55 protein-coding genes (1 of these 55 cut by a window edge) are annotated in these 56,011 nt (G+C 72.2%); 18 read left to right on the top strand and 37 right to left on the bottom strand.

The window, feature by feature from the left end; all coding sequences use genetic code 11:
• Together radA and disA are read left to right on the top strand one after the other, a co-directional pair.
• Positions 1-343, top strand: the 3' portion of a protein-coding gene (gene radA / locus IE241_RS32895; RefSeq protein ID WP_190025533.1) for a DNA repair protein RadA. It extends 1,127 nt beyond the left edge of the window; the window shows 343 of its 1,470 coding nt (coding positions 1,128-1,470); the start codon falls outside the window, past its left edge; it ends in the stop codon at positions 341-343.
• A gap of 118 nt (positions 344-461) precedes the next feature.
• The gene (gene disA, locus IE241_RS32890) at positions 462-1,586 is read left to right on the top strand and encodes a DNA integrity scanning diadenylate cyclase DisA (protein ID WP_190025532.1); all 1,125 of its coding nucleotides are present in this window, start codon (positions 462-464) and stop codon (positions 1,584-1,586) included.
• Positions 1,587-1,780: 194 nt separating this feature from the next.
• Here the strand turns inward: disA and IE241_RS32885 are convergent, their stop codons facing one another.
• Positions 1,781-2,605 (bottom strand): hypothetical protein, encoded by an 825-nt coding sequence (locus IE241_RS32885; RefSeq protein WP_190025531.1) that lies wholly within the window; start codon positions 2,603-2,605, stop codon positions 1,781-1,783.
• 184 nt (positions 2,606-2,789) lie between these two features.
• Here IE241_RS32885 and IE241_RS32880 point away from each other — a divergent pair, with 184 nt between their 5' ends.
• The gene (locus IE241_RS32880) at positions 2,790-3,380 is read left to right on the top strand and encodes a phosphatase PAP2 family protein (protein ID WP_190025530.1); all 591 of its coding nucleotides are present in this window, start codon (positions 2,790-2,792) and stop codon (positions 3,378-3,380) included.
• Positions 3,381-3,448: 68 nt separating this feature from the next.
• Here the strand turns inward: IE241_RS32880 and IE241_RS32875 are convergent, their stop codons facing one another.
• From IE241_RS32875 to IE241_RS32865, 3 genes are all read right to left on the bottom strand, one after another.
• Positions 3,449-3,970 carry a pyridoxamine 5'-phosphate oxidase gene (locus IE241_RS32875; protein ID WP_190025529.1) on the bottom strand — a complete coding sequence of 174 codons (522 nt, stop codon included), beginning with the start codon at positions 3,968-3,970 and terminating at the stop codon, positions 3,449-3,451.
• A 91-nt stretch (positions 3,971-4,061) separates the two neighbouring features.
• The gene (locus tag IE241_RS32870; protein WP_190025528.1) at positions 4,062-4,757 is read right to left on the bottom strand and encodes a response regulator transcription factor; all 696 of its coding nucleotides are present in this window, start codon (positions 4,755-4,757) and stop codon (positions 4,062-4,064) included.
• Entirely contained in the window at positions 4,745-6,532 is a 1,788-nt protein-coding gene (locus IE241_RS32865; RefSeq protein ID WP_229900166.1) for a sensor histidine kinase, read from the bottom strand. Before IE241_RS32865 ends, IE241_RS32870 begins: the two co-directional genes overlap by 13 nt.
• Before the next feature lie 121 nt (positions 6,533-6,653).
• Between IE241_RS32865 and IE241_RS32860 the strand changes: the two genes are divergently transcribed.
• From IE241_RS32860 to cseC, 5 genes are all read left to right on the top strand, one after another.
• Positions 6,654-7,601: an iron-sulfur binding domain-containing protein gene (locus tag IE241_RS32860; protein ID WP_190025526.1), complete on the top strand. Its 948-nt coding sequence runs from the start codon at positions 6,654-6,656 to the stop codon at positions 7,599-7,601.
• 338 nt (positions 7,602-7,939) lie between these two features.
• Entirely contained in the window at positions 7,940-8,488 is a 549-nt protein-coding gene (locus IE241_RS32855; protein WP_043189586.1) for a SigE family RNA polymerase sigma factor, read from the top strand.
• The gene (locus tag IE241_RS32850) at positions 8,476-9,144 is read left to right on the top strand and encodes an LppP/LprE family lipoprotein (protein WP_229900164.1); all 669 of its coding nucleotides are present in this window, start codon (positions 8,476-8,478) and stop codon (positions 9,142-9,144) included. Before IE241_RS32855 ends, IE241_RS32850 begins: the two co-directional genes overlap by 13 nt.
• Positions 9,145-9,151: 7 nt before the next feature.
• Positions 9,152-9,859 (top strand): two-component system response regulator CseB, encoded by a 708-nt coding sequence (gene cseB, locus IE241_RS32845; RefSeq protein WP_190025525.1) that lies wholly within the window; start codon positions 9,152-9,154, stop codon positions 9,857-9,859.
• Positions 9,860-9,949: 90 nt separating this feature from the next.
• Positions 9,950-11,251 (top strand): two-component system sensor histidine kinase CseC, encoded by a 1,302-nt coding sequence (gene cseC / locus IE241_RS32840; protein ID WP_190025524.1) that lies wholly within the window; start codon positions 9,950-9,952, stop codon positions 11,249-11,251.
• 74 nt (positions 11,252-11,325) lie between these two features.
• Here the strand turns inward: cseC and IE241_RS32835 are convergent, their stop codons facing one another.
• Both IE241_RS32835 and IE241_RS32830 read right to left on the bottom strand, forming a co-directional pair.
• The gene (locus tag IE241_RS32835; protein WP_190025523.1) at positions 11,326-11,787 is read right to left on the bottom strand and encodes a VOC family protein; all 462 of its coding nucleotides are present in this window, start codon (positions 11,785-11,787) and stop codon (positions 11,326-11,328) included.
• Positions 11,788-11,899: 112 nt separating this feature from the next.
• Entirely contained in the window at positions 11,900-12,634 is a 735-nt protein-coding gene (locus IE241_RS32830; protein WP_190025522.1) for a M23 family metallopeptidase, read from the bottom strand.
• A gap of 355 nt (positions 12,635-12,989) precedes the next feature.
• On the opposite strand from IE241_RS32830, the gene IE241_RS32825 reads away from it, so the two are divergent.
• Both IE241_RS32825 and IE241_RS32820 read left to right on the top strand, forming a co-directional pair.
• Complete coding sequence (locus IE241_RS32825; protein ID WP_190025521.1) at positions 12,990-13,337, top strand: trypco2 family protein; 348 nt, start codon at positions 12,990-12,992, stop codon at positions 13,335-13,337.
• A gap of 23 nt (positions 13,338-13,360) precedes the next feature.
• Positions 13,361-15,577, top strand: coding sequence for a serine protease (locus IE241_RS32820; RefSeq protein WP_190025520.1), 2,217 nt, complete (start codon positions 13,361-13,363; stop codon positions 15,575-15,577).
• 99 nt (positions 15,578-15,676) lie between these two features.
• Here the strand turns inward: IE241_RS32820 and IE241_RS32815 are convergent, their stop codons facing one another.
• Positions 15,677-18,202, bottom strand: coding sequence for an ATP-dependent Clp protease ATP-binding subunit (locus IE241_RS32815; protein WP_058045641.1), 2,526 nt, complete (start codon positions 18,200-18,202; stop codon positions 15,677-15,679).
• Positions 18,203-18,701: 499 nt separating this feature from the next.
• Between IE241_RS32815 and IE241_RS32810 the strand changes: the two genes are divergently transcribed.
• Positions 18,702-19,379 carry an SCO3374 family protein gene (locus IE241_RS32810; RefSeq protein WP_190025519.1) on the top strand — a complete coding sequence of 226 codons (678 nt, stop codon included), beginning with the start codon at positions 18,702-18,704 and terminating at the stop codon, positions 19,377-19,379.
• On the opposite strand, the gene IE241_RS32805 is transcribed toward IE241_RS32810, so the two are convergent.
• The 11 genes from IE241_RS32805 to IE241_RS32755 all read right to left on the bottom strand — a co-directional run bounded on the left by IE241_RS32805 (position 19,310) and on the right by IE241_RS32755 (position 28,200).
• The gene (locus IE241_RS32805; RefSeq protein WP_190025518.1) at positions 19,310-19,651 is read right to left on the bottom strand and encodes a histone-like nucleoid-structuring protein Lsr2; all 342 of its coding nucleotides are present in this window, start codon (positions 19,649-19,651) and stop codon (positions 19,310-19,312) included. The two genes, IE241_RS32810 and IE241_RS32805, sit on opposite strands and share 70 nt — an antisense overlap.
• A gap of 160 nt (positions 19,652-19,811) precedes the next feature.
• Positions 19,812-20,330, bottom strand: a complete 519-nt coding sequence (locus IE241_RS32800) for an amino-acid N-acetyltransferase (RefSeq protein ID WP_190025517.1) — start codon at positions 20,328-20,330, stop codon at positions 19,812-19,814.
• Positions 20,331-20,339: 9 nt separating this feature from the next.
• Positions 20,340-20,735 carry a BlaI/MecI/CopY family transcriptional regulator gene (locus tag IE241_RS32795; RefSeq protein WP_190025516.1) on the bottom strand — a complete coding sequence of 132 codons (396 nt, stop codon included), beginning with the start codon at positions 20,733-20,735 and terminating at the stop codon, positions 20,340-20,342.
• Between the two features lie 187 nt (positions 20,736-20,922).
• Positions 20,923-21,102: a hypothetical protein gene (locus tag IE241_RS32790; RefSeq protein ID WP_168095598.1), complete on the bottom strand. Its 180-nt coding sequence runs from the start codon at positions 21,100-21,102 to the stop codon at positions 20,923-20,925.
• Between the two features lie 94 nt (positions 21,103-21,196).
• The gene (locus IE241_RS32785) at positions 21,197-21,928 is read right to left on the bottom strand and encodes a hypothetical protein (protein WP_190025515.1); all 732 of its coding nucleotides are present in this window, start codon (positions 21,926-21,928) and stop codon (positions 21,197-21,199) included.
• Positions 21,929-22,059: 131 nt separating this feature from the next.
• Positions 22,060-22,692: a hypothetical protein gene (locus IE241_RS32780; protein ID WP_190025514.1), complete on the bottom strand. Its 633-nt coding sequence runs from the start codon at positions 22,690-22,692 to the stop codon at positions 22,060-22,062.
• A gap of 118 nt (positions 22,693-22,810) precedes the next feature.
• On the bottom strand, positions 22,811-23,608 hold the full coding sequence (locus IE241_RS32775; RefSeq protein WP_190025513.1) for a type III pantothenate kinase: 798 nt from the start codon (positions 23,606-23,608) through the stop codon (positions 22,811-22,813).
• Positions 23,608-24,660, bottom strand: a complete 1,053-nt coding sequence (gene nadC / locus IE241_RS32770; protein WP_190025512.1) for a carboxylating nicotinate-nucleotide diphosphorylase — start codon at positions 24,658-24,660, stop codon at positions 23,608-23,610. Before nadC ends, IE241_RS32775 begins: the two co-directional genes overlap by 1 nt.
• Positions 24,657-26,372: an L-aspartate oxidase gene (locus IE241_RS32765; protein ID WP_190025511.1), complete on the bottom strand. Its 1,716-nt coding sequence runs from the start codon at positions 26,370-26,372 to the stop codon at positions 24,657-24,659. Before IE241_RS32765 ends, nadC begins: the two co-directional genes overlap by 4 nt.
• Positions 26,369-27,283 (bottom strand): pantoate--beta-alanine ligase, encoded by a 915-nt coding sequence (gene panC / locus IE241_RS32760; RefSeq protein WP_229900161.1) that lies wholly within the window; start codon positions 27,281-27,283, stop codon positions 26,369-26,371. The genes IE241_RS32765 and panC overlap by 4 nt, the downstream gene beginning before the upstream one ends.
• Complete coding sequence (locus tag IE241_RS32755; RefSeq protein WP_190025510.1) at positions 27,280-28,200, bottom strand: Rossmann-like and DUF2520 domain-containing protein; 921 nt, start codon at positions 28,198-28,200, stop codon at positions 27,280-27,282. The genes panC and IE241_RS32755 overlap by 4 nt, the downstream gene beginning before the upstream one ends.
• Before the next feature lie 158 nt (positions 28,201-28,358).
• Here IE241_RS32755 and IE241_RS32750 point away from each other — a divergent pair, with 158 nt between their 5' ends.
• The gene (locus tag IE241_RS32750) at positions 28,359-29,582 is read left to right on the top strand and encodes a threonine aldolase family protein (RefSeq protein WP_190025509.1); all 1,224 of its coding nucleotides are present in this window, start codon (positions 28,359-28,361) and stop codon (positions 29,580-29,582) included.
• Here IE241_RS32750 and IE241_RS32745 read toward each other — a convergent pair.
• Positions 29,505-29,870, bottom strand: a complete 366-nt coding sequence (locus IE241_RS32745; protein ID WP_190025508.1) for a hypothetical protein — start codon at positions 29,868-29,870, stop codon at positions 29,505-29,507. The two genes, IE241_RS32750 and IE241_RS32745, sit on opposite strands and share 78 nt — an antisense overlap.
• Before the next feature lie 99 nt (positions 29,871-29,969).
• Between IE241_RS32745 and IE241_RS32740 the strand changes: the two genes are divergently transcribed.
• Complete coding sequence (locus tag IE241_RS32740) at positions 29,970-31,046, top strand: DUF5937 family protein (protein ID WP_190025507.1); 1,077 nt, start codon at positions 29,970-29,972, stop codon at positions 31,044-31,046.
• Between the two features lie 53 nt (positions 31,047-31,099).
• Here the strand turns inward: IE241_RS32740 and IE241_RS32735 are convergent, their stop codons facing one another.
• The gene (locus IE241_RS32735) at positions 31,100-31,780 is read right to left on the bottom strand and encodes a response regulator transcription factor (protein WP_190025506.1); all 681 of its coding nucleotides are present in this window, start codon (positions 31,778-31,780) and stop codon (positions 31,100-31,102) included.
• A 73-nt stretch (positions 31,781-31,853) separates the two neighbouring features.
• Positions 31,854-33,059, bottom strand: a complete 1,206-nt coding sequence (locus IE241_RS32730; RefSeq protein WP_190025544.1) for a sensor histidine kinase — start codon at positions 33,057-33,059, stop codon at positions 31,854-31,856.
• 121 nt (positions 33,060-33,180) lie between these two features.
• Here IE241_RS32730 and IE241_RS32725 point away from each other — a divergent pair, with 121 nt between their 5' ends.
• Together IE241_RS32725 and IE241_RS32720 are read left to right on the top strand one after the other, a co-directional pair.
• Positions 33,181-34,233 (top strand): SAM-dependent methyltransferase, encoded by a 1,053-nt coding sequence (locus tag IE241_RS32725; RefSeq protein ID WP_190025505.1) that lies wholly within the window; start codon positions 33,181-33,183, stop codon positions 34,231-34,233.
• 22 nt (positions 34,234-34,255) lie between these two features.
• The gene (locus IE241_RS32720; protein ID WP_190025543.1) at positions 34,256-35,398 is read left to right on the top strand and encodes an NADH-quinone oxidoreductase subunit D; all 1,143 of its coding nucleotides are present in this window, start codon (positions 34,256-34,258) and stop codon (positions 35,396-35,398) included.
• Between the two features lie 91 nt (positions 35,399-35,489).
• Here the strand turns inward: IE241_RS32720 and IE241_RS32715 are convergent, their stop codons facing one another.
• From IE241_RS32715 to IE241_RS32700, 4 genes are all read right to left on the bottom strand, one after another.
• Complete coding sequence (locus tag IE241_RS32715) at positions 35,490-36,485, bottom strand: hypothetical protein (RefSeq protein ID WP_308433773.1); 996 nt, start codon at positions 36,483-36,485, stop codon at positions 35,490-35,492.
• 183 nt (positions 36,486-36,668) lie between these two features.
• Positions 36,669-37,661 carry an ABC transporter substrate-binding protein gene (locus IE241_RS32710; protein ID WP_190025503.1) on the bottom strand — a complete coding sequence of 331 codons (993 nt, stop codon included), beginning with the start codon at positions 37,659-37,661 and terminating at the stop codon, positions 36,669-36,671.
• Positions 37,662-37,775: 114 nt separating this feature from the next.
• Positions 37,776-38,459 (bottom strand): ABC transporter permease, encoded by a 684-nt coding sequence (locus tag IE241_RS32705; RefSeq protein ID WP_190025502.1) that lies wholly within the window; start codon positions 38,457-38,459, stop codon positions 37,776-37,778.
• Positions 38,459-39,217: an ABC transporter permease gene (locus IE241_RS32700; protein WP_190025501.1), complete on the bottom strand. Its 759-nt coding sequence runs from the start codon at positions 39,215-39,217 to the stop codon at positions 38,459-38,461. Before IE241_RS32700 ends, IE241_RS32705 begins: the two co-directional genes overlap by 1 nt.
• Before the next feature lie 135 nt (positions 39,218-39,352).
• Here IE241_RS32700 and IE241_RS32695 point away from each other — a divergent pair, with 135 nt between their 5' ends.
• A complete protein-coding gene (locus IE241_RS32695) occupies positions 39,353-40,540 on the top strand; it encodes an ABC transporter ATP-binding protein (RefSeq protein WP_190025500.1) in 1,188 nt (395 codons plus the stop codon).
• A gap of 500 nt (positions 40,541-41,040) precedes the next feature.
• On the opposite strand, the gene IE241_RS32690 is transcribed toward IE241_RS32695, so the two are convergent.
• The 6 genes from IE241_RS32690 to IE241_RS32665 all read right to left on the bottom strand — a co-directional run bounded on the left by IE241_RS32690 (position 41,041) and on the right by IE241_RS32665 (position 46,280).
• Positions 41,041-41,535 (bottom strand): DUF3180 domain-containing protein, encoded by a 495-nt coding sequence (locus tag IE241_RS32690; RefSeq protein WP_190025542.1) that lies wholly within the window; start codon positions 41,533-41,535, stop codon positions 41,041-41,043.
• 79 nt (positions 41,536-41,614) lie between these two features.
• Positions 41,615-42,208, bottom strand: a complete 594-nt coding sequence (folK, locus tag IE241_RS32685) for a 2-amino-4-hydroxy-6-hydroxymethyldihydropteridine diphosphokinase (protein ID WP_190025499.1) — start codon at positions 42,206-42,208, stop codon at positions 41,615-41,617.
• Positions 42,205-42,564, bottom strand: a complete 360-nt coding sequence (gene folB, locus IE241_RS32680; protein ID WP_058045618.1) for a dihydroneopterin aldolase — start codon at positions 42,562-42,564, stop codon at positions 42,205-42,207. The genes folK and folB overlap by 4 nt, the downstream gene beginning before the upstream one ends.
• 311 nt (positions 42,565-42,875) lie before the next feature.
• Positions 42,876-43,364 (bottom strand): nuclear transport factor 2 family protein, encoded by a 489-nt coding sequence (locus tag IE241_RS32675; protein WP_190025498.1) that lies wholly within the window; start codon positions 43,362-43,364, stop codon positions 42,876-42,878.
• Positions 43,361-44,305, bottom strand: a complete 945-nt coding sequence (folP, locus tag IE241_RS32670) for a dihydropteroate synthase (protein WP_190025497.1) — start codon at positions 44,303-44,305, stop codon at positions 43,361-43,363. The genes IE241_RS32675 and folP overlap by 4 nt, the downstream gene beginning before the upstream one ends.
• A gap of 121 nt (positions 44,306-44,426) precedes the next feature.
• Entirely contained in the window at positions 44,427-46,280 is a 1,854-nt protein-coding gene (locus tag IE241_RS32665) for a phosphatidylglycerol lysyltransferase domain-containing protein (protein WP_190025496.1), read from the bottom strand.
• Between the two features lie 170 nt (positions 46,281-46,450).
• On the opposite strand from IE241_RS32665, the gene IE241_RS32660 reads away from it, so the two are divergent.
• Positions 46,451-47,560, top strand: coding sequence for an alpha/beta hydrolase (locus IE241_RS32660; protein ID WP_190025495.1), 1,110 nt, complete (start codon positions 46,451-46,453; stop codon positions 47,558-47,560).
• 113 nt (positions 47,561-47,673) lie between these two features.
• Here IE241_RS32660 and folE read toward each other — a convergent pair whose 3' ends face one another.
• From folE to dacB, 6 genes are all read right to left on the bottom strand, one after another.
• On the bottom strand, positions 47,674-48,279 hold the full coding sequence (gene folE, locus IE241_RS32655) for a GTP cyclohydrolase I FolE (protein WP_190025494.1): 606 nt from the start codon (positions 48,277-48,279) through the stop codon (positions 47,674-47,676).
• Positions 48,280-48,423: 144 nt separating this feature from the next.
• Entirely contained in the window at positions 48,424-50,418 is a 1,995-nt protein-coding gene (gene ftsH / locus IE241_RS32650) for an ATP-dependent zinc metalloprotease FtsH (RefSeq protein ID WP_190025493.1), read from the bottom strand.
• Between the two features lie 265 nt (positions 50,419-50,683).
• Positions 50,684-51,223 (bottom strand): hypoxanthine phosphoribosyltransferase, encoded by a 540-nt coding sequence (gene hpt / locus IE241_RS32645; RefSeq protein ID WP_058047052.1) that lies wholly within the window; start codon positions 51,221-51,223, stop codon positions 50,684-50,686.
• Positions 51,224-51,322: 99 nt separating this feature from the next.
• Positions 51,323-52,339 (bottom strand): tRNA lysidine(34) synthetase TilS, encoded by a 1,017-nt coding sequence (gene tilS / locus IE241_RS32640; protein ID WP_190025492.1) that lies wholly within the window; start codon positions 52,337-52,339, stop codon positions 51,323-51,325.
• Positions 52,340-52,541: 202 nt separating this feature from the next.
• Positions 52,542-53,687: an Rv3626c family coenzyme F420 biosynthesis-associated protein gene (locus IE241_RS32635; protein WP_190025491.1), complete on the bottom strand. Its 1,146-nt coding sequence runs from the start codon at positions 53,685-53,687 to the stop codon at positions 52,542-52,544.
• 223 nt (positions 53,688-53,910) lie between these two features.
• Positions 53,911-55,287 (bottom strand): D-alanyl-D-alanine carboxypeptidase/D-alanyl-D-alanine endopeptidase, encoded by a 1,377-nt coding sequence (dacB, locus tag IE241_RS32630; protein ID WP_308433772.1) that lies wholly within the window; start codon positions 55,285-55,287, stop codon positions 53,911-53,913.
• 161 nt (positions 55,288-55,448) lie between these two features.
• Here dacB and IE241_RS32625 point away from each other — a divergent pair, with 161 nt between their 5' ends.
• Entirely contained in the window at positions 55,449-55,946 is a 498-nt protein-coding gene (locus IE241_RS32625; RefSeq protein WP_030367366.1) for an inorganic diphosphatase, read from the top strand.
• Positions 55,947-56,011 lie beyond the last annotated feature (65 nt).

The following is a 56,011-nucleotide window of genomic DNA, read 5'->3' as shown; positions in this document are numbered from 1 at the left end:
CGTCGCGCTGGCCCTTGCGAGCGCCGCGAGCGACACCCCGCTGCCGCAGAACCTGGTGGCGATCGGCGAGGTGGGCCTGGCCGGAGAGGTCCGCCGGGTCACCGGAGTGCAGCGGCGGCTGGCGGAGGCGGCCCGGCTGGGCTTCACCCACGCGCTGGTCCCGGGCGACCCCGGCAAGGTCCCCGTCGGCATGCGCGTGGTGGAGGTGGCGGACATAGGCGAGGCGCTTCGAGTGCTGCCCAAGCGGGTACCCCGGGAGAACCGGCGCAGAGCCGGGTCGGACGACCGAGCCGGGGAGAGAGCCGGGGAGAGCCCTGTCCAAGCGGGTGGGGGCCCTCTTTAATAGGCTGGACGAAGGCTGGACGCCCGCATACGCCAGTAGACTTTGCCCTGGTCTCGCCCGTACGTACGGAAAGCAGGGCGGCCTGCGGCACCGTTGACCTTGCGACCGGAGGAGTGCAGTGGCAGCCAACGACCGGGCATCGGGCCCCGGCAAGGCCGGGGGTTCCTCCGGTGCCGACGGTCTGATGCGCGCCTCGCTGAGCGCCGTCGCGCCCGGCACGGCCTTGCGCGACGGCCTGGAGCGCGTCCTCCGCGGCAATACGGGCGGCCTGATCGTCCTGGGCATGGACAAGACGGTGGAGTCCATGTGCACGGGCGGTTTCGTGCTGGACGTGGAGTTCAGTGCCACGCGCCTGCGCGAGCTGTGCAAGCTGGACGGCGCCCTGATCCTCGACAAGGACATCACCAAGATCGTACGGGCGGGCGTGCAGCTCCTGCCGGATGCGTCGATCGCCACCGAGGAGACCGGCACGCGGCACCGCACGGCGCAGCGCGTCTCCATCCAGTGCGGCTTCCCCGTGGTGTCGGTCAGCCAGTCGATGCGCCTGATCGCCCTTTACGTGGACGGTGAGCGGCGCACCCTGGAGGAGTCCGGGGCGATCCTCTCCCGGGCCAACCAGGCCCTGGCCACCCTGGAGCGCTACAAGCTCCGGCTGGACGAGGTCGCCGGCACCCTCTCCGCCCTGGAGATCGAGGACCTGGTCACGGTCCGCGATGTGACCGCGGTCTGCCAGCGCCTGGAGCTGGTGCGCCGCATCGCCACGGAGATCGCGGAGTACGTGGTCGAGCTCGGCACCGACGGCCGCCTGCTCTCCCTCCAGCTGGACGAGCTCATCGCGGGCGTCGAGCCCGAGCGCGATCTGGTCGTGCGGGACTATGTCCCCGAGCCGACCGCCAAGCGCACCCGCACCGTCCCCGAGGCCCTGTCCGAGCTGGACGCCCTCACCCACCCCGAGCTGCTCGAACTGCCCATCGTGGCGCGTGCCCTGGGCTACAGCGGCTCCCCCGAGACGCTGGACTCCGCGGTCTCGCCGCGCGGCTACCGCCTGCTGGCGAAGGTGCCGCGCCTGCCCGGCGCGATCATAGAGCGGCTGGTCGACCACTTCGGCGGGCTGCAGAAGCTGCTGGCCGCCAGCGTGGACGACCTGCAGACGGTCGACGGCGTCGGCGAGGCCCGCGCCCGCTCGGTCCGCGAGGGCCTGTCGCGGCTGGCGGAGTCCTCGATCCTCGAACGCTACGTCTGAGGCCCCTGCGCCTGAGGCTCCTTAGGCCCTGCACCTGAGGGCCGGACCTGGAGCCGGGCCTTAGGCCCTGGCCCTAGGCCAAGGGCCGGCCCCTCGAACGCCCCGTCCAGGACGGAGCGGCTGTACGGTTATCGCCGCACCCGGATCGAACAGCCGGGCGGCGCTGCCGCACGCCCGGTCGTCAACCCTTTTCGTCAGGCCTTCTCCAGGGTGAATTCCACCTTTTCGGTGACACCCGCGATCCTGACCTCGGCCCGGTACTTACCGGTGCCCGCCGCCCCCTCGCCGGAAGGCGTCGCACAGCGCGGGGCGCTGCGCTTGCGGTCCCATTCCACCGTGCGCTTCGTCTCGCCCGAACCGGGGAGCTCGACCAGCACCGCACCGGTGGCCCGGGGGCAGTCGTCGGAGGCCCACACGTGGTCGTCGCCGTCGATATGCGCAATCTTCAGAATGGCGGCGGTGGCGCCGAAGTTCACTTTGCAGGCGCTTCCGCCGGAGTTCTTCACCACGATCTCGAACTTCGGCTTCTCGCCGGGCCCGTAGGAGTCCTTCACGCTGCGGATCGCGAGCCGCACCGAGCCGGGCGCGCAGTCGGGCAGGGACGAGCCGGCCGGAACGGCCTTGCCGTCGCCGGTGCCGAGGGCGCCGCTGCCGCCGCCGGTGCCCGTCGTACCGCCGCCGCCCGTACCGGAAGCGCCGCTCCCGGAGGAGCCGCCGCCGGTGCCGCCGTCACCGGACCCGCCGCCGGTGCCGCCGCCGCCCGACTCGCCGCGTCCGCCCGGGCGTTGGCTGAGGTGCGGGCCGGAAGGCACCGGTCCGGGAGTGATGGTGGTGGTGTCGGCCGGGTTCTTTCCGTCCGAGCCCTTGCTCTGGTCATCACCTGAGCCCCCGTCACCCCCAAGGGTGAGGAACCAGATCGCCAGGAGAACGAGAAGGCCGAGCAGGCCAAGCGCAACTGCCCTCCGCCGCCAATAGATGGAGGAGGGAAGCGGCCCGATCGGATTGCGCAGTGATCCCACGCGAAGACTCTACGAGACATCGGCGGGGGCACCAGCCCATACCCGCCGGGTGGGTGCCGGATTTTCGCATCATCGGTCCGCCGCGCGGTGATTTTCGCCGGCCTCCGTCTGACGAAAGTCGGATGGACTGCATGCCGATAGCCCGGTGTGGCGCCCAAGTGACGGACCGTAGGCTCCCGGGACCATGGACACCGTGGACAACGACCTCTATCGCGACGTCACCGAATTCGCCCGCTCCACACCGGAGTGGGTGCACACCCTTGCGGAAATCGGCACGGAGGCCGGGCTGTTGCTGCTGATGGCCGTGGCCGTCGCCGTCTGGTGGCGCAACAGGCGGACGGGGGCGCGCGGCGTCGCGCTCGCGCTGCTCGTACCGGTCACGACCGCGATCGCCTACGGGATCAGCGAGATCGTCAAGAGCATGGTGGACGAGGAGCGGCCGTGCCGGGCGGTCGCGGGTGCGGTCGCCTCGCTCGCGCCCTGCCCGCCCCACGGGGACTGGTCGTTCCCCAGCAACCACGCGACGCTCGCGGCCGCACTCGCGACCGGGATCGTCCTCGCCCGGCGGGTGCTGGCATGGGCCGTGCTGCCCATGGCCCTGCTCGTCGCCTTCTCGCGGGTCTTCCTCGGGGTGCACTACCCGCACGACGTGGCCGTGGGCCTCCTGCTCGGCGTGGCCGTGGCGCTCCTCGGCGGGCTGCTGCTCGCGCGCCGGGCCACGTCGCTCGTGGAACGGGCGGGCCGGGGACGGCTGCGGGTGCTGGTGCGGGCCTAGGGGTCCTCAGACCTCGGCCCTCAGACCTCGGCCCTCAGACCTCGGCCCTCAGAGCTCGGAGTGCGACGTCACGCCGCAGGCCGCGTCCACTCCGTCTTGTGGCCGAAGCCCTGGCCGTTGTCGATCAGGCGCAGCCAGTCGGGGCGCAGTTCCCACAGGTCCGTGCGCTCCATCGCCTGCCGGAGCCGGTCGTTGTGGTCCACGTACGGGAAGCGCTCGCTGTACGCGCGCCACCCGGCCTCGCGCTCCGCGCCCTCCAGGCGGCGGCAGGTGCCGCGTCCTTGAAGACCCGTCAGCGCCGTCCACACCTGCCCGTCGCGCTGGGCGGTGAAGGCGACCCGGGCCTCTCCCCCGCTGCCTGTCTCCGCCGCGACGAGGGCGCGGCCGTGGCGCGTGGTGGCCGAGGTGACGAACAGCAGCGCGGTGTCGTCGTCGCCGGGCGGTCCGGCCGGGTCGGCGGGCCCGGCCAGGGCGTAGAGCACCGCGCACGCCTGCGGGCCGTCCTCGTCCGCGTAGGCCAGGGTCAGGGTCGAGTGCGCGTCGAGAGCCGCCCGGATCTCGCGCGGCGGCCGCTGCTCCGTATCGCTCATGGCCCCATTCCACCGCGCCCGGCCGGAGCTGACCAATCGGGGGCCCGGCCGGAGCTGACCAATCAGGGGCCCGGCCGGCCCGTCTCCGGTGTCAGCCCGCGGCCGAACCGGTGACCAGCCCCGCCTCGTACGCGACGATCGCGGCCTGCACCCGGTTGCCGACCTCCAGCCGGTCGAGGACCGCGCTCACGTAGCCCTTGACCGTGCCCTCCACCAGGTGCAGCCGCCGGCCGATCCCCGCGTTCGAGAGCCCTTCGCCCAGCAGGGCGAGCACCTCGCGCTCGCGGGCCGTCAGCCCGGCGATACGGGCCCGGGCGGCGGCCCCGCGCGTCAGGCGCTCGCCGCCCAGCTCGGCGATGACGTGCCGGGCCACCTTCGGGGAGAGGTAGGCGCCGCCGTCCGCGACGGCGCGGACACCGGCCATCAGTTCGTACGGGTCGCCGGACTTGAGCAGGAAGCCGGTGGCCCCGCCGCCCAGGGCGCGGGAGATGTAGGCGTCCTCGGAGAAGGTGGTGAGGATCGCCACGGCCGTGCCGGGCGCGCTCCGGCGGATCTCCTCGCACGCGGCGAGGCCGTCCAGGCGGGGCATGCGGATGTCGAGGAGCGCGACGTCCGGGCGGTGGGCGCGGGCGGCTTCGACGGCCTCGTGGCCGTCCGCCGCCTCGGCGACCACCTCGATGCCGGGGTCGGCGGACAGGATCGCGCGGACGCCCGCCCGGATCATCGCCTCGTCGTCGGCGACGAGGACTTTGACGGCGTCACCCGTCGCCGTGTTCAGCGCAGCCATTCCTTCTCCTCCTGTTCCACGACGCCGGCGGTGCCGACGCGCGGGATGCGGCTCTTGGCGACGAGGTGCCCGTCGCGGAAGCAGAGCCGGAAATGTTCGACGCTGACGAAGAGTTCGCCGCTCGCCCGGTAGTAGCGGCACTCCGCCCCGGTGGGCGGGGTGCCCGGAGCCCGGTCGTCCGGCGGGTCGGCGACCTGCCGGTCCGGGAGGAGGGGCGCGACGTCGGCGTACGGCGCACCGACGTGCAGGGCCGCGTAGTCGGCGGGCTTCAGCACCGAGTGCGCCTTGACGTAGGCGTACCAGCCGAAGGCCGCGGCGACGAAGACGGCACCGGCGGCCGCCGCGACGGCGAAGGGGACGGCGAACCGCCGGCGGGCGGTGCGCTGGGCGTGGGCGAGGCTCGCCGGGTCTTCGGGCCGTGCGGGGTCCGGGGGCCGGGGTCCGGGGCGCAGGCCCGGGCCTTGAGACGGCCCGGGCTCGTGCGGCACCCCCGCCTCGTGCGGCAGCCGCGCGCTCACCTTGAAACCCCGGTCGGGACGCCCGCCGAGCCCCCCGTCGTCCCCGAAGGGCCCCGCCGTGAACTCGCCTCCCGCGAGCGCCACCCGCTCCCGCAACCCCAGCAGTCCCGTACCGCCACCACCCCGGGCCGCGGAGGACGGCGCGCCGCCGGACGCGGCCGTCCCGTTGACGACACCGTTGGCGATCCCGTAGGCGACCCCGTTGGCGACCCCGTTGGCGACCGTCACCACCGTCTCCCCCGCCCCGCTCTCCACGGTCACCGCAACCTCCGCCCCCGGCGCGTGCTTGGCCGCATTCGTCAGCGCCTCCTGGACGACGCGGTACGCGGCCCGCTCCACCGGCGGCGGCAGGGCCGCCGCGCGGGGCAGCCGGGCGCGTACGGGCAGGCCCGAGGCCGCCGCGCGGTCCACGAGGGCGCGGAGGGAGTCGTCCGGCGGGGTCAGCGGCGCGGGCCCGGGCGGGCCGACGTCGCGCAGGACGCCGATGATGTCGCGGAGCCGGTCCGTCGCCGACGCCGCGGCCTCGCGCAGGTCCCCGGCGGCCGCCCGGTGCGCCGCATCGAGGCCCGGGGCGACCTGCAGGGCCCCGGCGCGCAGCGCGATCAGGCTCAGTTCGTGGCCGAGGGAGTCGTGCATGTCCTGGGCGATGCGGGCGCGCTCCCGCAGCCGGGCCCGGTCCGCGACGATCTCCTGCTCGCGCTCCAGCTGCGCCGCCCGGCTCCAGCCCGCGGCGACGAGCGCGCGGGCCTGGCGCCGGTACCGGCCGGCCAGCCAGGGGAAGACCGCGCCGAAGAGCAATGTGCCGATCAGAACCAGCCATTCGATGACGGGGTCGGCGTTGCGGGCGAGGACGAGCAGCGTGCCGGCGGCCGCGACGGCCGGGAACGCGTACAGCGCGGGGCGGGCCCCGGCCGAGCGGCGGCCCAGCAGATAGGCGAGGACGGACAGCGCGGGCCCGTAAGAGAGCGTGAAGAGGGACGGGGACGCGGCGAGCCCGAGCCCGGCGGCGAGGGCCAGGGCGAGCGCGGGCCGGGCCCGGGAGACGGCCACGGCCACGGCGAGGACGGCCGCCCCGGCCGCGCTCTGCCAGCCGGGCCGGGGCCCGTTCAGGCCGGTCAGGTCCGCGGCCGCGCCGGGCACGGCGAGCACCGCCCACAGCAGGGCGTCGGGCAGGGGCCTGAGGGGAAACCGGGCCCGGGCCCTGTTCAGGGCCCTGAACAGGGCCCTTCTCAGGCTCGTGGTCGTGCGGCGGCTCACCGGTCCGACGGTACAAGCCGGGCCCGTCCGCGCGCCCCTGACGAAAGTCAGACGAAAGTCAGGTGAACGGGGCCCGGCGCGTTTCTCCGCCGTGCACGGCCGTGCCAGGATCGGAAGCGCCATGACTGTCACAGACCGCACCACCACCGCCCGTTCCGAGACCTCCTCCGAGACCTCCTCCGACTCCGAGCCCCTTCCCGGGGAGCTGCACGGCCCGGTCATCGGCTGGTTCGACGTCAACGCCCGCGATCTGCCCTGGCGCCGCCCGGAGGCGGGCGCGTGGGGGGTGATGGTCAGCGAGTTCATGCTGCAGCAGACGCCGGTCAGCCGGGTGCTGCCCGTCTACGAGCAGTGGCTCGCGCGCTGGCCGCGCCCGGCGGACCTCGCGGCGGAGCCGCCCGGGGAGGCGGTGCGCGCCTGGGGCCGGCTCGGCTACCCGCGGCGGGCGCTGCGGCTGCACGCCGCGGCGACGGCGATCACGGAGCTGCACGGCGGTGTCGTACCGCGCGATCACGCCAGGCTGCTGGCGCTGCCGGGCGTCGGCGAGTACACGGCGGCCGCGGTGGCCTCCTTCGCCTACGGGCAGCGGCACGCGGTCCTCGACACCAATGTGCGCCGGGTGTTCGCGCGTGCCGTGAGCGGCGCGCAGTACCCGCCGAACGCGACCACCGCGGCCGAGCGCAAGCTGGCCCGGGCCCTGCTGCCGGAGAGCGAGCCGGTGGCCGCCCGCTGGGCCGCCGCGACGATGGAGCTCGGCGCCCTGGTGTGCACGGCGCGCACGCCGGTGTGCGGGCGCTGCCCGATCGCCGACCGGTGCGCCTGGCGCGCCGCGGGGTCCCCGGCGCACGACGGCCCGCCGCGCCGCGGCCAGACGTACGCGGGGACGGACCGCCAGGTGCGCGGCAAGCTGCTCGCGGTGCTGCGCGAGGCGCTGGATCCCGTACCGCAGGTGGCGCTGGACGCCGTGTGGGACGAGCCGGTGCAGCGGGCCCGGGCGCTGGACGGGCTGGTGGCCGACGGCCTGGTGGAGCCTTTGGCGGACGGCAGGTACCGGCTGCCGCTGACGTAGCGCGCGTCCGTCGACGGGCCCGAAGCGGACCCGCGGCCGAGGCCGTAACGGAAGCCCGTAGCGGAGGCCGTCACACGGCCGTCACACATGGCCGTCACACAGGCCGTTACGAAAGACCCGCCGTGACCTGCCAAAAGGCCCTCCGGAACAGGACAGAGCCCCCTTTTCACGCCCTACCGCCCCCGCTCCCGCACCGCTGTTACACAACCTATGGACAGCTGTGCTCCTGCCGCAGTGCTGCCGCACATCACGCCGCAACAGCTCCTCCGTAGCGTCCTACCCGTGCTGGGAGACCACCAGCGTGACGCGGGGAATGCAAGCGGAATGGAGGCTGCGAGATGGCCAGCAGCGGCAAGGTTCTGGACTTCGAGGAGTACGTGCGCAACCGTCAGGACGCCCTCCTGCGCAGCGCCCGCCGTCTCGTGCCGGACCCCATCGACGCACAGGACCTCCTCCAGACCGCTCTGGTGCGCACCTACGGCCGCTGGGAAGGCATAGCGGACAAGTCGCTTGCCGACGCCTACCTCCGCCGTGTCATGATCAACACTCGTACGGAGTGGTGGCGCGCCCGCAAGCTCGACGAGGTGCCCACCGAGCAGCTCCCCGACGCGAGCGTCGAGGACGGCACGGAGCAGCACGCCGACCGCGCCCTGCTGATGGACATCCTCGGTGTCCTGGCACCCAAGCAGCGCAGCGTCGTCGTGCTGCGACACTGGGAGCAGATGAGCACCGAGGAGACCGCGGAGGCGCTCGGCATGTCGACCGGCACGGTCAAGAGCACGCTGCACCGGGCCCTGGCCCGGCTGCGCCAGGAGCTGGAGAGCCGCGACCTGGACTTCCACGCCCTCGAGCGCAACGAGCGGGGGCAGGAACGGTGCGCGGCCTGAAAAAGGCGGCTCCCCCCAAGCCGGTACTGATCACCGGCGGCACGGTCACAGCTCTGGCCGCGGCCGCCGGTCTTCTGCTTGCCGGATGCGACGCGGGCAGCGAGGGCGTCCGCAAGGAAGGCACCGCGCAGACGCAGTCGGCGGCGAAGCCGACCCGTATGCCCTCGGCCTCGGCGACGGCGGACTCGCCGCACGAGAAGATCGACGCCGTAAAGCTGATCAAGAACGATCCGAAGATCGGCAGCCAGGTCAAGAAGGACCTGAAGCCCTGTGTGAAGAACCAGTACCCGCTGGACGTGATCTACGGGAAGCTGACCGACGGCAAGCGCGACGACATCATCGTCAACATCCTCACCTGCGGCGATTCCGTGGGCGTCGGCTCATATGTGTACCGTGCGAAGAGCGACGGCTCCTACGAGAACGTGTTCATGATCGAGCAGGCGCCCGTCTACTCCGAGATCGACCGCCGCGACCTCCGCGTCACCAAGCAGGTCTACGGCCCCGGTGACGCGGTCTGCTGCGCGTCGGGCGAAGATGTCATGACGTACCACTGGTCGGGTACGGAGTTCCGGGAGACCGGCCGTACGCACACCGACTACAGCAAGGTCGGCAACACCGACAAGGGCGATCTCCCCAGCGTGGGGACGGAGGGCTGAGGACAGCGTGGCCGATACGCATGTGCTCTTCGTGGAGGACGACGACGTCATCCGTGAGGCGACCCAGCTGGCACTGGAGCGCGACGGCTTCGAGGTGACCGCGGTGCCGGACGGGCTGCTGGGGCTGGAGAGGTTCCGCGCCCGCAAGCCCGACATCGCGCTGCTCGACGTCATGGTGCCGGGCCTGGACGGGGTCAGCCTCTGCCGCCGGATCCGCGACGAGTCGACCGTTCCCGTGATCATGCTGTCGGCGCGCGCGGACTCCATCGACGTCGTCCTGGGCCTGGAGGCCGGAGCCGACGACTACGTCACCAAGCCCTTCGACGGCGCCGTGCTCGTCGCCCGCATACGGGCCGTGCTGCGCCGCTTCGGGCACGCGAGCGGGCCGAACGGCACCGCCGCGGCCGACACCCCCGAGGAGCTGGAGTGCGGCGTGCTGCGCTTCGGCGACCTGGAGGTCGACACGGACGGCATGGAGGTCCGCAAGGGCGGCGAGCCCGTCGCGCTGACCCCGACCGAGATGCGGCTGCTGCTGGAGTTCTCCGCCGCGCCCGGCACGGTGCTCTCCCGCGACCGGCTGCTGGAGCGGGTGTGGGACTACGGCTGGGGCGGCGACACCCGGGTCGTCGACGTCCATGTGCAGCGGCTGCGCGGCAAGATCGGCCAGGACCGGATCGAGACGGTCCGCGGCTTCGGCTACAAGCTCAGAGGGTGACGAGGGTGACCACCCCATGGTGATCGGCCGACTGGGGATCGGCTCACTGGAAGCCGGCCCGCTGGAAGCCGACCCGCTGGAGACCGGCTCGTGGTGAAGCTTGCCCTCCGCTCCGGTCTGCGCTGGAAGGTCAGCCTCGCCATCGCGGGCGTCAGCGCGCTGGTCGCGGTGGCGCTCAGCCTCGTCGTGCACAACGCCGCCCGCCTGTCGATGCTCGACAACAGCCGCGACGTCATGGACGAGCGCGTACAGATCGCCCAGCGGTACTACGAGAACACCGGCCGGCTGATGCTGCACGCCAAGATCGACGACCCCGCGCTGCCCAAGCAGCTGCGCGAGGCCGCCGCCATCGGCCAGCGCGCCACCTTCCTGCAGGACTCCGGCGGCAAGGACTCGCCCGAGGTCTGGGCCTCGGTGCCGGTCCGCAACGGCAGGATCCTCTCGATCCACACCCGGTTCAAGGACCGGTTCTCCATCATCGACGCGCTCGACAAGGCGCTGATCATCGGCTCGGTCTCCGTCGTCCTCGGCGGCTGCGCGCTCGGCATCCTCATCGGCGACCAGCTCTCCCGCCGGCTGCGCAAGGCCGCGACGGCCGCCCGCAAGCTCGCCGACGGCGACTCCGAGGTACGGGTGCGCGAGGCCATCGGCGGCCGGGTGCGCGACGAGACCGACGACCTGGCCCGCGCCGTCGACGGCATGGCCGAGGCGCTCCAGCGCCGGCTGGAGGCCGAGCGGCGCGTGACCGCCGACATCGCCCACGAGCTGCGCACCCCCGTCACCGGCCTGCTCACCGCCGCCGAGCTGCTGCCGCCGGGCCGGCCCACCGAGCTCGTCCGCGACCGCGCCCAGGCCATGCGCACCCTCGTCGAGGACGTGCTGGAGGTCGCCCGGCTGGACGGCTTCGCCGAGCGCGCCGAGATGCAGGAGATCCTGCTGGGCGAGTTCGTCGAGCGCCGGGTCCGCGCCGCCGAGCCCGAGGCCCGCGTACGGGTCGCGCGGGACGCCTACGTCTCCACGGACCCGCGCCGCCTGGAGCGGATCATCGGCAACCTGCTGGCCAATGCCGCCAAGCACGGCAAGCCGCCGTTCGACGTCACCGTCGAGGGGCGCGTCCTGCGCGTGCGCGACCATGGGCCCGGATTCCCCGAGGAGCTGCTCCAGGAGGGCCCGAGCCGCTTCCGCACCGGCAGCAAGGACCGTGCGGGCAAGGGCCACGGCCTGGGCCTGACCATCGCCGTCGGGCAGGCCCGGGTGCTGGGCGCGCGCCTGACCTTCCGCAACGCCGACCCGGAGGTGGAGGGCGGCACGGGGGCGATCGCGGTGCTGTGGCTGCCGGAGTCGGCGCCGACGAGCACGGGGACGTTCCCGATCATCCAGGTGCCGGACTAGCCACCTGGGACCAGCCGCCTGGGACCAGCCACCTGCCCGATGCGCTGCCGCGGGGCGGCGTCCCACGGGCGGCGTCACATCGGGTCGACGCACTCGCCCCAGGCCTTGTCGAGGTCCAGCTGTTCGGTGCGCTGCGTCAGCGAGAACCAGTTGCCGGAGTCGTCGCGCAGGATCGCCTCCGTGCCGTACGGCCGCTGCTGGGGCTCCTGCAGGAACTCCACGCCCCTGGCCTTGAGCGTCTCGTAGTCGCGGTGGATGTCGTCGGTGCTCAGCACCCCCGCGCCCAGCGCGCCCTTGGCGACCAGCTTCTTCATGGCCTCCGCCGACTCGGGGTCGAGCCCGGGCGGGCCGGGGACCATCAGCGTCAGCTCGACGTCCGGCTGGTCCTTGGCGCCGACCGTGAGCCAGCGCATTCTCTTGTCCCCGCCCATGGTCATATCGGTGCGGACCTCCAGGCCGAGCTTCTCCGTGTAGAAATCCTTCGCCCGGTCCTGGTCGAGGACCCAGACGGTGGTGATGGCGATTCCTTTGATCATGACGCGCTCCGATCACCGGTTTTCACGCTGCATTACCACCGTAAAAGCCGGAGCCGGTGCACCGCGTGTCGCGGTGCCCCGGCTCCGGGGCGGATCCGATGGATCAGACGGATCAGAGGTTCTCGCCGTGGGCCTTCAGGAAGGCGACCGGCTCGACGGCGGTGCCGTAGTTCGGGGTGGTGCGGATCTCGAAGTGCAGGTGCGGGCCGGACGAATTGCCGGTGGAGCCCGACAGGCCGATGATCTGGCCGGTGCTCACGGTCTGGCCGACCGAGACCTTCACCTGCGAGAGGTGGGCGTACTGCGAGTACGTGTTGTCGTCGTGCTTGATCACGATGGCGTTGCCGTACGCGGGGCCGTCGCCGCCGCCGTTCGGGCCGGCCTTGACGACGGTGCCGCCGTGGACGGACATGACGGACGTACCGGTGCCGACGACCAGGTCCTGGCCGCTGTGCTTGGCCGCCCACATCTTGCCGGCCTTACCGAACGGCTGACCGATCTGGTAGTCGGCGACGGGCGCGACCCAGCCGTCGGCGCGCTTACGGGAGGCCTCGGCCTGCTTGCGGGCGTCCTCGGCACGCTGGGCGGCGTCCCGCTTGGCCTGCTCGGCGTTCTGCTTCTCCTTCTCCGCCACCTTCAGCTGCGTCTCGGCCTGCTTGTTCAGCGAGTCGTCCAGCGTCGCGAGGGACGCGAACGCCGGGAACTCGCTCACCGAGGCGGTGGTGTCGGCTGCGAGCGCGACCCCGGAACCCAGCGCGACCGAGGCTCCCAGGCCGGCTGCCACGACGGCGGCACGGGTACGGAGAACGGTCTTGCTCGGGTTACGGAAAGCGGTGCGCTTCGACATACGGATAAACCTCCAGGCATAAACAGGTCCCGGCTGCGGACCGGGATCGCCATACCTTGGTAACCCGCATTCGCCGGGCTGCCAAGGACGGCCTCTACTAACGAATGCCGTAGGAACGGGGAGGTAATTCATGCCGCCCTGAGCAGGGGTTCCGCCTGTTTTGCGGGGTAAATGGAAGGCGCACCCGCTGCTATTTCCCTTAGTACGTGACCCACGCCCTATGGCGGGTGTCACCGCCGAAGGACATTCGGCCTCCCCGGTTCCGGGACCAAAGACCCGGCCCCGGCGGTACGCTCCCGGTCAGCGGTCGCGCACGCAGCGCAGCGGCCGCCAGGGGCCGGGGGTGGAGTGAGTGATGGGCAGCGGGAGCAGCGGGTTCGAGGACGTGGAGCTGGCGGATGCCGTCCAGGCGGTCCGGGAGGGCCTGACGTCGGCGGCGGCCCGGGGCGCGGGCCAGGACCTGGCCTTCGAGGTCGGCGAGATCGCCATGGAGTTCACCGTCGAGATCCGCAAGGACGCCAAGGGCTCGGGCGGGGTGAAGGCCTGGGTGGTCAGCGCGGACGCGGAGGCGTCCCGCGGCTCGACCCGTACGCACAAGGTCTCCTTCACGCTGACCCCGAAGGACACCCGCACGGGCGGCAGCTGGCGCGTGGGCAACGAGCGGCCGGGCGGGGTGTCGCGGTTCGGGTCCTCCGGGCAGTAGAAGTGGACCGGGCGAGAGCGCCGATGCCGTCCGTCGAGGACCGGCTGGTGGCGGTGCTGGGCGCGCGGCAGGGCAGCGGGGTGCTGCTGACGCCTGAGCTGGTGCTGACGAGTGCACATCTGTTCGAGAGGGGCGACGCGGTCGAGGTCGTCGCACCGGACGGCGACGGGCGCGTTCCCTGTGACGTCGTGTGGTCGGGCGACCCGGATACGTGCGACCTAGCGCTCCTCGTGACCCGCAGGTCCGTGCTACCCCTCGGGACCGCGCCGCCGCTGCGGTGGGGCAAATGCGCCGGATGGCAGCCGATGCCGCGCTGCCAGGTGCTGGGCTTCCCGCAGGTCCAGCGGTACGAGTCGGACGAGCTGGAGGCCGTACAGATCCCGGGAACGCTGATGCCCCTCTCGGGACGGATGCGCGGCCGGTACGTCCTGCATGCGGATCACCATCCGCCCGCGCCCGTCCCGGACGGCTCGCCCTGGGCGGGCCTGTCGGGCGGGCCCGTGTTCGCGGGCCCACTGTTGATCGGCATCGCGAGCGGCGACCCGCTGGGCTGGCAGCACGCCTCGATCGAGTCGATGCCGCTGGCCACGGCGTTCAACGACCCCGGCTTCAGGATGGCCCTGCTGGATCGCTGGCCGGACCCCCCGGTTTTCGAGGAGGTCTCCTCCGCCTATCCCGAGGACCTGGTCTACGAGCCCGCGTACGCGAAGGCGGTCAAGGCCGCGTACAGCAGGCTGGAGATCTTCGGCCTGGACGAGCTCAGCTCGGGCGACTGGGATCTGGACACGGCCTACCTGAGCCTGGAGGCGCAGTCCTCGCCCGAAGCGCGACCGGGCTCTCCGGAGCCGCGCGGGCGCATCGAGGATCTCCTCGGCTCACGACCGCGGACGGTCCTGCGCGGCGAGGCCGGCGCGGGCAAGACCACGCTCGTGTGGTGGCTGGCCTCCCACGCCGCGTGCCGCACCCTCCCCGAGCAGCTGTCCGAGCTCGACGGGCTGATCCCCTTCGTGGTCCCCATGCGCAGCCTGGCAGCCCGGGGCATCACCTCCCCCACCCCGTCCCAGCTCCCCAAGATCGCGCGCCTGCAGGTCGACAAGCCGCCCGACGGCTGGGCGGGGCGCGTACTGGAAGCGGGCCGCGGGCTGCTTCTGGTCGACGGGATGGACGAGATCCCGCAGGCGGACCGCGAGCTGGCCCGTAAGTGGCTCGCCGGGCTCCTGCGGATGTATCCGCGGACGCGCTGCCTGGTCACCGTGCGCCCCCTGGCCGTCGGCAGCGACTGGCTGGAGCAGGAGGGCTTCGAAGAGCTCCGGCTGCTCCCCCTGGGCGACGAGGACATCCGGTCGTTCGCCGGCGCGTGGCACAGGGCCGCCCGGCTGGAATGTGACAGATATGCGGACGAGCACTGGGCGAAACGCCAGCGCAAACGGCTCGTTGCGCTCGAACTGGAGCTCGACCGGGAATTCCGGCGCAACGACGTACTCCGCGATCTGGCGCGGACACCGCTGCTGTGCGCCGTCATCTGCGCCCTGCACCGGCAGCGCAACGGATTCCTCCCGGAGACCCGCTGGGATCTTTACAGCGCCGCGCTGAACCTGATGCTGGCGACGCGCGATATCCACCGCCGCATTCATCAGCCGGAAGGCATAGAACTCACCACGGACGAGGGCCGTCAGCTGCTGCAGCGGATCGCCGTCTGGCTGGTCCGGAACGGCCGCGCGGAGCTCACGCGCGAGCAGGCCGTGCGCCAGCTCGAATCGGCGCTGCGGGGCCTGCGCCGCGTACGGGCCCAGGGCACTCCTCAGGCCGTGCTGATGCACCTGCTCAATCGCAGCGGGCTGCTCCAGGAGCGGTCTCCGGATGCGATCCAGTTCATCCACCGCACCTTCCAGGACTATCTGGCGGCGAAGGAGTTCCAGGAGAGCGACTGCCTGGACGAATTACTGCTCCATGCGGCGGAGGAACAGTGGCAGGACGTTCTGCGGCTGGCCGTCGGACACTGCGGGCGCAGCGAGGAGCGGCGGCTCATCAACGGCCTGACCGCCGCGGCGGACGCGGCCCCGGACCGGGAGACGGAGTGGCCCCTGCGCGCGCTGGCCGCCCACTGCTCACTCAATGCCAGGTATATCGAGGACGATCAGTACCTGCAGGTGTGGAAGAGCCTGAAAAAGCTCCTGCCGGCGCGCGACGAGAGAGAACTGCAGGCCCTCGGCCGGGACGTCCTGGCAGCCGTCCACTGACGGAGAACGGGTCGGCCGCAAAACGGGTCGGCCCCCGGAACCTCACGGTTCCGGGGGCCGACCCGCTGTCGCGGAATGAGCAGAGCGCTTCAGGAGCGCTTACGCGTCCTTGGAGAGGTTAGGACCCGCCCCGCCCGCAGCCGACTCGATCGGCGGGGTGTCCGGCAGGGCCGACTTCTCCTCGCCGCGGAAGGTGAACTTCTTCTCCTCACCCTCGCCCTCGGTGCCGACGACCACGATGTGGCCCGGGCGCAGCTCGCCGAAGAGGATCTTCTCCGAGAGGATGTCCTCGATCTCGCGCTGGATCGTGCGGCGCAGCGGGCGGGCGCCCAGGATCGGGTCGTAGCCCTTCTTCGCCAGGAGCGACTTGGCCTCGGAGCTGAGCTCGATGCCCATGTCGCGGTCCTTGAGCCGCTCGTCCACCTTGGCGACCATGAGGTCGACGATCTGGATGATGTCTTCCTCGGTGAGCTGGTGGAAGACCACCGTGTCATCGACACGGTTGAGGAACTCGGGCCGGAAGTGCTGCTTGAGCTCCTCGTTGACCTTGGCCTTCATGCGCTCGTAGCCGGTCTTGACGTCGCCCTGGGCGGCGAAGCCCAGGTTGAAGCCCTTGGAGATGTCCCGGGTGCCGAGGTTCGTCGTCATGATGATGACGGTGTTCTTGAAGTCCACGACCCGGCCCTGGGAGTCGGTCAGGCGACCGTCCTCCAGGATCTGCAGGAGCGAGTTGAAGATGTCCGGGTGGGCCTTCTCGACCTCGTCGAACAGGACCACCGAGAACGGCTTGCGGCGGACCTTCTCCGTCAGCTGGCCGCCCTCCTCGTAGCCCACGTAGCCGGGGGGCGAGCCGAAGAGGCGCGAGACGGTGTGCTTCTCGCTGAACTCCGACATGTCGAGGGAGATCAGGGCGTCCTCGTCGCCGAAGAGGAACTCGGCGAGGGTCTTGGACAGCTCGGTCTTACCGACACCCGAGGGGCCGGCGAAGATGAACGATCCGCCCGGGCGCTTGGGGTCCTTGAGGCCCGCACGGGTGCGCCGGATGGCCTGGGAGAGCGCCTTGATGGCGTCCTTCTGGCCGATGACGCGCTTGTGCAGCTCGTCCTCCATGCGCAGCAGGCGGGAGGACTCCTCCTCCGTCAGCTTGAAGACCGGGATGCCGGTGGCCGTGGCGAGGACCTCGGCGATCAGCTCGCCGTCGACCTCGGCGACGACGTCCATGTCGCCGGCCTTCCACTCCTTCTCCCGCTTGGTCTTCGCGGCGAGGAGCTGCTTCTCCTTGTCCCGCAGGGAGGCGGCCTTCTCGAAGTCCTGCGAGTCGATCGCGGACTCCTTCTCCCGGCGCACGTCGGCGATCTTCTCGTCGAACTCGCGGAGGTCCGGCGGCGCGGTCATCCGGCGGATGCGCATCCGGGAGCCGGCCTCGTCGATCAGGTCGATCGCCTTGTCCGGCAGGAAGCGGTCGGAGATGTAGCGGTCGGCGAGCGTGGCGGCCTGGACCAGCGCCTCGTCCGTGATGGAGACGCGGTGGTGGGCCTCGTAGCGGTCGCGCAGACCCTTGAGGATCTCGATGGTGTGCGGCAGCGAGGGCTCGGCGACCTGGATGGGCTGGAAGCGGCGCTCGAGGGCGGCGTCCTTCTCCAGGTGCTTGCGGTACTCGTCGAGCGTGGTGGCACCGATGGTCTGCAGCTCGCCGCGGGCCAGCATCGGCTTGAGGATGCTGGCGGCGTCGATCGCGCCCTCGGCGGCGCCCGCACCCACCAGGGTGTGGAGCTCGTCGATGAACAGGATGATGTCGCCGCGGGTGCGGATCTCCTTGAGGACCTTCTTCAGGCGCTCCTCGAAGTCACCGCGGTAGCGGGAGCCGGCGACCAGGGCGCCGAGGTCGAGGGTGTAGAGGTGCTTGTCCTTGAGGGTCTCGGGCACCTCGCCCTTGACGATGGCCTGGGCCAGGCCCTCGACGACGGCGGTCTTGCCGACGCCGGGCTCGCCGATGAGGACCGGGTTGTTCTTCGTACGGCGGGACAGCACCTGCATGACCCGCTCGATCTCCTTCTCGCGCCCGATGACCGGGTCGAGCTTGGATTCGCGGGCGGCCTGCGTCAGGTTGCGGCCGAACTGGTCCAGGACGAGCGAGGTCGAGGGCGTGCCCTCGGCCGGGCCGCCGGCCGTGGCGGCTTCCTTGCCCTGGTAGCCCGAGAGCAGCTGGATGACCTGCTGCCGGACCCGGTTGAGATCGGCGCCCAGCTTCACGAGGACCTGGGCGGCGACGCCCTCGCCCTCGCGGATCAGGCCGAGCAGGATGTGCTCCGTGCCGATGTAGTTGTGGCCGAGCTGAAGGGCCTCGCGGAGCGAGAGCTCCAGGACCTTCTTCGCACGGGGGGTGAAGGGGATGTGCCCGGACGGAGCCTGCTGGCCCTGCCCGATGATCTCCTCCACCTGCTGGCGGACCGCCTCGAGCGAAATCCCGAGGCTCTCCAGGGCCTTAGCGGCGACACCCTCACCCTCGTGGATCAGGCCCAGGAGGATGTGCTCGGTGCCGATGTAGTTGTGGTTGAGCATCCGGGCTTCTTCCTGAGCCAGGACGACAACCCGCCGCGCACGGTCGGTGAACCTCTCGAACATCGTTAATCGCTCCTCAGAGCGGTCAGGCAAGTAGGGGTCGGTCCCCTCCCTGTCCTTCCGCATGCTAGTCCCGCGGGACGGGACAGCTCATTCCAACTGCCGACATCCGTCCGGATCACCCCGCGTCGGCGGGGAAACCTGCTGCCGAACAGCCGACATCTCCTCCAACCCGATGGTGGGAGACGATGTTCCCGCAGGCCAGGCATATACGCTCACCGTCACTACGCCGACGGCGAACGCGAGCCCGGCCCGACACGCCCGCCCATCGCCCGCCGCCACTCCTGATGACGCGCTCCGCGCGGTGTCGCACCGCCTCTCCCCATGGGGAACCTCTTACCCGCAAGGATTGACAGTCCATGCGGCGCGGGCACTGTCCATCCGCTACGGGCGAACACCCTCACGCCGCCCGGAGCGCCTGTGCGCCCCCCACTCCTTATACGGAGTGTGCCCAACTACCCACCCAGAGTAACCTCTTGGTGGTTTCACAGTTGCACCGCACATGACCGTTGTCCTCCCGCGCCCCGGCGGTCCCGCGGATCCATGGTGCCAGGCGCGTCGGTGGTACGAGCACGAGCTGGGCTGGCCGACCTCCGGCGCGGCGCCCCTGGAGCTGCTGACCGGGTTCCGCTTCGACGTCCTGGACCTTCCCCTGGACGCCGGCTCCGCCGTGCTCGGCCGCCCGGTGCGCACCGGTCCCGTCGCCCTCGACGTCCGGACGCGGAGGCTGTGGTTCCTGGTCGCCGCGGGCAGCGCGGACGAGCTGCCGGGGCTGCTCGACTGGCTGGAGTGGGGCGCGGTCCCCCTGGACCTGGCCGCGCTGGGGCCGGGCGGGCGGATCGCCGCACCGGTGCCTGTCGGGCCGGGCCGTGAACGCCTCGGCGCGCTCGGCCCGGGGAAGCCGGACAAGCCGGGGAGGGCCGTGTGGGTGCGGCCTCCCGCACCGGGGAGCCCCGGAGGCGGGGTCGAACCGTCACTGCCGGTGACCGGCCTCGGGGGCGGTGGTGACGCCCCCGATCTCGCACGGCTCGTGGGCGCGGCGGCCACGGAGGTCCACCGGGCCCGGTTGCTGCGCACCCGGAGGGCACGCTCGCATGGGCCGGCGGAAGATCAGCCGTTGGCCTTCTCGTACGCCTCACGGATGTCGGCGGGCACGCGGCCGCGGTCGTTGACGCTGTAGCCGTTCTTCTTGGCCCAGGCGCGGATCTTCGCGGTGTCCGGGCTGCCGGGGGCCGCGGCGGTGGCACGCGCCTTGCCGCGAGCGCCGGCGGCACGGCCGCCGGTGCGGCGTCCGCTGCGGGTGTACGGCTCCAGCAGACCGCGGAGCTTGTCAGCGTTGGCCGTGGTGAGGTCGATCTCGTACGTCTTCCCGTCCAGGGCGAACGTCACGGTCTCGTCGGCCTCGCCACCGTCGAGGTCATCGACAAGAAGGACCTGAACCTTCTGCGCCACGGGGAATCCTTTCAGTGGAAAATGGGATTACGGAGGAATAGCAAACCGCCTTTCCCGGAAAAACACAAACCCCCCGGGAAGGTTCAGCCCGCCTTCCGCGTGGGAAGCATCCCTTCCGGAGCCATGTGATAGGGGCGCGATTCGGACATAGGGACCGCGATCACAGATGCAGAAGCATCCGGCTGTTGCCAAGGGTGTTCGGCTTCACCCGTTCGAGACCCAGGAACTCGGCGACACCCTCGTCATAGGAACGCAGCAGCTCGCTGTAGACATCGCCGTCCACGGGTGTCTCACCGATCTCCACGAAGCCGTGCTTCGCGAAGAAGTCCACTTCGAAGGTGAGGCAGAAAATGCGCCGCACGCCGAGCCAGCGCGCCGTCTGCAGCAGCTTGTCCAGTACGGCATGGCCCACCCCGCCGCCCTTGACGGCGGGGTCCACCGCGAGAGTGCGCACCTCGGCGAGGTCTTCCCACATCACGTGCAGGGCCCCGCAGCCGATGACACTGCCGTCCTCGTCCCGCTCGGCCACCCAGAACTCCTGGATGTCCTCGTAAAGAGTGACCGTGGCTTTGTCGAGGAGGATGCGGTCACGAACGTACGTGTTGATGAGACGGCGCAGCGCCGGCACATCGCTGGTCCGGGCACGGCGGACGGTGACGACTTTTGATAGCGCGGGCATGCCCGGACGCTATCGCCCCGGGGCCGCGGTGCCCTCGCCGGGCCCGTCGAGTTGCACGACCCGGATCGCATCCCGCAGGGCTTCGCGTTGTTCGGCCGACATCATGCCGAAGAAGGCGACGAGAGCGGCCGCGGGGTTGTCGCTCACGGACCACGCTTCGTTCATCAGTGCGGCCGAGTAGGCGGCCCGGTTGGAGACCGCCTCATATCGATAGGCGCGGCCTTCCGCTTCCCTGCGCAGCCAGCCCTTCTGATACAGGTTGTCCATTACGGTCATGACCGTGGTGTAGGCGATGGACCGTTCCTGTTGAAGGTCTTCCAGCACTTCTCGAACAGTGACCGGCCGGTTCCAGTCCCACACGCGCGTCATGACGGCGTCTTCCAGATCACCCAGGCGTCTGACCACACGCGAATAATAGTGGGAGATGTCTGGAATGACGCTTTATCGGGGCAGCAAAGGGCGAACAAAAAGGGCGCACGGCCGAGAAATGCGGTCTCGAACCGTACGCCCTTGAGCACCCGCGCCCGCCGGGGGCGCATGCGGCGGCCCCTGCGCCGCGCGGAGGTGCCCGGAGGCAACCAGGGATGAAGCGTCAGGCCGCGCTGCCCTTGCCGGCCTGCTGGGCGGCCTCGGCCCGGGCGAGGGCGGCGTCGACCAGGGCGTCCTCCTTGGCCTTGTTCGCACCACCCTGGCTCTTGATGATCGTCACGACCAGGGCGGTGAAGGCGATCGCCATCACGACGGGCGGCACCAGTGCGGCGACATAGTCCATGGCCGTCGGCTCCTTCTGGGTCGGGCTTGCGCGGATTGAGCGACCCGTCCAGATTACGCGCGCCCGGGGAGGCTCCTCAGGCGGGTGGGGCCGCTCAGGCGGGCCGGGCCTGCGGCGCCTCGCCCGCCGGGGGCGGAGCGGGCTTGCGCCGGGGCGGGAAGACCTCGCCGGGGGTGGGGATGGGCCGGTCCGGGCGCGGCCCGGACGGCTGCTTGGCGGGATCCGTGGCGGGCTTGCCCGGGGGCTTCTCCTCCGGCTGCTTGCGGCCCGGCTTCTGCCCGGGGCGCGCCGGGCCGTCGGCGGTGGGCGGCAGACCGCCCGGCAGGGCGAGCAGCGGGGTGCGGCGCAGCCGGATGCGCGCGGCGGGCACCGCGCAGGCCACGCGGTCGGCCGCCGCGGCGCGGGCGGCCGGGCCCGCGACGAGCTCGCAGCGGCGCAGCAGGGCCCGGTAGCCCGCCGTGGCGGGCCCGGCCGATGGGGCCGAGCACAGGGCCCGGAGGGCGTCGAGGTCCTCCGCGCGCGGCCGGTAGCCCGCGGCGAGGGCGTCCTGGAGGCGCTCGGCGTAGCCGGAGGCGGCGCCGGGGAGGGCGGCGCGGTAGCGGGCGAGGTCGGCGAGGAGGAAGGCGCGCAGCCTGCCGCTCTCGAGCACGGCCTCGTCCACGGCGGCGGCGAGCCGGTGGCAGTCGCGCACCTCGGCGGCGCGCTCGGGGCCGGGGCGCCCGGGGACGGCGTGGGGATGGAGGGCGATGGCGAGGGCTCGGCGCAGCACGCGCAGTTCGTCCGCGCTGAACGCCATGCCGCCGCGTGATCCATAGGGCGTGGGCATGCGCCGACTTTAAGTGCTAAACGGACAAATTTTGACCAGCTGGGCATTTACGGCGTGGCACGGCGGGTTCTCCCGGGTTTTCCGCGTGCGTCCCCGTGCGTCCCCGTGCGTCCCCGTGCGGCGGGAGCCGGTCAGCGCTGCCTGCGGCGGGTGACCCCGAGCGCGATGGCGCCCGCCGAGACGGCGGTGCCGGAGGTGGTGGCGAGCAGCAGGGTGCTGTTGGTGGCCGGGGCGGGGGGCGGCTCGGGGGCGCGGTCCACGACCTCGACACGGATCGGCGCCGAGTCGTTGCCGGGGTCCGGGTCGGGGGACGGCTCGCCGTCGCGGTCGAGGACGCGGACCAGGCCCTCGGCGCCGTCGACCTTCCGGTCGATCCGCACCTGGAAGCCGAGCGTCTCGCGCTCTCCGGCGGAGAAGTCCTCCCCGATGGAGCAGACGTACGAACCGGGCTCCGCGGACGGGCTCGCCTTCGCCACGCAGGGCTGCCGGACGCCGCTGTGCGGGGCCGCGACGATCGTCGTGCCGGGCGGCGGCGTCACCTCGTACGTGCCCGCGCCGTGCCCGGGCCGGCCGCCGGCCGGGCCGGGGCCGCCGTTCCTGACCCCCAGCTCGACCTCGACGGTCTCGCCGACCCGCCCGACGATCGTATGGGCGATGGCCTGGTAGTCGGCGCGGGCTCCGGCGTACGCCGGACCGGCGCACAGCCCCAGCCCGGCCGCCAGCGTCGCGACGGGAACCATCGCCCACCGCATTGTCCGCTTCATTCGCATACGCTCCATGCCCGTCGGATGCAGGATCAGGTTCCGCAGCTGACAGGACAGTTGAAACGGACCGTTGGTTGCGTCCGCTCGGCTGCACCCGCCACGAACGGGACTGCACCCGCTACGAACGGGACACGTTGCGCTCGTAGACCAGCCGCAGGCCGATCAGCGTGAGCCACGGCTCGTGCTCGTCGATGACCGACGCCTCGCCGAGCACCAGGGGCGACAGCCCGCCGGTGGCGATGACGGTGACCTCGTCCGGATCGTCGGCGAGCTCACGGGCCATCCGCTCGACGACACCGTCCACCTGCCCGGCGAAGCCGTAGAGGATGCCGGACTGCATGGCCTCGACCGTGTTCTTCCCGATGACGCCGCGCGGGCGGGCCAGCTCGATCTTGCGCAGCTGCGCGCCCTTGACGCCCAGCGCCTCCACCGAGATCTCGATGCCCGGGGCGATCACGCCGCCCGCGTACTCGCCGCGGGCGCTGACCGCGTCGAAGGTGGTGGCCGTGCCGAAGTCCACGACGATGCACGGGCCGCCGTAGAGCTCGACGGCCGCGACGGCGTTGACGATGCGGTCGGCGCCGACCTCCTTGGGGTTGTCCATCAGGATCGGCACGCCGGTCTTCACGCCCGGCTCGACCAGGACCGCGGGCACGTCGCCGTAATAGCGGCGGGTGACCTCCCGCAGCTCGTGCAGGACGGCCGGGACCGTGGAGCAGATGGCGATGCCGTCGATGCCGTCCCCCAGCTCCTCGCCCAGCAGCGGGTGCATGCCCATCAGGCCCTGGAGCAGGACCGCCAGTTCGTCGGCCGTGCGGCGGGCGTCGGTCGACACCCGCCAGTGCTCGACGATCTCCTCGCCGTCGAACAGGCCGAGGACCGTATGGGTGTTGCCGACATCGATGGTGAGCAGCATCAGGCGGCTTCCCCCTGCGTGTCGTCCCCGTCGCCCTCGTCGCCCTCGCGCAGGTCGAGGCCGATGTCGAGGATCGGGGACGAGTGGATCAGCGAGCCGACCGCCAGGTAGTCCACGCCGGTCTCGGCGTAGGCGTGGGCGTTGACGAGCGTGAGCCGGCCGGAGGACTCCAGCAGGGCGCGGCCCGCGACGAGTTCGACGGCCTCGCGGGTCTGCTCGGGGGTGAAGTTGTCCAGCAGGATGAGGCTCGCGCCCTCGGTGAGGACGGGCGGGATCTGGTCGATGCGGTCGACCTCGACCTCGACCGGCAGGCCCGGGAAGGCGTCCCGTACGGCCCGGAAGGCCTCGGCCACGCCGCCGGCCGCGACCACGTGGTTGTCCTTGATGAGCGCCGCGTCCGACAGGGACATGCGGTGGTTGACGCCGCCGCCGCAGCGCACCGCGTACTTCTCCAGGGCGCGCAGGCCGACCGTGGTCTTGCGGGTGTCGCGGACGGCGGCCTTGGTGCCGTCCAGCAGGTCGGCCCACTCGCGGGTCGCGGTGGCGATGCCGGACAGGCGGCACAGGAGGTTGAGCGCGCTGCGCTCGGCGGTGAGCAGATCGCGGGTGCGGGTGCGGACGGTGAGCAGCTTCTGCCCGGCGGTCACGCGGTCGCCGTCCTCGACGTGCCGCTCGACCTCGAACTCGTCGGTGCAGACGACGGAGAGGACCGCCTCGGCGATGTGCAGGCCGCAGACGGTGCCGTCCTGGCGGGCGGTGAAGTCGCCGGTGGCGACGGCGTCGGCGGGAATGGTCGCCACGGTGGTGACGTCCTGGCCGCCGTCGAGGTCCTCCTCGATGGCGAGGTGGGCGATGTCCTCGATCTGGAGGGGGTCGAGGCCGGCCTCGGCGAGCAGCCGGGCGAGGTCGGGGTCGAGCCCGCACTCCAGGGCGTCCTCCGCGAACGTCTCACCGCAGCCACAGCCGTCACCGCAGCCGCCGGTGGCCGTCTCGAGGTTCACCTGGATGTCCTGGCCGATCTGGTGGAGGGGGAGTTCGTTCGGGGTGGTCACGTGGTGCTCCTCGGTTCGGCGCCGGTCGTGGGCGGGTGGGGCGGCGGGGCCGCGACGGGCGGGAAGGCCGCCGTCCCGGTGGTGGAGACCGAGAGCGTACGGTCCGGGCGCAGGGTCACCAAAAGATGGCGGCGCCAGGCGGTGTCGTCGCGGTCGGGGCGGTCCTCGCGCCAGTGGCAGCCGCGGGTCTCCTCGCGGCGGAGCGCGGCGGCGACGAGGACGCGGGCGACGAGCAGGAGGTTGGTGGCCTCCCAGCTCTCCGTACCGGGTGCTTCCAGCGCTGCGGCGGCGTCCTCGTCGATGCGCGCGAGCTCCGCGGCGGCCCGTTCGAGGCTCTCCCTGGAGCGCAGGACTCCGGCGCCCTCGGTCATGATGCGCTGGATCTCCAGGCGGGCCTTGGGGCCGGCGAGCACCGTGCCGGTGGGCGTCGGCTGCAGGACCTCCGCCGGCGCGCCCGCCTCCCGGAGGGCGGCCGTGACGTCCGCGGCGATGCGCTCCGCGAAGACGAGGCCCTCCAGCAGGGAGTTCGACGCCAGGCGGTTCGCGCCGTGCACGCCCGTGCAGGCGACCTCGCCGCAGGCGTAGAGCCCGGGGACGGTGGAGCGGCCGAGCAGGTCCGTCCGGACGCCGCCGGAGGCGTAGTGCGCGGCGGGGGCGACCGGGATCGGCTCCGTCACGGGGTCGATGCCGTGCGTGCGGCAGGCGGCGAGGATCGTGGGGAAGCGGTGCTCCCACATCTCGGCGCCGAAGTGGCGGGCGTCGAGGTACATGTGCTCGGCACCGAGCTCCTGCATGCGGCGCATGATGCCCTTGGCGACGATGTCGCGCGGGGCCAGCTCCGCGAGCTCGTGCGCACCGACCATGAAGCGGTATCCGTCGGCGTCCACCAGGTGGGCGCCTTCCCCGCGCACGGCCTCCGACACCAGCGGCTGCTGGCCCTCGGCGTCGGGGCCGAGCCACAGCACGGTGGGGTGGAACTGGACGAACTCCAGGTCGGACACCTCGGCCCCGGCGCGCAGGGCGAGGGCGACGCCGTCGCCGGTGGAGACGGCCGGGTTCGTGGTCGCGGAGAAGACCTGGCCCATGCCGCCGGTGGCGAGGACGACGGCCCGGGCCCGTACGGCACCCACGCCGTCGCGCTCACCCTCGCCCATGACGTGCAGGGTGACGCCCGCGGCGCGGCCGTCCGCGTCCTTGAGGAGGTCGAGGACGAGGGCGTGCTCGATGGTCTCGATGCCCGCGGCACGCACGGCCTCGACCAGGGCGCGGGAGATCTCGGCGCCGGTGGCGTCACCGCCCGCGTGGGCGATGCGGCGCCGGTGGTGGCCACCCTCACGGGTGAGCAGGATGGCGCCGGTCTCGGTGTCGGTGTCGAACTGCGCGCCCGTGGCGATGAGCCTGCGCACGGCGTCGGGGCCCTCGGTGACCAGGGTCCGCACGGCCTCGTCGTCGCAGAGGCCCGCGCCGGCGACGAGCGTGTCGTCCAGGTGCTGCTCGGGGGTGTCGCCCTCGCCGAGCGCGGCCGCTATGCCGCCCTGGGCCCAGCGGGTGGAGCCGTCGTCCAGGAGGGCCTTGGTGACGACGGTGACCTTCGCGCCGGCGGCGGCGCAGCGCAGGGCGACGGTGAGCCCGGCGACGCCGGAGCCCACGACGACCACGTCGGCGTCGACGGACCAGCCGGGCTTGGGTGCGTGGAGGCGTATGCCGGTCATCGCTCGGCTCCGAGCTGCAGGGGGACGTTGTCGATCAGGCGGGTGGTGCCGACCTTCGCGGCTACGGCCAGGACGGCCTCGCCCGCGTAGTCGCCGGGGACGTCGGTGAAGTCGGCGGGGTCGACGAGGGCTGCGTAGTCGAGGTGCAGCGGGGGGTCGAGCCGGGCGGCCTCGTCCAGGACGGCGCGGGCGGCGGCCAGGGCGGCCGGCGCGGCGGCCTTCTCCCTCTCGGCCGCGGCCAGGGCGCGGGAGAGGGCGAGGGCGGTCTGCCGCTCGGCGGCGGACAGATAGCGGTTGCGGCTGGACAGGGCGAGGCCGTCGGGCTCCCGGACGGTCGGCACGCCCACGACCTCGGTGCGGAAGTTGAGGTCGCGCACCATGCGGCGGATCAGGGCGAGCTGCTGGGCGTCCTTCTGGCCGAAGAAGGCCAGGTCGGGGCGGGTGAGGTGGAGCAGCTTGGCCACGACCGTGAGCATGCCGTCGAAGTGCCCCGGGCGGGAGGCGCCTTCCAGGCGCTCGCCCATGGGGCCCGCGGCGAGGCGGACCTGGGGCTCTCCGCCCGGGTAGACCTCCTCGGCGGAGGGGGCGAACACGGCGTCCGCACCCGACGCCTCGGCGATCTTCAGGTCGGCGTCCAGCGTGCGCGGATAGCGGTCCAGGTCCTCGCCCGCGCCGAACTGCAGGGGGTTGACGAAGACCGTGACGATCACGAGGCCCTTGCGGCCGACGCGCTCGCGCGCGGCGCGTATGAGCGTGGCGTGGCCCTCGTGGAGCGCGCCCATGGTCATCACGACCGCGGTGCGGCCGGGGACCGCGTAGTGATCGAGGAGGTAGTCGAGATCCTCGACGGCGGGTACGAGCTCGAAGGCGGGCTCGCGGCCCCGGTCCTTCAGCCACTCGGCAAGCGTCACGGCCGTCCTCCGTCGGACAGTACGCCGAGCAGATCCTCGGCCAGTTCGGGCTTGAGCAGGCCGGCCGCGAGCGCGCGGTCGGCGGTCGTACGGGCCATCGCCAGGTATCCGGGGACGGCCTGGGGTGCGTGGGCGCGCAGCTGGGCGACGTGCGCGGCGACCGTGCCGGCGTCGCCGCGGGCCACCGGGCCGGTCAGGGCCGCGTCGCCGCTGCGCAGGACGTTGTCGAGCGCGGCGCCGAGGAGGGGGCCGAGCATGCGGTCGGGGGCCTCGACGCCGGCCGTCCGCAGCAGGTCCATGGCCTGGGCGACCAGGGTGACCAGGTGGTTCGCGCCCAGGGCGAGGGCGGCGTGGTAGAGCGGGCGGGCCTCTTCCGCTATCCACTCGGGCTCGCCGCCCATCTCGATGACCAGGGCCTCCGCGGCGAGCCGCAGCTCATCGGGGGCGGTGACGCCGAAGGAGCAGCCGGCGAGGCGGTCGACGTCGACCGGGGTGCCGGCGAAGGTCATCGCGGGGTGCAGGGCGAGCGGGAGGGCCCCGGCGCGGCGGGCGGGGTCGAGCACGGCGGTGCCGTGCCGGCCCGAGGTGTGCACGATGAGCTGGCCCGGCCGGACGGCGCCGGTCTCGGCGAGCCCGGCGACCAGGCCCGGCAGGGCGTCGTCGGGCACGGTGAGCAGGACCAGCTCGGCGCGGGCGAGCACCTCGGCGGGTGTGACGAGGGGGACCTCGGGGAGCAGGGCGGCGGCTCTGCGCACCGAGGCGTCGGAGACTCCGGAGGCGGCGACCGGGCGGTGCCCGGCGAGCCGGAGCGCGGCGGCGAGCGCCGGGCCGACGCGGCCCGTGCCGACGACGCCGACGGTGAGCCGGGCGGGTCGGTCCTGGGGGCTCGGGTGCTCCGGATGAGTGTGTGCGTTCACGCGGCGATGGCCTTCCGTTCCAGTCCGCGGTGGGTACCGGACGATTCCTTCGTCATGCTACGCGAGCCCGCGGCACCCCCTCCCGGACGCGGGCCGCCTGTGGACAACCCGCCTGTGGACAACTCCCGGGCGAGCGTGGCGTCCGCCATGATCGGGGCATGGACGAAGGAACTGAGCAAGCGTTCGAGTCCGGGCCCGGGGCGGGAGCCCCGTCCGGCACGCAAGCCACGCCCGGCACGCAAGCCGCGTCCGAGGCGGCCCGGGCCCGCAGGGTCGCGGCCCGCCGGGCGTCGGAGCGGATCCTGTCCGGCGGTGCTCCCGTGCACACGGTGGGCGAGCGGCTCGCGCAGCTCGCGGCCGAGGCTGCGGGCCTGCCCGGGCTGGACACGCGGGTGGACATCTACGGGGACGGGATCGTCGCCGAGCTGGAGCGGCGCGTCGCGGAGCTGCTCGGTACGGAGGCCGCGGCGTTCTTCCCCACGGGCACGATGGCCCAGCAGGTGGCCTTGCGCTGCTGGGCCGGGCGCACGGGGAACAGCACGGTGGCCCTGCATCCCCTGGCGCACCCCGAGCAGTGGGAGCGGGATGCGTTCTCGCTGGTGAGCGGCCTGCGCGTGGTGCACCCCACGCGGGATCCGCGACCGCCGACGGCCGAGGAGGTCCGCGGGCTGGAAGAGCCGTTCGGCGCGCTCTCCCTGGAGCTTCCGCTGCGCGACGCGGGGTTTCTGCTGCCCACGTGGGAGGAGCTGCAGGAGACGGTGGAGGCCGCCCGCGAGCGGGAGGCGGTGGTCCACTTCGACGGGGCGCGGCTGTGGGAGTGCCCCTCGCACTTCGGGGTGGGGCTGCCGGAGATCGCCGCCCTCGCCGACTCCGTCTACGTGTCGTTCTACAAGTCGCTCGGCGGGATATCCGGGGCCGCGCTGGCCGGACCGGAGACGCTGGTGGAGGAGGCGCGGGCCTGGCGGCACCGGTACGGGGGCAATGTCTTCCAGCAGTGGCCGGCGGCGCTGGCGGCCCTGTCCGGGCTGGAGCGCGAGCTGCCGCGTCTGCCGTCGTACGTGGCACACGCGAAGGTCGTCGCGCGGGCCCTGGAGGATGCCTTCCGCTCGGCGGGCGTGCCGTGGTTCCGGCTGAATCCGCCCGTGCCGCACACCCACCAGTTCCAGGTGTGGCTGCCGTATCCGGCCGAGGCGCTGGACGAGGCGTCCGTGTCGTACGCGGAGGAGACGGGCACCACGGTGTTCGGGGTCTGGACGCCGTCCCCGGTGCCGGGTGTCTCGTTCACCGAGGTCACCGTCGACGCGTCAGCACTCGGCTGGACGGCCGCAGACGTCCGGGATGCGGCGGCCGGCGTCCTGCGCCGGATACGGGCGGACGGCTGACGGACGGGCGGCTGAAGAACGGGCGGCTGACGGGCGGAGGCCGCCGCCGGACCGCACAAGGCCGCCGCCGGGCCGGAGGAAGCCGCTGCCGGGCCGGAGGAAGCGGAAGAGCGTCGCACGGCGGGCGCGGCGGGCGGCGACCCGCTCGTCGACGACCGCCCGGAAGGCGCGCCAGGTGCGGAAGGAGCGGTAGGCCTCCACGTCTCCGGTGCCGGGGGCGGGCGGGGCCGGCTCCCCGTGCTGGGCGGCGCGGTAGAGGTCGAGCATGTGCTGCTGAGCTGCGTTCATGTGATCCACGGTGCGCCGCCGGGCGCGGCCCTGCCGCGTCGATTGACGAGAGCCGTCAAGTGACGGCCGGACCCTCGGGGGGAGAGGCACGATGGGCGCATGAGCGTGGAGATCGACATCGCCGGACTGCCGCACGAGCGCATTGTCTTCAACCCGTCGCCGCTGGCGGAGCTCGGTGCGATGCTGCACGTCCTGGCGGAGCCCGGCCACCACCCGGGGCTGCACGGCTGGGCCACGGCGACCGCCTCCGGGCTGCGGCCCGACCTCGCCGACCGGCTGACCGAGGCCGACTTCCTGTGGCGCTCGGCCCGCTCCGACCTGCTGCTGCCCGCGGCTCCCCGGGCCACGCTCGCCGAAGAGCTCGACGACCTCGACCGCATGGACGACGAGAAGTTCGTGTCCGCGGCTTTCGAGGTCACCTGCAGTTCCGAGCGGTCCGTCCCCTCCCCCCTGGTCGACGCCGAGCAGCGGGTGCGGGTGCGCGAGCTGTCCGCCGCGCGGGGCCCGCGGCAGGCGCAGTTCACCGACCGCATGCTGGAGAACCCCGCCGCGCTGCGCGCCTGGCTGCGCAGGCTCCTGGAGGACTGCGAGGAGGCCTTCTTCGCCGACAACTGGCAGCGCGTGCGGGTGCAGCTCGTCGCGGACGCCCGGCACAAGGCGGATCTGCTGCGCCGCAAGGGGCTGGCGGAGGCCATGACCGCGGTCTCCACGGCCGTCTCCCTCAGCGGGGACGGCACGCGGATCGTCTTCGACAAGCTGCAGAACGGCCGGGCGGCGGCGCCCGCGGACGGCCTCACGTTCGTGCCGACCGCGTTCGGCTGGCCGCACCTCATCGTGCTGAACCGGCCCGGGTGGCGGCCGATGGTGCAGTACCCCGTGGCCGCGCCCGAGCTCCCCCGGGGCCCGGCCCTGCAGCTGGTGCGGCAGCGGATGGAGGCGCTCGCGCACCCCGTCCGGATGCGGCTGTGCCGCACGCTGGCCCGCGGCCCGCACACCACGGGCGAGCTGGCCTCCGTCTTCGGCCTGACGCCGCCGGAGGTGTCCCGGCACATAGCCGTGATGAAGAAGGCGGGCCTGCTGAGCACGCGGCGCCGTGGCCGGTACGTCCTCCACCAGCTGGACCTGCCTGTGGTGGCCCGCCTGGGGAGCGACTTCCTGGAGACGGTCCTGCGGTAGGAGCGCCCCGCCGTGGCCCGGGACTGAGTCTGGGCCCGGGCCGCCGGGCGGCGCTACTTCTGCGGCGTCCCGCCCCCGGCCCGCACGAGACCGCTCTCGTAGGCCAGCACCACCACCTGCACCCGGTCGCGCAGCCCCAGCTTGGTCAGGATGCGGCCCACGTGCGTCTTGACCGTGGCCTCCGAGAGCACGAGCCGCCCCGCGATCTCACCGTTGGACAGGCCCTGGGCCACCAGCAGCATGACCTCGCGCTCCCGGTCGGTCAGGCGCCCCAGCTCCGCGCCGGCCGGCTCCTTCGTCGTGCTCGGCAGCATCGGGGTGAAACGATCCAGCAGCCGGCGCGTGGTGCTGGGCGCGACCACCGCGTCACCGCTGTGCACGGCCCGGATGGCCCCCAGCAGCTCGGCCGGCGGCACGTCCTTGAGCATGAAGCCGCTCGCGCCGACCTTGAGCGCCGAGAACGCGTACTCGTCGAGGTCGAAGGTGGTCAGGATGAGCACCTTCGGCGGATCGTCCTGCGCGCAGATGCGGCGCGTCGCCTCCACGCCGTCCAGCCGGGGCATGCGGACGTCCATCAGGACGACGTCCACCTCCGTGCCGGCCAGCACCTCCAGGGCCTCCGCGCCGTCCCCGGCCTCGGCGACGACCTCCATATCGGGCTGGGCGGCCAGCACCATGCGGAAGCCGGTACGGAGCAGTACCTGGTCGTCGACGAGCATCACCCGGATGGACATGCAGACGTCCCTTTCCTCGATATGAGCATTCCAGCAACAGACATCACAGACATCATCGTCAGCGGCCGCATCGTCAGCGGCCGCCCGGCTTCACCGGCAGCAGCACGCTGATCCGGAATCCGCCGCCCGGCCGCGGGCCCGCGTCCAGCGTGCCCCCGACCATGCCGACGCGCTCGCGCATCCCGATCAGGCCGTGGCCCATGCCGTCCGCGCCGCCCGCCTCGTACAGCTCGTGCTGCGCGCCGCGGCCGTCGTCCTCGACCAGCAGGCCGAGTCCGTCGTCGAAGTACGTCAGGCGGACGCTCGCACCGGCCTCCGGGCCGCCGTGCTTACGGGTGTTGGTCAGGGCTTCCTGGACGATGCGGTAGGCGGTCAGCTCCACGCCGCTGGGCAGCGGGCGCGGCGCGCCCTCGACCTCGTACTGCACGGGCAGGCCCGCGCCGCGCACCTGCTCGACCAGATCGCCGATCTGCTCGACGTCGGGCTGCGGCACGTAGTCCCCGCCCTCGGTGGTGCCCTCCTCGGTCCGCAGGACGCCCAGCAGGCGGCGCATCTCGGCCAGCGCCTGGCGGCCCGTGCCGGAGATCGTCTCCAGGGCCTGCTTGGCCTGCTCGGGCGAGGCGTCGAGGACGTACGCGGCGCCGTCGGCCTGGACGACCATCACCGAGACGTTGTGTGCGACGACGTCGTGGAGCTCGCGGGCGATGCGCGCCCGCTCGGCCGTCACGGCCATCCGCGCCTGCTGCTCGCGCTCCTTCTCCAGGCGGGCGGCGCGCTCCTCCAGCTGGGCCCAGTACGCGCGGCGGGTGCGCATGGAGTCGCCGAGCACCCAGGCGAGGACGAAGGGGGTGGTGAGGGAGGCCAGGATGATGACGATCTCGACGGCGCTGCGCCCGTGCACCGGCCAGCGGAGCAGGAAGAGCACCGGTGCGGCCAGGCCGCCGGTCAGGGCCGTCCTGGACGCCCAGCGGACCGGGCCGGAGGCGACGGTGTAGACGATCACGAACATCGCGAAGTCGCCGGTGTGCACCTCCACGTCGAAGGCGAGCTGGGCCAGCCCCGACGCGATCGCGACCAGCAGCATCTGCACGGGCGCGCGCCGGCGCAGGGCGATCACCAGGCTGAGGGACGCCATCGTCAGGACCATGACGGCCGTCTGCCGGGTGGACGCGCCCGGTCCCTGTGAGCTTCCCAGGAGGCCGAGCCCGAACAGCAGTACAGCCCAGAAGCTGTCCACACCCGTCGGGTGCCTGCGGAGAAAGTCGTAGAGGCGGTGCACGTCACCCAGCGTAGGCATGCCGGGTACGTGCCGGGGTCAGCCCGGCGATCGATCCGGTGACGCTCCTTCTACTCCGCAAGGTGGAGGCGGCGTGTCCGCGAAGGGCGCATAGCGTGTGCGTATGGCAAGCGGAACGAGAACATGGCGCGCTGCGACCGAGGCCGCGCTCTACGGCCCCGGCGGCTTCTACCGGCGCCCCGAGGGCCCTGCCGGGCACTTCCGTACCTCCGTGCACGCCTCGCCGCTGTACGCCGGGGCCGTCGCCGAGCTGCTGTGCCGCGTCGACGGGGCGCTCGGGCACCCCGCGGAGCTGACGTTCACGGACGTCGGCGCGGGCCGCGGCGAACTGCTCACCGGCGTCCTCGCGCAGCTGCCGGAGAAGGTGACGGCGCGGCTGCGTCCGTTCGCCGTCGAGCGGGCCGCCCGCCCGGCCGGGCTGGACCCGCGCATCACCTGGGTGGGTGACATCCCGGACGGCACCGAGGGCCTGCTGTTCGCCAACGAGTGGCTCGACAACGTGCCCGTGGACGTCGCCGAGACCGACGCCGAGGGCCGCGCGCGCCAGGTCCTCGTCCAGGAGGACGGCGAGGAGATGCTCGGCGAGCCGGTCGCGGGCGAGGACGCCGCGTGGCTCGCCCGCTGGTGGCCCGTCGAGGGCGCGCCTCCCGGCACCCGCGCCGAGATCGGGCACCCGCGCGACGCCGCCTGGGCGCGGGCCGTGGGCCGCCTGCGCGCCGGCCTCGCCGTGGCCGTCGACTACGCCCACGAGCAGGCCGGCCGCCCCCCGTTCGGCACCCTGGCCGGATTCCGCGAGGGCCGCGAGGTGCGGCCGGTGCCGGACGGCTCGTGCGACATCACCGCCCACGTCGCCCTGGACGCCTGCGCGGGCCCCGGCAGCACCGTGCTGACCCAGCGCGAGGCGCTGCACGCCCTCGGCGTGGACGGCGGCCGCCCGCCGCTGTCGCTCGCCTCGACCGACCCGGCCGCGTACGTCCGGGCGCTGGGCCGGGCCGGGGAGGCGGCCGAGCTCACCTCCCCGGCGGGCCTGGGCGCCTTCGGCTGGCTGGTGCAGCCCGTGGGCGAGGCCTGCCGGGGGCTGCTCCCGGGCCCCCCGGACCGCGCCCCGGACCGCGCCCCGGACCGTGCCCCCGACCGGCCCGGCCCGGAAGGCTGACAGACTTGTCCCCATGACCCCCATGACGGAGACGACAGTCGGCATCGGCGGTGCGGCGGAGAGCACCGACATGGTGCTCAACATCGGACCCCAGCACCCGTCCACGCACGGCGTGCTGCGCCTGCGGCTCGTCCTCGACGGCGAGCGGGTCCGCGAGGCCGAGCCGATCGTCGGCTATATGCACCGCGGCGCGGAGAAGCTCTTCGAGGCCCGCGACTACCGGCAGATCATCATGCTCGCCAACCGCCACGACTGGCTGTCGGCGTTCTCCAACGAGCTGGGCGTCGTCCTGGCCGTCGAGCGGATGCTCGGCATGGAGGTCCCCGAGCGCGCCGTGTGGACCCGTACGCTCCTCGCCGAGCTGAACCGGGTCCTCAACCACCTGATGTTCCTCGGCTCCTACCCCCTGGAGCTCGGCGGCATCACCCCCGTCTTCCACGCCTTCCACGAGCGCGAGGAGCTCCAGACGGTGATGGAGGAGGTCTCCGGCGGCCGCATGCACTACATGTTCAACCGCGTCGGCGGCCTCAAGGAGGACCTGCCCGCCGGCTGGCTGGGCCGGGCGCGGCACGCCGTGGCCCAGGTCCGCTCCCGGATGGACGTCTACGACCGGCTCGTGCTCGGCAACGAGATCTTCCGGGCGCGCACGCGCGGCGTCGGCGTGCTCACGCGCGAGGCGGTGCACGCGTACGGGGTCAGCGGCCCCATCGCCCGCGCGTCCGGCGTCGACTTCGACCTGCGCCGCGACGAGCCGTACCTCGCCTACGGGGAGCTGCAGGACACCCTGAAGGTCGTCACCCGCGAGGACGGCGACTGCCTGGCCCGCTTCGAGTGCCTGCTGGAGCAGACCCACAACGCGCTGGAGCTCGCCGAGGCGTGCCTCGACCGGATCGCCGAGCTGCCGCCCGGGCCGATCAACCAGCGGCTGCCGAAGGTCCTCAAGGCCCCCGAGGGCGCGACCTACGCGTGGACCGAGAACCCGCTCGGCCTCAACGGCTACTACCTGGTCTCCAAGGGCGAGAAGACGCCGTACCGGCTGAAGCTGCGCTCCGCCTCCTTCAACAACATCCAGGCGCTGACCGAGCTGCTGCCGGGGACGCTGGTCGCGGACATGGTGGCGATCCTGGGCTCGCTGTTCTTCGTGGTCGGCGACATCGACAAGTAGACGTCGACAAGTAAACGTCGACGGGTCAACGCAGAACCCCCGGTGGGCATCCACCGGGGGTTTCGTTTCTGCAGGCCGGGTTGCGGACCGCCTACGAGGCGGCCGTGCGCAGCTCGGCCACGTCTATCTGCTCGGTCTCGTCGTGCGCGGTCAGGTCGATGACGTCGTCCCCGGCGCGCTCGCCGTCCTTCCCGGCCTCCGCCTCGGCTTCCGCCTCGGCCTCGGCGAGCGCCTCCTCGCCGACGACGTCCGCGAGATCCGTCTCCTCGACGGGGCGCTGGGCCGGGGCCGGGCGCTGGGTGCCGAAGAAGTCGAAGCCGCCCGTGGCGCGGGAGGCGGGACGGCGGGCGGGGGCCTGCGGCACGGCGGCGCGGAGCGCGGGCCGGAGAGCGGCGCCGGACTCCGGCTGCTTGTCCTCGGTGGCCGGCTCGACAGGCTTGCCCGCCTTGACCGGCTCGGGCGCCCGCTCGCTGCCCCGACGCGCCTCCGGGCGCGGCTGCGGCACGGTCCCGGACGCCGTCCGGGACGTGCTCGCGGGCTTCTGCCGGGGCAGGGCCGCGGGCTCGGCGCCGGACCCGGCGGCGGACTCAGCGGCGGGCCGGGCTCCGGCCTTGGGCTCCGCCTCCGCCGCGCTGCCGCTCAGGCTGCGCAGCGCCTCCGCGGCCTTGCGGTACGCGGCGGGGTCGACGGCCGGGCCGGGCACCGTGAGCGGCGCGCCGCGCTCCAGCGCCGGCGCGCCGCCGCGGGCGACCCGGCGGCTCTCCAGCGCGCTGGCCCGCCCGGTCTCGGCGGTGGCGTAGCGGCGCAGCAGGTCGGCGTGCTCGGTGCGGAGACGGGCCAGCTCGGCGCGCTTGCCGCGCAGCTTGGACTCCAGCCGGGCCTTGGCCGCCCGGGTGTCCTCCAGGTCCGTCTCCAGCTCGGCTATGCGCTCCTCGGTCTTCCACTCGTCCCGTGTGCGGGCGGCGGTGAGCTGGGCGACCCGCCTTCCGGCGGAGCGGTCCCAACGGCGCATCAGCACGGCACCGACCACCGCGGCGGCGGCTGCCGCCGCGGCGAGGCCCCGGATGACGACCGTTTCACCTACCACCCAGGCACCGGCGGCGCAGGCGACCGATGTCGCGGCGACCGTCGATGGGGGAAGAAGCCTGTGCAGGGATGGCGAATGGCGGTGGCGTCCTCGTGGCATGGCCTGAAACTTACCGTGCGTCGCCTTCGGAGTGTGACTCCACCACGAAACTCTTCCCTTGATCTTACTTGTCCCCTACACCTCTCACTTCGTCAGCAGCCGCTTCTCCTTCAGGTACTGCGCGGCGACATCCGCGGGCTTGAGCCGCTGCGCATCCACCTTCTTGTTGAGTTCGGTGAGATCTTCCGTGGTCAGCACCCTGGTGAGCTTCGCCAGAGCATCGGCGACCTTCTGCGAACCGGCCTTCTCCGCATTCACCACGGGCAGCACGTTGTCGGAGTTCTGGAGCTTCTTGTCGTCCTTGAGCAGGACCAGTCCGAACTGTTCGAGGGTGGCGTCCGTGGTGGTGGTCAGCAGCAGCTGGGCCTTGCCGTCCTTGACCGCCTGCTTGGCCTGGACGCTGCCCACCTCCAGCGGGGTGATGCCGGAGACCTTGATGCCGTAGGTCTTCTCCAGACCGGGCTGGCAGAAGGGCCGCTGCGGGCATTCGTCACCGGCCGCGAGCTTGACCTCCTGACCCGACTTTCCCAGCTCGGAAAGCGTCTTGAGCTGGTGTTTCTCCGCGAACTCCGCCGTCACCGCGAAGGCGTTCTGATCGACCGCGCGCCCCGGGTCGAGCACCTTCAGTCCGCGCGGCTCCGCGAGATTCCGCAGGGCCTTCACCGTGGCATCGGCGTCGGCCGACGCGACGGCGGGAGCGTCCTTGCCGTTCTTCTTCTTGTTCAGGAATTCGGCGAGCGTCGCCGCATACTCCGGAACGACGTCGATCCGGCCCTTCTCCAGCTCCGGTTCATAGAGCTCGCGGGCCTCGGCCGTCCTGATGGACGTCGAATATCCGGCGTCCTTCAGCAGGCCCGCGTATATCTCGGCGAGCACCTTGGACTCGGTGAACCCGGCGGAGCCGATGACGAGGGAACCCTGCCCCGGCTTCGCCGACCCCCCGTCCCCTCCCCCGGACTTCTCCAGGCTCTCGCCTCCGCAGGCGGCCAGGCCCGCCGTCAGGGCGGCGACGCCGGCCATCGCCAGCAGGGCGCGGGGGGTCCGAGACCGGCGCGGGGTGCTGCTCTTGGGAAACATGGAAACTCTGCCCTTCGGTTCCGGCGCCCGGCTCTCCGGCCGCCGTCGCTTCGATGACCGGTGCTTCGACGAGCGCTGCTTCGATGACCGGTGCTTCGATGACCGGCGCCGCACCTACCCCGGCACCGGCCCCGTACGCCGGCGCACCGGATCCAGCAGCCGCTCGGCCACCACCAGCACGCCCTCGACGATCAGGGCGAGCACCGCCACGAGCAGCGCGCCCGCCACCACCTGGGCGGTGTCGGTGAGCCGGAAGCCGGCCGTGATGATGCGGCCGAGGCCACCGCCGCCGGGCAGCGCGGCCAGCGTGGTCGTCGCCACGACCTGGACGGCGGCGGTCCGCACGCCCGTCACGATCAGCGGGAAGGCCAGCGGCAGCTCGACGCGGGCGATCAGCTGACGGCCCGTCATTCCCATGCCGCGGGCCGCCTCGACCACATCGCGGTCCACCTCGCGCATGCCCACGTAGGCGTTGGTCAGCAGCGGGGGTATCGCGAAGAGCACCAGGGCGATGACCGTGGGCCAGGAGCCGTGCGTGCCCAGCGGGCTGAGCAGCAGCAGAACCAGGACGGCGAAAGTGGGCACCGCGCGGCCCGCGTTGGAGAGGTTGACCGCGAGGGCGCCGCCCTTGCCCAGATGGCCCAGCAGCACCGCCACCGGCAGCGCTATGGCGCAGGAAAGGACCAGGCACACCACGGTCAGGAAGAGGTGCTCGCCGAGGCGGTGCCACACGCCGTCGGTGCCGGACCAGTGCGCTCCCGTGGCCAGCCACGTCCACGTACGCTCGACGACCCCCATCAGAGCGCCCCCTCGGCGGCCGCCGGACGGCCGGCGGCCTTTCCGCCCCCGGGGCCGGACTTCGCCTTCCCCGCCGCCTTCCCGGCCTTATTCCCCGCCCTCGTCCACGGGGTGAGCAGCCGCTGGACGAGCAGCAGGAGGAGATCGGCCGCGACGGCCAGGGCCACGCACAGTACGGAAGCGGTCAGCACCTGCGCCTTGAAGTAGCTGTGCATCCCGTCGTACACGAGATTGCCCAGGCCGCCGTAGTGGAGGATCGCGCCGACGGTGGTGAGCGAGATCGTGGAGACTGTGGTGATCCGCAGACCCGCCATCAGGGCCGGGAGCGCCAGGGGCAGTTCCACGCCGAAGAGCAGACGCAGCGGGCCGTAGCCCATGCCGCGGGCGGCCTCCCGCGTCTCCTCCGGCACCGCGGCGAGCCCGGCGAGGATGTTGCGCACGAGGATCGTGAGCGAATAGAGCACCAGGCCCGTGACCACGACGGCCGGCGACAGCCCGAAGAACGGCACCAGCAGCGAGAACATCGCCAGCGACGGCACCGTGTACAGCACGGTGGTCAGGCCGAGGACCGGGCCCGCCACCGCGCGCCACCTGCGGGCCAGCAGCGCCAGCGGGAAGGCCACGAGCAGCCCGATGGCGACCGAGGCGAGCGTGATGCCGATGTGCTGGAGCGTGGCATCCGTCAACTCCTGGCTCCGCGTGCGCAGATACTCGCCGCAGATCCAGTCATTGCTGATCAGGCAGTCCTGACCGGCCATGCGCTCCCACCTCCCCCAGGCCGTCGACCGTCGGTTTCCGGATACCAGCGACCCTAACCCGGGGCACTGACATTCGAGCCGGCCGCCACACAACGGCAACAATGTCCGCAGGGAGTACGGCCAGAATGGGGAACCATGATCCGCTTCGAGCACGTCACCAAGCGCTACGCCGACGGCACCACCGCCGTGGACGACCTGTCCTTCGAAGTGGCGGAGGGCGAGCTGGTCACGCTCGTGGGGCCGTCGGGCTGCGGCAAGACCACCACGATGAAGATGGTCAACCGCCTCATCGAGCCCACGTCGGGGCGGATCCTCCTCGACGGCGAGGACATCGCCGGCGTCGACCCCGTCGAACTGCGGCGCCGCATCGGCTACGTCATCCAGCAGGTCGGGCTCTTCCCCCACAAGACCGTGCTGGAGAACACCGCGACCGTCCCCCACCTGCTGGGCTGGCAGCGGAAGAAGGCCCGGGAGCGGGCCGCCGAACTGCTCGACCTCGTCGGCCTCGACCCGGCCGTCCACGGCTCCCGCTACCCCCACCAGCTCTCCGGCGGGCAGCGGCAGCGGGTGGGCGTCGCGCGGGCGCTCGCCGCGGACCCGCCCGTGCTGCTCATGGACGAGCCGTTCGGGGCGGTCGACCCGGTGGTGCGGGAGCGGCTCCAGAACGAGTTCCTGCGGCTGCAGTCGCAGGTCCGCAAGACCGTCCTGTTCGTCACGCACGACATCGAGGAGGCCGTCCGCCTCGGCGACCGCATCGCCGTCTACGGCCACGGGCGGATCGAACAGTTCGACGCCCCGGCGACGGTACTGGGGGCGCCCGCCACGCCGTACGTCGCCGATTTCGTCGGCGCCGACCGGGGCCTCAAGCGGCTCTCGGTCACCCCGATCGAAGCGGGTGACCTCGAACAGCCGCCGGTCGTCCACCTGGACGACACCGTGGCCGCCGCCGGCGCCGCGCTCGCGGTGGACGAGGCCCGGTGGGCCGTCGTCCTGGACGACGCCGACCGGCTGCACGGCTGGATCTCGGCCGAAGCGCTCGCCGACGGCCGGGGCGGCGGCGGTGGGGGCGGCGGCACGGTACGGGAGCGGGCGCGCCGCATGGACGCCTGGCTGCCGGTCGGCGCCTCCCTCAAACAGGCTTTCAGCACGATGCTGCAGCACGACGCGGGCTGGATCGCCGTCCTCGACGGCGACGCCGCGGACCGCTTCGTGGGGGTCCTGACCCCGGCGCGGCTGCACGAGGCGCTGCGACGCTCGATCGACGCGGACGCGCGGGGCGCTGCGCGCAGCGAGGTGGATCTCGAGAGCATCCCGGGGGCATAGCCCCGGGACGCTCTCCGACAAGCCCGGGCTGGCCTGGGCGGGCCCGCTCCCCCTCCGCCGCGGTGGCGCGCCGCCGCGGCGGATGCAAGGGTGCGGACACCCTTGACCCGCAGGTCGGCCCTGGGCACGCAGCCCGGAAACCGTGCCTCTGCCACCTTCATCCCGCCGCAACGGCGATCAACCACCACGACGGCAAACGGCGGTGCCGAACCCAGCTGAGGCCCGCACGGCACCGCCGGAATCCACCATCGTGGTCACGCACCGCCGCGGCGGATACAAGGGCACGGGCACCCTTGGCCTGCGGGGCCCCGCAAAAGCCCGCACGGCACCGCCGGAATCCACCATCGTGGTCACGCACCGCCGCGGCGGATACAAGGGCGCGGGCACCCTTGGCCTGCGGGGCGCCGCGAAGCCCGTATGGCATCGCCGGAATCCACCATCGTGGTCACGCGCCGCCGCGGCGGATGCAAGGGTGCTGCGCGCCCTTGGGGCCTGTGGCGTCAGCCGCGGGCCGTGCCCGGGCCGCCCGGGCCCTCGTCTTCGTCTTCCGGGAGTTTGCAGACGCGCTCCAGGAAGAACGCCGCGGCGATCACGGCCACGCCCGCGACGACCGACGCACCCGCGTAGATCACCTGGTCACGGCGGACGGCGACGTCCAGGCCGTCGAGGCCGAGGAAGACGCCGACGCCGCCGTACATGCCGGCGACGAGCGCCGCGACCAGCGCGCTGGCCTGGCCGAAGACGACCGCGCGGGCGGCCAGCAGCGGATCGACGCCCTTCGCGCCGGGGCGCCGCTCGCGCTGGGCGCGCAGCCGCGCGCGGAGCGAGAGCGCCGTGGCGGTGAGGACGACGGCGATGACGGCGAGCACGATGGGCGCGGCCACCGGCACCCGCGGCAGCGTGCCGACCGCGTCCCACAGCCGGGCGCCTGCCCAGGAGAGCACTCCGGCCACGACGAACAGCCCGGCCAGGACCCCGATCCGCAGTTGCTTCACCGAGCCGTCGCTCCTCTTCTCGTTCACGTCCCCGGAATCCGGGGCCTACTCAGGGCAAACGCCTACTCAGGGCAAACGCCTACTCGGGCAGCCGGAGTTCCAGGTCGACCCGCGGCTGTACGCCGTCCAGCCCGACGGCGGCGAGGAGCTCGACCACCGCGCCGCGCCCCGGGACCGTGGCCTCGGGGTCCACATCGTGCCAGGGTGCGAGGACGAAGGCGCGCTCGTGGGCGCGCGGGTGCGGCAGGGTGAGGACGGGGTCGGCGGAGACCACGTCCTGGTAGGCGACGATGTCGACATCGAGGGTGCGCGGGCCCCAGCGCTCGTCCCGCACGCGCTCGAAGGCCTCCTCGATGGCGTGGCCGCGCTCCAGCAGGGAGTCCGGCGGGAGGGTGGTCTTCACGAGGACGACGGCGTTGAAGTAGGAGGGCTGGGTGCCGGGCTCGACGCCCCACGGCTCCGTCTCGTACACCGGGGAGACGGCCTTGACCCGCAGGCCGGGCGTGTCCTCAAGGGCGTCGATCGCGCCCTGGAGGGTCTCCAGGCGGTTGCCGAGGTTGCTGCCCAGGGAGATCACGGCTCGTTTGGGATTGCTCAGGGTCACGTCCGCCGCGTCCACCTGCTCCACCACGGAGGCGGGCACCGGCTGCACGGTCGGGTCGCTGCTGCTCATACTCGGCTCCGCGTAATAGTGATCGTCACATCGTCAAAGGGCACGGTGATGGGGGCGTCGGGCTTGTGCACGACGACCTCCACCTCCCGCACCGCATCGTGCTTGAGGCAGTTCTGGGCGATCCGCTCGGCCAGGGTCTCGATGAGATCGACGGGCTCGCCCTGGACGATGCCGACCACCTCCTCCGCCACGACGCCGTAGTGCACGGTCTTCGCGAGGTCGTCGGAGGCGGCCGCGGGCCGGGTGTCCAGGCTCAGGACGAGGTCCACGATGAAGGTCTGCCCCTCTTCGCGCTCCCGGGGGAACACGCCGTGGTGCCCACGGGCCTTCAGGCCGCGCAGCGCGACACGATCCACACGAATCACTCCTGCTGGTCGTCGGACGGGGGCACCTCCGATGCCCGGTACCCACGTCGAATCTACCTGCGAGCACCGACAGCGCTCGCACATGGACGCTAGGGGTTGGTGTACATATCTACGGATACTTCCGGATGTTTCAGGCTCTTTCGGACGGGCACCACGCCCGTCCCCTCCCGGCTCGCGCCGCGCTTACCCGGCGACCCCGTCCCCCACCCCTACCCGCCCACCGAGCAGCCCGAACGAGTGGCGACCATCCCGCCGCGCTGACGCAGAGCGACTCCCGTGAGGCCGGTGTGACGCGAGATACGTCACCCTCCCGAAATGCCCTCCGCGCCGTTCGCGCCGTCCCCCTCATCCTCCTCGTCCTCGCGCCCGGCGAGCACGGGCGAGCCGTGGTGCGACCACACCTTCCACTCCTCGCCGACGCGCCGGAAGGCGTTCGTCGCCACGACGAGCTGCCCCACCAGCGGGCCGAGCTCCCCCTCCTCCTCGGCCGGGCCGCCGCTGAGGATGTTCTCCGTGCAGGTGACGAGGGCGGTGTCGCCGGCGACCGAGACCTCGACGTCGGTGAGGAAGAACTGGATGTAGTCCGTGCTCGCCATGATCAGCGCATACGAGCGGAGCACCTCGTTCCGCCCGCGCAGCACCGGCCACCCCGGGTGGACGCACGACACCTCGGCGTCGGGATCGTCCAGCCACAGCCGGCCCATCGCGGCCGTGTCGCCGCGCTCCACCGCCTCGTACAGCGCGGTGTTCGCCAGCTCGACCTGCTCGCTGTCCGTACGAGCGGTGCTCACATGCCCCCCTCGGCGCCTGCCGCGCCCGCCGCACCCGCCACCCGCGCCGCCTCCGCGACCTGCCCGGCCTTACCGACCTCACCGGCCTCGTGCACCGCCTGCACCACGCGCACCGCATCCGCGCTGGCCCGCACCTCGTGCACCCGCACCGCCCACGCGCCCTCGCGCGCCGAGAGCGCCGAGACGGCGGCCGTCGCGGCGTCCCGCTCCCGGGCCGGCGGCGGCTCGCCCCCGGGGCCGGCCAGCACCCGGCCGAGGAAGCGCTTGCGGGAGGCGGCCACCAGCAGCGGCAGCGCCAGCTCCCGGCGCAGCCGCGCAAGGCCCGCGACCAGCGCGAGGTCGTGCTCGGCGCTCTTGGCGAAGCCCAGGCCCGGGTCCACCACGAGCCGCTCGGGGTCGACGCCCGCCGCGACCACGGCGTCCAGCCGCTGCTGCAGCTCGGCGAGCACCTCGCCGACGACGTCCCCGTAGACCGCCCTGCTGTTCATGTCGGCGCTGAAGCCGCGCCAGTGCATCACCACGAAGGGCACCCGGGCCGTGGCCACGACAGGCACCATCGCGGGGTCGGCGAGCCCGCCGCTCACATCGTTGACCAGGGCCGCTCCGGCCTCGACGGCCGCCTCCGCGACCGAGGCCCGCATGGTGTCCACCGACACCACGGCGCCCTCGGCCACCAGCTCGCGGACCACCGGGACCACCCGGCGCAGCTCCTCGCCCTCGTCCACCCGCGCGGCGCCGGGGCGGGTGGACTCGCCGCCCACGTCGACGAGGTCCGCACCGCCGGCGATCAGATCGAGACCGCGCTTGACCGCGAGTTCGGAGTCGAACCAGCGCCCGCCGTCGGAGAACGAGTCCGGCGTGACGTTGACGACGCCCATCACCGCACAGCGATTCCACTCCGGCAGACCGACGGGCCCGTGACGACCGCGCAAGGTACTCATGGGACCAGCCTAGGGCGTGCCGCAAAGAGGAGTGCCCCCGACCGGAAGCCGGTCGGGGGCACTGCCGCACACACTTTCCGCGGTATCACCACCGCGCACTCACGCGGGGCTCACGCCGCGCTCACGCCGCGCGCGTGACCTCCGAGGCCGAGACCTGCTCGTCGGCGTCCTCCAGGACGTCCTTCGGCGGCGCCGGGCGGCGGCGCAGCAGACGCGGCAGCTCCAGGAAGCCCTCCGCCTGCATCATCGCGAAGCCGATGCGGGGCAGGTCGCGGCTGTTGGGGAAGACGATGAAGCGCGGCTCCCAGCGCGGCCGGAACTTCTCGTTGAACTTGTACAGCGACTCGATCTGGAACCAGCGCGAGAGGAAGACCAGCACCGAGCGCTGGATGCGCACGACCGGGCCGGCGCCCAGCTTGCCGCCGCGCTCCAGGGCCGAGCGGAAGAACGCGAAGTTCAGCGACAGGCGCTTGACCTTGAGCTCGGGCGCGGCCTGCAGGAAGGCGACGATCAGGAGCTCGTTCATGCCCGGGTCCGCGCTGCGGTCACGGCGCATGAGCTCCAGGGAGCTGCCGTCCGGGCCCCACGGCACGTAGTGCTGCATGGCGCGCAGGTCGCCGAACGGGCAGTCCTCGCCCTCCTCCGGGTCCTTGTGGGCGGTCGCGATGATGGCGTCCAGGTCCTTCGGGTCGCCGATGCGGCCCAGGGCCATGGAGAAGCCGCGCTCGTCCTCGGTGTCGCGCCAGGCGTTGGCGGCCTTCTGGACGGCCTCCAGCTCCTCCGGGGAGAGGTCGCCGACGCGGCGCACCTTGGTGCTGTAACCGTTGCGCTCGATGCGCTTGACCATCTGGCGGACGTTGCGCATGGAACGGCCGGTCAGGGAGAAGTCGGCCACCTCGACGATGGCCTCGTCGCCCATCTCCAGGGCGTCGAGCCCGGTCTCGCGGGTCCAGACCTCGCCGCCGGTCTCGCTGCAGCCGGCGACGGCGGGCGTCCAGGAGTGGCGCTTGGCCAGCTCCATGAACTTCTCGATGGCGCCCGGCCAGGCCTCGACGTCACCGATGGGGTCACCGCTCGCGAGCATCACGCCGGAGACGACGCGGTAGGAGACGGCCGCCTTGCCGGAGGGCGAGAAGACCGCGCTCTTGTCACGGCGCAGCGCGAAGTGGCCGAGCGAGTCGCGGGCGCCGTGCTTGGCGAGCAGCTCGCGCAGCTTGTCCTCGTCCTCCTCGGTGAGGACGGCGGCCGGGTAGGCCGGCATGAAGGCCAGGTAGGCGGTGGTGGCCACGGTCAGCAGACCGAGGGCGCCCAGGGAGTAGCCGACGGTGTAGTCGACGTGCTCGGTGTAGCGGATCGAGCCCTCGAAGCCGAAGAGGCCCCAGATCACGTGCTCGATCTGCTCGATGACCGGCGGGTCGCCGATCATCTGGTCCGGGTGCGAGCCGACGATCACCCAGCCGAGGCCGAAGCTGAACGCGCCCATCAGGATGAAGTTGGCCGCGACCTTCCAGCGGCTGCGCGGGTCCGGCAGCGCGTAGAAGGAGCTCTTGTGCCACACGAGGTAGATGAAGAGCAGCAGCGACAGGATCGCGCCGATGTACGAGTGGCGGTAGACCAGCTGCGCGGCGGCCCCTATCGGCAGCAGCACGACGGCGGCGAGCCAGGCGCGCTGCTTGGCCCGCTTGAGCCCGTGGGCGAGCATCAGCAGCAGGATGCCGACGATGATCGAGCCGGCCGCGGCCAGCTGGGTCACGGAGCCGGGCAGTACCTCGGCGAGACTGTGGACCTTGCTCCAGCGGAACCGCGGAACGACACCGGCAAGGACGTCCACCAGGCCGATGAGAGCGGCGACCGTTCCCACGACGGCAGGCACGTTCTCGGGCTTGGGCCCTCTGACGATACGCGCAAGCCTCGACAGTCGCTTGGTTCCCTCGGGAACCCCATCGGACTTTTTGCCATCTACCCTGACAGACATCTCTTCCCGTCGTCCTGTCGAGTGGACCTGCGCCATCTGGCAGCAGCGCCCGGACAATGTGCGCCCTGTAGGACGACGGATTCGGGGTTGAGGTTCCGCGGGGGGCCGAGCCCGGAAAGAAGTAACCATTCCGCGACTCGGCGCCGGGTCGCCTCGGCAGAAAGCACCTCATGGGTCTCACCAGCATGGCAGTACTGCTGCTTGCCATCGCGGCTGCGGTAGTGCTCTTCGCGTTGACGATTTGGCTCTGGCCCCGCCTGGGCAAACGGAGCGTGGGCTCCATACTCGGCAGGGTGGGCATGATGCTGGCCACACAGCTCACCCTGTTCGCTGCGATCGGTCTGTGGGCCAACCAGTCCTTCGGCTTCTACGGCTCCTGGGCCGACCTCTTCGGTCAGGTCAAGGAAGAGGGCGTGGTCGTCGACCACAGCGCCAGCGGCAAGCGGGTGCAGGTCGTGAACACCCAGGCCGTGAAGGTGCCGCGGGGCAATGTCCCGCGCGTCGGCGGAAAGATCGAAAAGATCCAGGTCGCCGGCGTCGAATCGAAGATCAACGGCCCGGCCTACGTGTATCTGCCGCCGGAGTACTTTCAGCCGGAGTACGCGAACCGCAAATTTCCCGCATCCGTCGTCCTGACCGGATACCCGGGCACCGCCGAGGCGCTCATCAAAGGGCTCGACTACCCCGTCCGCGCGCACAAGCTGAGCAAGGACAAGAAGATGCAGCCCACCGTTCTGGTGATGATGCGTCCGTCCATCGTCGGCCAGCGCGACACCGAGTGCATGGACATACCGAAGGGCCCGCAGGCCGAGACCTTCTTCACCAAGGACCTGCGCAAGGCCGTCTCCCAGCACTACCGCGTGGGCGACAAGGCCGCGAACTGGGGCATGATCGGCGACTCCACCGGCGGCTACTGCGCGCTGAAGATCGCCATGCGTCACCCCGACGCGTACAGCGCCGCGGCCGCGCTCTCGGGCTACTACAAGGCCCCGCAGGACCCGACCACCGGTTCCCTCTTCGGCGGCAGCAAGCAGCTGGAGAACGAGAACGACCTGCTGTGGCGGCTGAAGCACAAGGACATGCCGCCCGTCTCGCTGCTGGTGACCACCAGCAAGCAGGGCGAGCACAACTACAAGGACACCCTGAAGTTCATCGAGAGCGTGAAGGCTCCCGCCCGGGTCTCGTCGATCATCCTGGACACGGGCGGTCACAACTTCAACACCTGGCGTCGTGAGCTGAACCCGACGCTGAAATGGATGGGCAGCCGTCTGAGCGCGTAGCGCGCCTGGAACGTACCGGTTCCGCCGAGTACATTCCGCCGGACACCCGCCGCCGTGGCTGATCGCCGCTGCGGCGGGCATTTTTTTGCGCACTCCTGCAGGGACAGCCCCCGCTATCGAGCCATGATCAGGCTCATCGCCTCGGCCCGCGTGGCCGGGTCACGCAGCTGCCCCCGCACCGCCGAGGTCAGCGTCTTCGCCCCCGGCTTGCGGATGCCCCGCATCGACATGCACATGTGCTCGCACTCGATGACCACGACCACGCCCCGCGGCTCCAGGATCTCCATCAGCGAGTCCGCGATCTGCGTCGTCAGCCGCTCCTGGACCTGCGGCCGGCGGGCGTAGACGTCCACCAGGCGGGCCAGCTTCGACAGCCCGGTGATCTTCCCGCTGGTCGACGGGATGTAGCCGACGTGCGCCACGCCGTGGAACGGCACCAGGTGGTGCTCACAGGTGCTGTAGACCTCGATGTCGCGCACGAGCACCATCTCGTCGTGCCCGAGGTCGAACGTCGTGGTCAGGACGTCCTCCGGCTCCTGCCAGAGACCCGCGAATATCTCCTTGTACGCGCGCGCCACCCGGGCCGGCGTCTCCCGCAGACCCTCGCGGTCGGGGTCCTCGCCCACGGCGAGCAGCAGCTCCCGCACCGCGTTCTCGGCGCGCTTCTCGTCGAATACGCCGACGTTCCGCTCGGCGTCCAGCGTCACCGGGTCGGTCATGGAGTGCCTCGTTCTCTCGTGCGTTCGTAGCAACCGGCACCGCCCGGATAAACGGGATGCCGCGTCCCCCAGGCTAAAACCTGGGTGACGCGGCATCCATTCCGGGCCCTGTGGTGCAGGGCCCGGCAGGGCCTGTGCGGCGGCTCAGCTCTCCGGGCGGGCGTCGTCCGGGAGGTCGAGCGACTCCATGGCCTGGCCGCCGTTGCTCGGCGCGAGCTCCTTGGGGGAGAGCACCGGCGGGCGGGTGGAGGGGGTGCGGCGCGAGGAGCCGGTCCACGCCGGGCGGGCCGGGCGCTTCACGATGTGCTTGAAGACCTCGGCGATCTCCTCCTTGTTCAGCGTCTCCTTCTCCAGGAGGGCCAGAACCAGGTTGTCGAGGACGTCGCGGTTCTCGACGAGGATCTCCCACGCCTCGTTGTGCGCGGTCTCGATGAGCTTCTTGACCTCTTCGTCGACCAGCGCGGCGACCTCTTCGGAGTAGTCGCGCTGGTGCGACATCTCGCGGCCCAGGAACGGCTCGGAATTGTCGGAGCCGAACTTGATCGCGCCGAGGCGCTCGGTCATGCCGTACTGCGTGACCATCGCGCGGGCCGTGGCGGTGGCCTTCTCGATGTCGTTGGCGGCACCGGTGGTCGGGTCGTGGAAGACGAGCTCCTCCGCCGCGCGGCCACCCAGCATGTACGCCAGCTGGTCGAGCATTTCGTTGCGCGTGGTGGAGTACTTGTCCTCGTCCGGCAGGACCATGGTGTAGCCGAGGGCGCGGCCGCGGGACAGGATCGTGATCTTGTGCACCGGGTCGGAGTTCGGGGAGGCCGCCGCGACCAGGGCGTGTCCGCCCTCGTGGTACGCGGTGATCTTCTTCTCCTTGTCGCTCATGATCCGGGTCCGCTTCTGCGGGCCGGCCACGACGCGGTCGATCGCCTCGTCCAGCATGTGGTTGTCGATCAGCTTGCGGTCGCTGCGGGCCGTCAGCAGGGCGGCCTCGTTGAGCACGTTGGAGAGATCGGCACCGGTGAAGCCGGGGGTGCGGCGGGCGACGGCCGACAGGTCGACGTCCGGGGCGACCGGCTTGCCCTTCTGGTGGACCTTGAGGATCTCCAGACGGCCCTGCATGTCCGGGCGGTCGACGGCGATCTGCCGGTCGAAGCGGCCGGGGCGCAGCAGCGCCGGGTCGAGGATGTCGGGACGGTTGGTGGCGGCGATCAGGATGACGCCGCCCTTGACGTCGAAGCCGTCCATCTCGACGAGGAGCTGGTTCAGCGTCTGCTCGCGCTCGTCGTGACCGCCGCCGAGGCCCGCGCCGCGGTGCCGGCCGACGGCGTCGATCTCGTCGACGAAGACGATGGCCGGGGCGTTGGCCTTGGCCTGCTCGAAGAGGTCACGGACGCGGGAGGCGCCGACACCCACGAACATCTCGACGAAGTCGGAGCCGGAGATCGAGTAGAACGGAACGCCCGCCTCGCCGGCGACGGCGCGCGCGAGGAGCGTCTTGCCCGTACCGGGCGGGCCGTAGAGCAGCACACCCTTGGGGATCTTGGCGCCGACGGCCTGGAACTTCGCCGGCTCCTGCAGGAACTCCTTGATCTCGTGGAGCTCCTCGACGGCCTCGTCGGCGCCGGCGACGTCGGAGAACGTCGTCTTGGGGGTGTCCTTGGTGATCAGCTTGGCCTTGGACTTCCCGAAGTTCATCACCCGGGAGCCGCCGCCCTGCATCTGATTCATCAGGAACAGGAAGACCACGACGATGAGGACGAACGGCAGCAACGACAGCAGAACACTGATGAACGGGTTCTGCTTGGACGTCGAGACGTTGTATCCCTCCGGGATCATGTTCTTCTCGGCGTTGGCCTGCAGGGACTTGGCGATGTCGACGCCCTGCTCGCCGATGTAGTTCGCCTGGATCTTGCTGGAGCCCTTGACCTTCTGGCCGTCCTTGAGCTCAACCTTGATCTTGTTCTCGTCGCCGGTCGTCAGCTCGGCCGATTTCACCAGGTCCTTGTTGATCGCGTTGACGACCTGGCTGGTGTCCACCGACTTGTAGCCGCCGCCGGAGCCGACGACCTGCATCAACACGACCACGGCGAGGACGGCCAGCACGATCCACATGACCGGCCCACGGAAGTAGCGCTTCACGTCCATCCATACGGGGCGCGAGCGCCCCGTCCCTCCTGCCACAGTGAGGCACGGCCAGCCCCTGAGTGGGGTGCCTGTGCGTACGGTGTCCTGCTCGACCTTGAAAGCTTGACTTGAAAGCCTGAAAAAGACTGACCTTCGGACGGTACCCCAGCATTGTCTCCCGACGCCGCTGCAGACGGTCAACCAACCCGCCTTACCCTGCTCCAACGGCGGGAACCCTCATTCGGTTCCCGCGCGCCGGTGGGGGCCGCCGACCAGGCCCGGGGGCTCAGCCGCCGTAGACGTGCGGCGCGAGCGTGCCCACGAAGGGCAGGTTGCGGTACTTCTCGGCGAAGTCCAGACCGTAGCCGACGACGAACTCGTTGGGGATGTCGAAGCCGACCCACTTGACGTCGATCGCGACCTTGGCCGCCTCCGGCTTGCGCAGGAGGGTGACGACGTTGAGCGAGGCGGGCTCGCGGGAGCCGAGGTTCGACAGCAGCCACGACAGGGTCAGGCCGGAGTCGATGATGTCCTCGACGATCAGGACGTCCTTGCCCTTGATGTCGGTGTCGAGGTCCTTGAGGATGCGGACCACGCCGGAGGACTGGGTGCCCGCGCCGTACGAGGACACGGCCATCCAGTCCATCGTGACGGGGTTGGAGAGCGCACGCGCCAGGTCCGCCATCACCATCACGGCGCCCTTGAGGACACCGACGATCAGCAGGTCCTTGCCCGCGTACTCCGCGTCGATCTTCGCAGCCAGCTCCGCCAGCTTCGCGTCGATCTCTTCCTTGGTGATGAGCACCGACTTGAGGTCGGTGCCCATGTCCTTGTCGTCCACCCGCGCCACTCTCGCTTGTCTACGGATCGTCCGGCATTTCCGCGGCGAGCTGAGGCCCGTTCGTGACGTTCGTGCCCGTTCGAATCAGCCCTGCCGGAGGACCAGTCTGCCACCCTGCCTGCGGACCGCGACCCGCCCGGGCAGATTGATGGCTCCCTGGCCGCGCCATCCGGTGATCAGCCGGTCGACTTCCTCGATGTGCCGGGCGAAGAGCGAACCGGCCGGGGACCCCGCCGAGATGGCCGCCCGGCGCAGCACCCGGCGGCGGACCGCGGGCGGCAGGGCGTAGAGCTTGGCGGTCTCCAGGGCGCCGCTGTCGTCCCGGACGGAGGGCTCGACGGCGGCGGCCCAGTCGTCCAGGGCGTCGGCGTCGTCCCGGGAGAGCTGGGCGGTGCGGGCGAGGGCCTCGATCACGCCCTTGCCGAGGGCCTTCTCCAGGACGGGAAGGGCTTCGTGGCGGACCCGGGAGCGGGTGTAGGCCGGGTCGGCGTTGTGCGGGTCGTCCCAGACGGGCAGGGACTGGACCATGCAGGCCTTGCGCGCGGTCTGCCGGTCGAGGCCGAGGAAGGGACGGCGGTAGCGGCCGCCGACGCCGGAGGTGACGGCCATGCCGGCGAGGGAGCGGGTGCCGGAGCCGCGGGCGAGGCCGAGCAGCACCGTCTCCGCCTGGTCGTCCCGGGTGTGGCCGAGGAGGACGGCCACGGCGCCGTGCCGCTCGGCGGCGGCGTCGAGGGCGGCGTAGCGCGCGTCACGGGCGGCGGCTTCGGGGCCGCCGTCCCTGCCGACGGAGACGGTCAGGGCCTCGACGGGGTCGAGGTCGAAGGCGGCGAGGCGGCTCGCCACCTCTGCGGCGCGCAGGTCGGAGCCGTGCTGGAGGCCGTGGTCGACGGTGACTCCGCCGGCCCGGATGCCGAGGCGGGGGGCCTCGAAGGCGAGGGCGGAGGCGAGGGCCATGGAGTCCGCGCCGCCGGAGCAGGCGACGAGGACGAGCGGCTCACGGCCGCCGGGGGTGACGGATGAGGGTGTGGTGGGGGTGAGGACGTCGTGAAGTACGCGGCGGACCGCCAGGCGTATCGCGGCGACCGCGGGATGTGGACCCATGTCCGTGTGTCCAATCGTTCCATATGGAGATCGTTCGGAGCTGCGCGAGCTTCGAGGCCTTCAGTCACGCTGTCAGTCACGCTGTGTGCGTCGATGGTGACAGAAGCGAGCCATTACCCGAGCATCGCACGCCCACCCCTGACCTACGGTCCCTCGGACGGGTGATTACGGAGGCGTTCTACCCGGAGGAGGAGCTTCCGGTTCACGGCTCCGTCCGGCGGTGCACCCTTGCGACCCAGTCCGCCGGTTTGGCGATCTCCGCCTTGGTGGGCAGGGTGTTCGGGGATGTCCACACCCTGTTGAAGCCGTCCATGCCGACCTCACCGACGACGGCCCGCACGAAGCGCTCACCATCACGGTACTGGCGCAGCTTCGCATCCAGGCCCAGCAGCCTGCGCAGCGCCGCGTCCAGCCGGCCCGCGCCCTTGGCCCGCCGCTGCTGGAACTTCTCCCGGATCTCGGCCACGGACGGCACCACCTGCGGACCGACGCCGTCCATCACATAGTCCGCATGGCCCTCCAGCAGCGACATCACCGCCGTCAGCCGGGCCAGGATCTCCCGCTGTGCGGGCGTCTGCACCAGATCCACGATGCTGCGCCCGCCCTCGTCCACGCCGTCCTCCTCCGGAGGACGGCCCCCGGCCAGCGACTGGGCGGCCTCCCGGATCCGCTCCAGCAGCGTCGCGGGGTCGACCTCGGTCTCCCCCAGGAACGACTGGATCTCGCCCTCGATGTGGTCGCGCAGCCAGGGCACGGCCGTGAACTGCGTCCGGTGCGTCTCCTCGTGCAGGCACACCCACAGGCGGAAGTCGTGCGGGTCCACGTCCAGCTCGCGCTCGACGTGGACGATGTTCGGCGCGACCAGCAGCAGGCGGCCGCCGCCCGCCGCCGAGCCCGGCAGGTCCCTGCTCGCCGGGGCGAACGTCTCGTACTGGCCCAGCACGCGCGACGCCAGGAACGACAGCAGCATCCCCAGCTCCACGCCGGTCACCTTGCCGCCGACCGCGCCGAGCACCGCGCCGCCCGGCACGTTCGCCCGGCGGTCCTGCATCTTCTCCAGCAGCGGGCCGAGGATCGCGCGGAACCCGGCCACGTTCGCCTTGATCCAGCCCGCCCTGTCCACGACGAGGACCGGGGTGTCGCTCCCGTTGCCGTCCTCCCCCGCGCCGGGCGACATCCGCGTGAACGCCCTGACGTGCTCCTCCGAGGTCGCCGCGTGCCGCCGCAGCTCCGCGACGACCGCCCGCGCCTCCTCCCGGCTCACCTCCGGCCCGGGCCGTACGAACCGGGTCGCGGTCGCGACCGCGAGCTTCCAGTCGACCATCTCCGCACCACCGATGCTCGTCATGGCTTCACCGTACGTGGGCCGCTCCGCTCGGGGTAGCGAAGTTCTCCGGCCGGGGCCGGGGCGGTTGTCCATTCCGCCGGACCCTCGCCGTGGGAGTGCACCGCCGTTGCGGCGGGAGATTCCGAGGGGCAGCATCACGCCCCGTGCCCCGTAAGGGGCGCGGGGAACTGCGCGACCGGCCGCAGACGGCCCGCAGCCGAAGTCCGTGCCCAGAGCGCAGCGCTCAGCGGCACCCGCAGCCCGCGACAGCCGTCGCCAGCCGGTCCAGCACCCCCTGCGCACCCTCGCCGGACGGCGCACCCGTCGTCATGAAGGCGAACGACAGCAACCGCCCGTCCGCGTCCACGACCGTGCCCGACAGCGTGTTCACCCCCGTGAGCGTGCCGGTCTTGGCGCGGACGACGCCGCGCCCCGCCGCGTCCGCCCCGTACCGCCCGCTCAGCGTCCCGCTGAAGCCCGCCACGGGCAGCCCCGTCAGGACCGGCCGCAGCTCCGGGCGGGCCGGGTCGGCCGCCCGGGCGAGGAGGGAGGCCAGGAAGGCCGCCGAGACGTGGTCCGCGCGGTCGAGCCCGCTGCCGTCGGCGATGCGGGCCCCGGACAGCGGCAGGCCGAGCTTCTCCAGGCGGCCGGTCACCGCCCTGGCCGCGCCCTCGAAGTCGGCGGGCTGCCCGGACGCCAGCGCCGTCTGCCGGGCCAGCGCCTCGGCGATGTCGTTGTCGCTGTTGGTGAGGGTGCGCTCGACGAGCGCGGACAGCGGCGGCGAGGAGACGGCGGCGAGACGTTCCGCCTTGTCACCCGCGCGCCCCGCGGCCGGATCGCCGTCGACGTCGACGCCCGCCTCGCGCAGCATCCCGGCGAACTTCCGCGCCGCGTCCCCGGCCGGGTCCGCGGTGCGCTCGGCGGGGCCGCGGTCGGAGGCGTCCAGCCGGCCCTCGTCGACCATCAGGGCGCTGACGGGCGCGATGTTCTCGTTGGGCCCGATGGGGTGGACGGGGGGCCCGGAGTAGCGGGAGGCGTCGTAGGCGACCTTCACGCGGCCCTTGCCGCGCACCTTGAGGCCGCGGGCGGTGGCGTCCGCCAGCTCCTTCAGGCTCGCGGCGGGCTGCGCCCCCTCCTTGGCGGGGCGGGCCGTGAGCGTGGGGTCTCCCCCGCCGACGAGCACGACGGTGTCGCCGTCGGCCACGGCGGTGGTCTCGATGCGGTGCCCGGGCCCCAGCGCGGCCAGCGCCGCCGCGGCCGTGGCCGTCTTGATGGTCGAGGCCGGGGTGTACGGGGTGTCCTGGTCGGCCCCGTACAGCTGCTGCCCGGTCGCGACGTCGACGACGGCCGCCGAGGTCTGCGCACCGAGCGCGGAGTCCTTCAGGAGGCCGTCGAGGGCACCGCCGAGCCCGTCGCGGGTCGGCTGCGGGGCCGTGGCCCGGCCGCCGAGGGCCGCGAGCACGGGCGGCGCGGCCGGGCGTACGGGCTCCGCGTGGCGGCCGCCGCCGGCCGCTGCGTCCGCGGCCGCCCGCGCGCGCTCGGCCCTGCGCTGGCCGCCCTCCCAGGGGCCGGCCGCGCCCACCGCGGCGCCCGCCACGACAACTCCGGCCAAAGCGGACACGGCGGCGAACCGTGCGGTCCGCGCCCGGGGCGTGCCCCACCACGGCGGAAGCCGCCATGACCTGGTCTCCGACATCCCGGACCAGCCCCTTTCGCCAGCACACACCCACGTGAGAGACACTTAATCACCAGACGTATGTGTTGATCATGGAGGAGCCACCCGTGGAGTTCGACGTCACCATCGAGATCCCGAAGGGTTCGCGGAACAAGTACGAGGTGGACCACGAGACCGGTCGCATCCGCCTGGACCGCCGTCTCTTCACCTCGACCAGCTACCCGGCGGACTACGGCTTCGTCGAGAACACCCTCGGTGAGGACGGCGACCCGCTGGACGCCCTCGTCATCCTTGACGAGCCGACCTTCCCGGGCTGCCTCATCAAGTGCCGCGCCATCGGCATGTTCCGTATGACGGACGAGGCCGGCGGCGACGACAAGCTGCTGTGTGTCCCGGCGAACGACCCGCGCATGGAGCACCTGCGCGACATCCACCACGTGTCGGAGTTCGACCGCCTGGAGATCCAGCACTTCTTCGAGGTCTACAAGGACCTGGAGCCGGGCAAGTCGGTCGAGGGTGCGGACTGGGTCGGCCGCGCCGAGGCGGAGGCCGAGATCGAGGCCTCGTACAAGCGCCTGGAGGCCGCGGGCGGCGCCCACCACTGAGTGGGCGAGCCTGACGGCTCGGTTGCGCGGGGCCGGGGTGCCCGTACGTATTCGTACGGGCACCC

This window comes from Streptomyces hiroshimensis, assembly GCF_014650335.1.
Lineage (GTDB): Bacteria > Actinomycetota > Actinomycetes > Streptomycetales > Streptomycetaceae > Streptomyces > Streptomyces hiroshimensis.
This window is presented reverse-complemented; position numbering and strand designations above follow the sequence as displayed.

Bases quoted from the DNA above. Each gene is read 5' to 3' on its own strand.
- IE241_RS32880 (WP_190025530.1), top strand. From the start codon at position 2,790: ATGGACACCGTGGACAACGACCTCTATCGCGACGTCACCGAATTCGCC.
- IE241_RS32875 (WP_190025529.1), bottom strand. From the start codon at position 3,970: ATGAGCGATACGGAGCAGCGGCCGCCGCGCGAGATCCGGGCGGCTCTC.
- IE241_RS32870 (WP_190025528.1), bottom strand. From the start codon at position 4,757: ATGGCTGCGCTGAACACGGCGACGGGTGACGCCGTCAAAGTCCTCGTC.
- IE241_RS32860 (WP_190025526.1), top strand. From the start codon at position 6,654: ATGACTGTCACAGACCGCACCACCACCGCCCGTTCCGAGACCTCCTCC.
- IE241_RS32855 (WP_043189586.1), top strand. From the start codon at position 7,940: ATGGCCAGCAGCGGCAAGGTTCTGGACTTCGAGGAGTACGTGCGCAAC.
- IE241_RS32835 (WP_190025523.1), bottom strand. From the start codon at position 11,787: ATGATCAAAGGAATCGCCATCACCACCGTCTGGGTCCTCGACCAGGAC.
- IE241_RS32830 (WP_190025522.1), bottom strand. From the start codon at position 12,634: ATGTCGAAGCGCACCGCTTTCCGTAACCCGAGCAAGACCGTTCTCCGT.
- IE241_RS32825 (WP_190025521.1), top strand. From the start codon at position 12,990: ATGGGCAGCGGGAGCAGCGGGTTCGAGGACGTGGAGCTGGCGGATGCC.
- IE241_RS32820 (WP_190025520.1), top strand. From the start codon at position 13,361: ATGCCGTCCGTCGAGGACCGGCTGGTGGCGGTGCTGGGCGCGCGGCAG.
- IE241_RS32815 (WP_058045641.1), bottom strand. From the start codon at position 18,202: ATGTTCGAGAGGTTCACCGACCGTGCGCGGCGGGTTGTCGTCCTGGCT.
- IE241_RS32810 (WP_190025519.1), top strand. From the start codon at position 18,702: ATGACCGTTGTCCTCCCGCGCCCCGGCGGTCCCGCGGATCCATGGTGC.
- IE241_RS32800 (WP_190025517.1), bottom strand. From the start codon at position 20,330: ATGCCCGCGCTATCAAAAGTCGTCACCGTCCGCCGTGCCCGGACCAGC.
- IE241_RS32790 (WP_168095598.1), bottom strand. From the start codon at position 21,102: ATGGACTATGTCGCCGCACTGGTGCCGCCCGTCGTGATGGCGATCGCC.
- IE241_RS32785 (WP_190025515.1), bottom strand. From the start codon at position 21,928: ATGCCCACGCCCTATGGATCACGCGGCGGCATGGCGTTCAGCGCGGAC.
- IE241_RS32780 (WP_190025514.1), bottom strand. From the start codon at position 22,692: ATGAAGCGGACAATGCGGTGGGCGATGGTTCCCGTCGCGACGCTGGCG.
- IE241_RS32775 (WP_190025513.1), bottom strand. From the start codon at position 23,608: ATGCTGCTCACCATCGATGTCGGCAACACCCATACGGTCCTCGGCCTG.
- IE241_RS32765 (WP_190025511.1), bottom strand. From the start codon at position 26,372: ATGACCGGCATACGCCTCCACGCACCCAAGCCCGGCTGGTCCGTCGAC.
- IE241_RS32750 (WP_190025509.1), top strand. From the start codon at position 28,359: ATGGACGAAGGAACTGAGCAAGCGTTCGAGTCCGGGCCCGGGGCGGGA.
- IE241_RS32745 (WP_190025508.1), bottom strand. From the start codon at position 29,870: ATGAACGCAGCTCAGCAGCACATGCTCGACCTCTACCGCGCCGCCCAG.
- IE241_RS32740 (WP_190025507.1), top strand. From the start codon at position 29,970: ATGAGCGTGGAGATCGACATCGCCGGACTGCCGCACGAGCGCATTGTC.
- IE241_RS32735 (WP_190025506.1), bottom strand. From the start codon at position 31,780: ATGTCCATCCGGGTGATGCTCGTCGACGACCAGGTACTGCTCCGTACC.
- IE241_RS32725 (WP_190025505.1), top strand. From the start codon at position 33,181: ATGGCAAGCGGAACGAGAACATGGCGCGCTGCGACCGAGGCCGCGCTC.
- IE241_RS32720 (WP_190025543.1), top strand. From the start codon at position 34,256: ATGACGGAGACGACAGTCGGCATCGGCGGTGCGGCGGAGAGCACCGAC.
- IE241_RS32710 (WP_190025503.1), bottom strand. From the start codon at position 37,661: ATGTTTCCCAAGAGCAGCACCCCGCGCCGGTCTCGGACCCCCCGCGCC.
- IE241_RS32705 (WP_190025502.1), bottom strand. From the start codon at position 38,459: ATGGGGGTCGTCGAGCGTACGTGGACGTGGCTGGCCACGGGAGCGCAC.
- IE241_RS32700 (WP_190025501.1), bottom strand. From the start codon at position 39,217: ATGGCCGGTCAGGACTGCCTGATCAGCAATGACTGGATCTGCGGCGAG.
- IE241_RS32695 (WP_190025500.1), top strand. From the start codon at position 39,353: ATGATCCGCTTCGAGCACGTCACCAAGCGCTACGCCGACGGCACCACC.
- folK (WP_190025499.1), bottom strand. From the start codon at position 42,208: ATGAGCAGCAGCGACCCGACCGTGCAGCCGGTGCCCGCCTCCGTGGTG.
- folP (WP_190025497.1), bottom strand. From the start codon at position 44,305: ATGAGTACCTTGCGCGGTCGTCACGGGCCCGTCGGTCTGCCGGAGTGG.
- IE241_RS32665 (WP_190025496.1), bottom strand. From the start codon at position 46,280: ATGTCTGTCAGGGTAGATGGCAAAAAGTCCGATGGGGTTCCCGAGGGA.
- IE241_RS32660 (WP_190025495.1), top strand. From the start codon at position 46,451: ATGGGTCTCACCAGCATGGCAGTACTGCTGCTTGCCATCGCGGCTGCG.
- folE (WP_190025494.1), bottom strand. From the start codon at position 48,279: ATGACCGACCCGGTGACGCTGGACGCCGAGCGGAACGTCGGCGTATTC.
- ftsH (WP_190025493.1), bottom strand. From the start codon at position 50,418: ATGGACGTGAAGCGCTACTTCCGTGGGCCGGTCATGTGGATCGTGCTG.
- hpt (WP_058047052.1), bottom strand. From the start codon at position 51,223: ATGGGCACCGACCTCAAGTCGGTGCTCATCACCAAGGAAGAGATCGAC.
- tilS (WP_190025492.1), bottom strand. From the start codon at position 52,339: ATGGGTCCACATCCCGCGGTCGCCGCGATACGCCTGGCGGTCCGCCGC.
- IE241_RS32635 (WP_190025491.1), bottom strand. From the start codon at position 53,687: ATGACGAGCATCGGTGGTGCGGAGATGGTCGACTGGAAGCTCGCGGTC.